Consider the following 57671-nt stretch of genomic DNA (forward strand, 5'->3'; position numbering starts at 1 on the left):
AAGTCCTTTAGGGCAAAATCAAAATAGACAATGGCAAAGGCTGCTAAAAGGGAAATAACAATTTTACCCACCGAAATACCTAATGCCATAATGGTGGAGTTCTTAACCATTATGGCCGCATTGGCTCCCAGATTTTTAGCCCCTTCAAAGAAGGCACGGCCATAGTTTACGCCAAACTGATCTCCTGGCAGTATGGACATGGGGGCATCCAGAATGTCCGCGAGCCGCTGAGTAGAGCCCACAAAGACGACCCAAATGGGAAAGACAATAATAAAAAGGGCAAGCAGCAAAACGACATGGGGAAAGGCTCGCCTGAACAGGGATTTTTCTACCATGGCTGTCTCCTAATATTCCACTTTCCGTTCCACAAAGCGGAACTGGAGGGCGCTGAGTACAATGACGATCAGCATCAAGATTACCGATTGGGCTGCGGAACTTCCAAGATCGAGATTAATCACCCCATCCTTGTAGACCTTATAGACAAGAATATTAGTTGCCTGGTTGGGCCCACCGGAGGTTACCTGGTGTATAATGGGGAAGGTTTCGAAAAAGGCGTACACCAGGTTCATAACAAGCAAGTAGAAGGTAGTAGGCGAAAGCAGGGGAAACACTACCCGCCAGAAACGGGTAAAGGGACCGCCGCCGTCAATAGCAGCTGCTTCTATCAGCGACACTGGTACATTCTGCAGTCCCGCTAAAAAAAAGACAAAATTATAAGAAATCTGTTTCCAGCTGGACGCGAGGGTAACTATAAAGAGCGCTTGACCGCTTTTAACTAAATAATTCCAGTCTATACCAATTTTTTTTAATTGATAGGAAATGATACCCACCGTTGGGTTAAACAAAAACATCCACAATACCCCGGCTACGAGAGTAGAAACTGCATAGGGCCAGACCAGCATGGTGGTATAAAAGGTTTTTCCTGCTATATGTTTATTTGCCTGGACTGCCAAAAAAAGAGAGATGGTAAGGGCAGAAAAGGCTACCATGATTGCAAATTTAAAAGACAAAATAAGTGAATCGATATACTGAGGGTTTTGTAATAGTTTGATGTAATTTTCCAGTCCCACAAAAATGAGGGAAATTCCAAAGGCATCCTGTATAAAAAGAGACTGGTACAGGGCCATAAAGGCGGGCCAAAAGAAAAAGATTGCCACGATTATCATTTGGGGAAGCACAAGTACATAGGGCAAGGTCTTATTGTGAAAGGCATACTGTTTCGTCATGGGATGCATCCTTTAACGCACAAAGGCTACCCGCATGATGCAGGCAGCCTTTATGTCAATTGTTGAACATGTTGCTATTTGTTGATCCGTTCAAATTCTCTGAGTTTTTCGTTCCCCAGTTTAACCATCATGTCTAGCCCGTCCTTTACGGATATTTTGCCGTCCAGAATGGCTTCCCATTGTTCATCCTCTATGGTACGAATCTGGGGCATAAAACCGAAACGGAGTCCCATGGTATTCTGAGTGGGGGCCTTGTTCAAAAGTTGTTTAATTGCCACTTCTGGGCCAGGATTCTCGTTGTAGTAGCCCTGTTTTTTTGTCAGTTCATAGGCAGCGGTCGTAATAGGCAAATAACCTGTCTGCTGGTGCCAGAATGCCTGGGTTTCGGGCTTGGACAGGAAGCTAAAGAATTTTGCCACCGCTTTGTAAACTTTTTGGTCCTTCTGTGTCATAACCCAGAGACTTGCGCCACCAATGATGGAGTTTTGGGGAGCTCCCTTAACATCGGGATAATAGGGCAGCATAGCTACACCAAAGTCAAATTTGCAGGTTGCCTTCATCGATCCATAGCCACCGATGGACTCAAAGTGGAGCGGCACCGTGCCGGAAGTAAAGAGTGCGTTTGCCTTGTTTTCCCGGCCGCCATATTTGAATACCCCTTCTTTGGCCATTTGATACAGGTTTTCAAAATGTTTTACTTGCAAGGGGCCATTAAACACAAGCTGGGTGTCCAGACCATCGAATCCGTTGGATTTAGTTCCAAACGGTACATTGTGCCAGGCTGAAAAGTTTTCAAGCTGAATCCAGGATATCCAGTTGGTAGTAAAGCCTGCTTCATATCCTGCAGCCTTAAGTTTTTTAGCCACTTCGAAAAACTCAGGCCATGTCTTTGGCGGTTTTTCAGGGTCCAGGCCTGCTTTGCGGAAGGCATCTTTGTTGTAGTACATGACTGCGGTGGAAGAGTTAAAGGGCATGGAAAGCATTTCACCCTTGGATGTTGAATAATAGCTTGTGATGGTAGGAATGTATGCTTTAGGATCAAAGGGTTCCTTCTGTTCAGCCATGAGCTGGTATACCGGTTTGATGGCTCCTTTTGCGCTCATCATAGTTGCTGTTCCAACTTCATATACCTGTAGTATGGCAGGCGGAGTCCCTGAACGGAAGGCAGCAATGCCAGCATTCATTGTATCCGCATAGCTGCCCTTATACACGGGATTCACCACATACTCACTTTGGCTTTTATTGAACATGTCGCAGACCTGGGCGGTAATTTCGCCGTTTTTTCCGCCCATGGCATGCCAGAACTCGATCGTGGTCTGGGCAAAGATTGTGCTTGCCAGACCTGCTAGGATTGTGAAAAGGTACACCTTTTTCATACACCACTCCTTTTTTGTGTAACGAATCTTTCTCAGAGCTATCGCTATGGATAAAGCTCTTTCGGGTTACAGCAAAATATAGCTTACGCCCGAACCGAAAAATAGGCAAGAATATTTGATTTTTTCTTGTAAACCTATGGTTAGACCTATGGTGGCGTTTCTTTGTAAAGAAATAGTTAGGAGACTATAAGTGTGGTGTTAAATAACCTAGAAGTATGTTAATTACCGGATAAGGCGGTTTTAATTCGATCGGGCATATCGGTAATGATGCCGGTGACGCCCCAGGATACAAGATCCCGGGCCAGTTGAGGCTCATTAACGGTCCACGCCTGGGTAAGCCGGCCGTGATTCCGTTCTGTGGCGACCAGTTCCGGATTTACCATAGAATAGCGGGGGTGCCAGGCTTCGTGTCCAGATTTTCCCGCGATATCAGGAAGATACTGGTTTATTAAGGTTGTGGTGTAAGAAGGACTTGCCTCTTCCACAAGAAAACCTACAGGGATAGAGGGTTTGATTGCCTTAAATCGTTTGAGGGTCGGTGGGTTAAACGATGACACAATAACATTCCGGGCCATGTCATAGCGGTCGATACAGGCTGCCACCAGGGCCTCAATGCCGTTGTCGTCAGCGGCATCGCCGCTGGCAGCATCGCCGCTAGCGAAACCGCCGCTGGCGAAACCGCCGCTGGCGGTACAATAGGGGGCCTTGATTTCCACATTAACGATAAAGTCCGCCGGAGCCCTGTCTTTAACCAGAGAAAACACTTCTTCCAGGGTTGGGATCATAATAAATGGATAGTGGGGAATATGGCCCTGGAGGGGCTCTGCCATGGGCGAGAACCGAGCGGCCGCATTCAGTTCCCTCAGTTCAGCAAAAAGCAGGTCCCGTACCGCTCCGGTCCCATCGGTGGTGCCGTCTACGGTAAAATCATGAATGATGACCAGTTCCCGATCCGCAGAAAGCTGAACATCGAGTTCTATACCGTCAGCGCCTTGTTGTATAGCAAGCTCAAAGGCCGGAATAGTATTCATCGGTGCATAGGCCCTGCTGCCTCGGTGCCCGTAAACAATAGTTCTTCCTTCCTGAAAGGCCTGTAAGACGTAGTTAGTGCGCTTATCCATCATCATTCTCCTAAATATTCCTGGATCAGCTGCAATTTAAGATCCCGTAGTTGTTCAGAAATTGAAACTTTATAAATATGGGGATTAAGAATCCGCTTGTAGCTGCCGTCAAAGCGGTCTAGGCTTAAGCGCACCCGCTGCTGGATGGATTTTAATGTCGGGTGGTCCTGAATAAGTTCACCGCCCTTCATACGAGGTTTGAGCAGGGGCTCTATATTGCCCTGGGGGGTGTAATGAAAGTGCCGATAGTCCGCCGCAGGGTGCCAGAATGCATATTCGACCCCCTTTCTTATAGCGTCTTCGGGGGCATCACTTTTATCTGCCAGTTTTTGATCCAGGGTCATCACATCCGCCTCGGCCATGCCCTCCGTACTGTAGAGGCGCCAAACCTGTTTTGCTCCCGGATTAGTTGTCTTTTCAGGATTATCGGAGAATTTAATGGTAGGCTGGAGGTTCCCGTCCGCTACCTGCCGGGCTGCAAGTTTATAAACCCCGGTAAAGGCCGCTTCAGTGCCGCCGGTTACCATATTGGTACCCACCCCCCAGCTATCGATGGGGGCTTTGGCTGCCGTTAAGGTCTGGATAATGGATTCATCCAGATCATTTGATACCGCGATGGTCGCATTTTTTAAGCCCGCCGCATCCAGGGCCTTGCGGACTTCTACCGAAAGATAATGAATATCTCCCGAATCAAGTCGTACCCCGAATTTTTTGCCCTGGGCGGCGAGTTTTTTCCCGACCTTAATGGCATTTTTAATACCACTGTCCAGGGTATCATAAGTATCGATTAAAAAAACTGTTCTATCTGGGTAGGTTTCCGCATAGGCTTCAAAGGCCGCTTCTTCCGATGGAAAGGACATAATCCACGAGTGGGCCATGGTTCCCATAACGGGGATCCCATAGGTTTTTCCCGCGAGAACGTTTGATGTTCCGCTGGCCCCTCCAATAAAAGCTGCCCGAGATGCGGACATGGCGCCGTCAGGGCCCTGAGCCCGGCGGAGGCCAAACTCCATGATGGTGCCTTTCCAGGAAGCCAGGTACACCCGAGCTGTTTTAGTCGCGATAAGGCTCTGGAAATTGATAGTGTTAAGCAGCATCCCTTCTATTATTTGAGCTTCTATGAGGTTTGCATCGATGCGGATGAGGGGCTCCTGGGGAAAAACAACAGTTCCTTCGTCCATGGCCCAGACATCTCCGGTAAACCGGAAGGTCTTAAGATATGCAAGAAAGTCCTTGTCAAAATAGGAGAGGCTCGCCAGGTACTCCAGATCTTCCGAAGAAAAACGAAAATGAGCGAGCTTGTCGAGAAACGTCTCGAGTCCTGCGAAGACCGAAAAGCCACCATTAAAGGGCTGGCGGCGGAAAAACATATCAAAGACTGCCCGATGGTTCATGCCCCGTTTCCAGTAGCCCTGGGCCATGGTAAGTTCGTAAAAATCGGTGAAGAGTGCCGATTGGGGGCAAAAGCTCGCTTCTTGCATGTATTCTACTCCTTATTGCTGGTTTTTAGATAATCTCGGCTGAGTCGATAAAAGAGACGCCTGCGGTTTCTAACTCTACCAGGGCTTTTTGCAAAGAGCCTGCAGGATAGTCTACTCCCCGCACCGCATCTGACACAATCATGACCTCAAAGCCGAGTCGCCGGGCATCCAGCGCGCTGTATTTAACACAGTAGTCGGTTGCAAGTCCTGTTACGACAATTTTGGAGACCCCAAGTCCTTTGAGATAAAATTCGAGACCCGTGGGAGTACAACGGTCGTTTTCGAAGAAAGCTGAATATGAATCCAGATAGGGCCTAAAACCTTTTCGGACTATGAGCCGTATGGGATTAAGGTTCAATTCGGGATGAAAATCCGCACCCTTGGTTCCCTGAACGCAATGATCCGGCCAAATTCCCTGTTCCTCTCCGGGCGCCGCATGGGTAGAAGAAAAAGAACAGTGGTTTCGTGGGTGCCAATCCTGGGTTGCTATGACAGGTACTCCTTGCTTTTCACAAAGAGCCGATAACATATTTATAGGACCGAGTATTTCATTTGCACCAGCAACCGCCAAAGCCCCCGGTTCAGAAATGCTTCCGTCTTTGTTGTGATAGGGCGGACAAAAATCGTTCTGAACATCGATGATGAGCAGGGCTGTATCACTAGAAAGCAAGGCCATAGGGATCCTCCATGTGGTCCTATGGTATCCTAAGAGGGGCGGTCCTACAAGAGTTTTAGATACTTTCGAGCTCTTCTATGTCATCTTGTTGAGATGCTTCATCATCCTGTTTAAACTCCGCAAAATCCAAGGGAATAGTATTTTGATCATTCATGATGAAACTGCGGAATAGGGAAGCCGGCAGGGGTTTGCTGATAAAATACCCTTGAATGGCATCGCAGCCCCGTCGTTTCAGGGCATCCAGCTGTTCCTGGGTTTCTACCCCTTCGGCTATAGAAACCAATCCAAAGGAACGGGCCATGGAAACGACTGCAAGGGCTACTGATCCATTCTGCAGATCCCGAGCGGGGGCTGGCTCTTTTAGTTTTAGTTCCCCTATCATATCGGAACGCAAATGGTCCACAAAGGATTTATCGATTTTAAGGCTATCTATAGGCAGGCTGTCTATATAACGCAGAGAAGAATAACCGGTTCCAAAATCATCTACCGCAAAGCAGATTCCCAATTTTTTTAATTCATCCATTATAGAAGCTACCCTCTGGGCATCCCTCATAAAAAGGGACTCGGTCACTTCCAGCTTGAGGAGCCGCGGAGACAGGCCGCTTTCTTTAAGTGCTTCTTCGGTCTGCTTAATGATATGCCCCCGCTCAAATTGCCGCTGAGATACATTCACCGAAACCTGTATTGGTTTCCCCGATAGTTCCCATTCTTTTGCGTCCTTGCAAGCTTGTTTCAGAGCCCATCCGCCCATGGGTATAATGAGCCCTGTTTCTTCGGCTACCTCTATAAATTGGCCCGGTGGAATAATCGATTCATCCGGATTTTTGATTCTGATCAGCGCTTCCGCCCCAATGATGCCCTTGGGTTTTCCTGCCTCGGCGCTTCCGGAGGATACCAATGGCTGGTAGCATAATATAAAGCGGTTTTCATCCATAGCTTTTCGTATAGATGCTTCCACTTCGATCCGGTGTCTGCTTGAGAGTCCAGCGGCTCCAGAAGCAAAGCGATATTGGCCCCGGCCCTGCTCCTTGGCGTCGTACATGGCCGCATCGGCGTTTTTTACCAGTTCCTGTATAGTGGCCCCGTCATAGGGATAGAGGGCAATGCCAACACTGCAGCCGATATAGATTTCCCGTTCATGTATGAAGAAGGGTTCTCGGAGAGCTTCGATGACTTTTTTTGCCACCATGCCTGCATCGGCGCTGCGGTGGATATCTTCTAAAATAATGGTAAATTCATCTCCTCCCAGCCGGCACACTGTGTCGCATTCACGAACCTGGGCTTTTATGCGATGGGCCGCAAGGATGAGCAGTTCATCCCCAACCTGATGGCCGTACCCATCATTCACATCTTTAAAATGGTCCAAATCCATATACAGGAGGGCAAAACGGTTCTTATCCCGCTGGGTTCGGCTTAACACCTGGTCTAAGCGGTCCATAAAAAGGGCTCGGTTGGGAAGCCCGGTGAGGGAATCATAAAAGGCAAGATTGTTCAGTTTTTCCTGGGTTTGTTTAAGCTGGGCAATATCAATATAAAAGGCAACATATTTGTATGGTTTTTCTTCGATATTTTTCAGGGTGTCGATACTGAGCCAATATGGCATGAGGGATCCGTCTTTTTTTCGGTTCCAAATTTCACCCTCCCAATGACCGGTATCTATTAATGTATCCCAAAGATCCTTGTAAAATGATTGTGAGTGCATTCCAGATTTAAAAATACTTGTTTTTTGCCCTAAAATTTCTTCTTTAGAAAAACCGCACATCTCTGCAATAGCTGGATTTATCTCCTGGATGATGCCTGAGAGATCGGTAATAAGTATGCCTTCCCCCGTGTTTTCAATAATTTTTTTGTAGGTCATCAGCGTTTCATTGGTCATCCGCAGGGCTTCGGTCCGCTCGGTTACCTGCTGTTCAAGTATGGCAGCTGAATTGGTCTCATATGCGAGTAATTGTCGGGCGGACCTGACATTGAGCAGCAGTATGGTGCTTATTACCCCTGCCAATAAGAATAAGACTGCTACCGAGCGGAAACCATTCCAAAACAGGTCCCGGGGTACGCGGACCGAAAGTTCTATCATTGTGTTTTCGAGTAACCCCGGCATGTGGGAGGTAACATCGATTTCAGATACCTTAAAGCTCATCTGGGGCTGCAGATCTGAAGATGTATGGGAAGTTTCTGCTGATTGAGCTATGTTAATCTGTACATCCGTACCTGAGAGCTGGCTCAAGGTTTGCTTTAATCGTTCATCAATATATTTACCAAAGATAAGAAAACCTTGGGGTGGACCGGATAAATCGCTGCGCAGTATTTTCTGGATTGCCACTAAAAAGGGTTTTTCCGATAGGATGAGGCCCCCATGACAATCCTGCTGCAAAGATGGCGGAATTGTTTTTAGGAGTTCTGCTGTGTTTGCTTCTGCGGCTGAAAAAGAAAAATAAAGCTGTCCTTCGATTGTATAGAGGGCTACGAATGCAAAGCCAAGATTTTCTAATGATTCCTCGGTAAAATTAACCTCAGGGTAATCGGGATTTTTCCCCTGCATGTAAAGCCAGGTGTCGTCCCAGCGGCTGTAATCCGCAGTAACCGCTGTCACCTGATCGATCTGATAATGTAATAGTGTCTGGACCTGTTCCTGGGCCTGCAGCGCCATGCTTTGTTCTTGCCGGAGAAATTGGTAAGTGCTGAAGATGGCAAATCCTAAAAGCAAGAGGCACACCAGCATGGAACTGAGGATTAATGTCCTGGTTGCATGCTGAGGTGTCCAGAGCTTTACTTTATTCATACAAACAAATATAGGCTAGCTTTCTCCGGAAATCAAAATTTTGGAACCCTGGTTTGATTTTATGACCTCAATTTTGCTGGGAATTCTGTTTTTCATCTCCGCCACATGGGAAATGAGGCCCACCATGCGGTGATCCCGGATTTCATCCAGAATGGTTAAGGCCCGATCCAGGCTGACCTCGTCCAGGCTGCCAAAACCTTCGTCGATAAAGATGGCATCGAGCCGTACTGCCCCGGAGCGGGCTTGGATAGAATCGGCCAGTCCCAGGGCGAGGCTTATGGAAGCCATGAAGCTTTCGCCCCCCGAGAGTGTCGCGCAGGGGCGGGTCTTGCCGGTGAAGGAGTCAAAGACCGCGAGGTCAAGGCCGCCCAGGGCTCGGTTATTTTCGTTTTCGGGGTTCAGAAGTATGGAATACCTTCCTTCACTCATCCGTTCGAGCCGCCTGTTTGCATAGGAGGTTACTTCCTGGAGATAAAGGCTGAGGAGCCAGGAATCGAAGGGCCACTTTTTGGGGTTCGAGCCGGCTAGGTCCTCTGACAGGGCTTTATAGCGGGAATGGGTTTCATTGAGGCGATTATACTGATCCAAAGCAGCTGTATATCGTTCCTGATCCTGAATAAGGCTCTGGAGTTTTACCTGCAGGGCTTGCTGTGTTTCCGCCAATTGTTCATGGGCCTCTTCTGTATCATGAAGGGCTTGCTCAAGGGCCTCTACGGTGGCTTCTCTCTGGTTTCCAGGGCCCTCTATGTGGAGTCCCGCCAGGGCACGCCGGGCTTCTTCTTCCTGGTGTATAAGCCGGTCCATGTTTTCTTTCCAAGCTTGAACCCGGGAACTGTATGTCCCTTCTGCTTCTGGGCTTAATATGGCGGCCTTTAGTGCCTCCGTGTCGGTAAACCCGAGTTCCTCTGCCATGGCTGTGAGGGCCTGTTTAAGCTTTGCTTCTTCTTCTTTAAAATCCTGCCAGCGCTTTTCCAGGCTTTCCCTGTGCTGCAGTGCCTGGGCTTTCTCTATGCCGAGCTGCTGCTTCTTTTTTTCATACTCCGCTATCTGGGCCTCCATGGTTTCTAGATGCTGCTGCAGGCGGTTCAGGGCAAGGGCGATGGTTTCTGTTTTCCATATATCAAAATAGAGTTGGAGCCTTCCTTTTATTTCATCAATTTGATGAGATAAATCGGCTAGCTGCTGCCTGCCGCTTTCCAATTGGGCCTGTGCACGGGCAGCCAGACCCTGCTTTTCCTGCAGATTTCGGGCAACCTGGGTAAGATTAAGGGTTTCCTTTCGTAACTGCTGGAGGTTTTTATTGATAATTTCTGCCGCTGTCGAGTTATTCCGGATGTCGAGCTGGACTTCCGATACTTCTGGTAAGCCCCGTGCGTTGTTAAGACAGGTAATCTCGAAGGGGAGCCCAGAATGGGGGGAAAGGAGAGCGAGCAGGCTGGTGCGGATTTCATGGTACTTCTCTTCTATCTCTTCCAGTTCCCGAATAAGCCTATTTAATGTAAGCTCCTGGTTTCGTATTTCGGTCCGCAGCTCGGCCATGCGTTTTTCCAAATCTTTTTGTTCTATTTTGAGGGCCGATATTTTTTCTTCCGTACCAAAACGAGTGGGGGGCGCGAGGGCAGGGGCCGGATGATGAAGCGAGCCGCAAACGGGGCAGGGGTCCCCTTGTTTGAGGGTTGCGGCGAGCCGGGCAGCAAGGTTTGCCTCTTCCTGTTCCTTGTATTGTTTTTCCAAGTTAGCCAGTTCTTCACTAAGTATGGGGAGCCGCTTCTCGATTGTGTCGAGTTCCATTCTGTGCTGGGCTAAACCTTCTTCTGCGGTGCGCTGCTCTGTGCGTTTTTGGCTGTCCTGTTGGGCATATTGAAGGAGGTTGCGGAGGTGAGCCATGAGGGCAACGCTCATCTCCTTTTGATCCTGAAGTGTCGTTTCAACTTGGGCGGCCCCTTCGCTTTTTATAAGCAATTCCTGTAAATTTTCTATGTCGGCCCGGAGTCCTGGAAGGCTTTCTTCTGCTTCATGGATCGCAGTTAAGAGTTCTTCTCGGCGCGTTTCGAGCTGCCTGAGCCGCTGTTCCTCCTCCACAGCCTGGGAAAGGGCTCCCTTCTGCTCCCTGAGGGCAGTGCATTCACGATTTAGGTTTTCAATGCTGCTTTTTTGGTTTTCTATTTCGTCATATTGATGAATTGCCATGGCAGTCCGCTGCTCGGCCTGTTCCCGTTCCGCTTGCAGGTTTTTGATTCTGTTTTCCAGCTCCCTTTCCTGATAAAGCTTTTCCTGGGCTGGTTTTGCCTGTTGGTTCATGGCCAGTGCCTGACTTAAGGCTTCTATTTCCTGCTGCTGTTCGGTAAGTGTACGCTGCTCTTCATCGATGGCGGCAAGCCGCTGTACCAGTTCCTGCCGCTGGCGGGCTCGGCTCAGGGCTTCGCTTAAGGTTTTTATGTGGTCTAAGGTTTGCCTGTCCTTTTCGGCAATTTGTTCCAATTCGGCCCTGATGCGATTTTGCTCTGCCTGGTTTTCCTGTTCATTGTACCGCTGAGAAGCTTCCTGTAGGGCCAAATTGGCTGTCTTTAACATACCCTCGGCTTCTTTCTTTTTTTCCGCCGCAAGCTCTCTAATGGCTACTGCTTCTTCCACGGGAAAGAGTTTCCGCAGCACATCCCGGCGAGCCTGGGAATTTTGTTGTAAGAACTGGGCGAACTCTCCCTGGGGAAGAAGTATTATCTTTGCAAATTCGTCGGCCGAGAGGCCTAAAAGCCGGGCGATTTTTTCATCCGCCTCGCTTTTTCTGCTCGATAGGCTCTGCCGTTCGCCCCCACTGGCGAGCCGGTAGAGTACCGCCGCTTCTTCTTCCACGGTGGTTCCGGTTCCCCGTTTCTTGGGTCGTTCCAATTTGGGACTTCGCTGTACAACATAGGACTCATTACCGAGAGAAAATTCAAGCTCTACCCAACAGTCTTCATCGAGACCTGCAAAATCGGAACGGATTTTTGTTTCCAGGTTTTTCCTGCTCCCCGGGAGTTTACCATAGAGGGCAAAACAGAGGGCGTCAAAGATGGTGGTTTTGCCCGAACCGGTTTTTCCGGAAATAAGAAAAATGTCGTCCAGCCTGGTAAAATCTATTTCGGTGCGGCCCGTAAAAGGACCGATGTTGTACATGATGAGCTTACGGGGTCTCATGGGATTGCTGCTCCTTTAAGAGGGTTGCAAAAAGGTCCAGTTTCTCCTGGTCTACCATTCCGTACAGGGTTTCTTCGAATGATATAAAGTCATCCAAGGTGCCCCGGCGGCGCCCCGTTTCTCCTGAGGCTGTATCGGGCAGCATGCCCTGCAGGGCAGACCGTTCAGCTACCAGGGCTTGGAATGCTCTGTCCTGTTTTACCGAGAGTACCAATGGATATCGTTGCTCCAAAAGCCGCTGGGCATTTTCTACCAGGTGCTCGTCGGTGAGCTCAATTTCGAGGTATGAATGAACAAGTGAGTCAGCCTGTGTCTCCTTCTCTTCTGTCTGAAAGTTCCCTGACATAAGGTCCGCAAATGAGGCCTTGATCCGCCGTACCGGGTGAAGCGGCTTAAGCGGAATGGCCCGTACTGTTGCTGGTTGGTCTGATTCGCGGTCCGGGATCTCCACCTCAAGGCAAACCTTTTCCTGGCCAGCCTCACCAAAGCTGTAGGCCAGGGGGCTTCCGGCATACCAGGCGTTCGGCCCCGCCTGTTGGCAGCGATGCAGATGCCCCAGGGCGACGTAGGAAAACCCAGAGAAAAGCTGGACATCAACCTGTTCGGCAGTGCCGACGAAAATCCGCTCCGATTCGCTTTCTCGTCCTCCCTGGGTAAAGAGGTGGGCGACAAGCACCGACTGGTGTATACTCTGCATTGCAAGTTCTTTTCGCCGTTCTTCGAGCCGCCGTCCTGCCTCGGCTGCAAGGTTTTGCTGGGTTCGCAGACCCTGCGGTGCTGTACCGGATTCTTGGTTGTCTGAGTTTGGGGATTCTTTGGGGGAATAAAGCGAACCGGGGTACAGGAAGGGAAGGAGAAACACCGCACAGCGTTCTTTCCCGTCTGTCACAATGACTGGCTCAAAAGAAAGATTTGGGTCCGAGACTATGTGTATGTTCATGGACCTAAACAGTTCATGGCCAAAGGCAAGCCGTTCAGGTGAATCATGGTTTCCCGCAATCATGCAGATGGCTGTATCGGGAAAGCGGCTATGGAGGGTATTCAGGAAGTCTCCCAAGAGACTTACCGCCTCAGCGGATGGTATGGACCGGTCGTAAATATCCCCGGCTAAGAGGATTGCCGAATACCGGTCCCGGGATAGTATATCCACAAGTTGATTGAGCAGATATTTCTGGTCTTCAATAAGGGATTGTTCATGAAACAGGCGTCCCAGATGCAGATCCGCAAGATGGAGAAACTTCATAATGCTCAATCTACGGGGCTTACCTGTATCGGTCAATACCCGCTTATGTTATAATAGTTCCATGACAGAAACTAATCAGGACCCCCTGCTCACTGAACTCGTTTATTTTTCCATAAAGGATGTAGGGCGGGCTATTGATATGAAAATCCTGGAAAGCCCCGCCCTGTATGCCCGGTTTTCGGGGAAAAAGCTGGGAAGTCTGCTGCCCTTGCGCAAAGATACCCCCACATCACTTTCGCTTCCCCAGCCGGTGTGGTTTGCCTTTGAAGAAGTTGAAGCCGAGGGGCTCGGAACGGTATTCCCCTCCGCAAAGGTGTACAATGACGGGGCGGTGACCATTTTGCTCAGAGGTACCGGTCGTTTTACTCTGGATGCGCTGGGTCCACTATCCCGTTCCTCATTAATCAGAAGTCAGGGTTACACATACAGTTTTGCAGAGTATGCGGACCGGCTTTTCGGACGTCTCTTGGATGCCATTGGGGATGCCATTGTAGACGGTATAGAACGTTCGAACATTCAGCAGGAGCATTATCTGGCATATTGTTTCCTGGAATATCCTGAACTTCCGCCCCTCTTTGTCCAGCAGAACAGAGCACGCCTTGCCTCGCTCCTTATCGGTGAATATGACGCTGATTCGCTTCATGAGTCCCAGATTCAGGCATCGTTGGCCCGGCCTTTTTCGTATAGGCCCGATGATTTAGCTATTTTTGATATGGACCACTGTGTTATTTTTGACAGCCACCGGGACTACGAAGATATTCTTCTTATTATTGAGCATGCAAATTACCGGCTCCTTGAACTTCGCGCCTTGGATCGGCTTTTAGACCAAAGACTCGACGAGGCAGAACGGGATTTAACGGTTTATGGTATTCAGAAAAACAAGAAGGGCAAGGGGCGCATAAAACTGCGGGGCAAAGCTCCCCAGAAAAAATTTGCCCGTATCCAGGCATTGCGCTTCGAAGCTCTCTTTATACTCGAAAACCTTGAAAATTCATCCAAAATAATTGGGGACTATTTTCTGGGTCAGATTTATTCCCGGCTCTGCGAAATATTCAATACCGATGGCTGGAGCAGATCCGTTGAGCGACGCCTGGATGTGCTTTCTTCAGTCTATGAAATGGTAAAAACCGATTCGGCAGAGCGGCGTACCCTTGTACTGGAAATTGTCTTTATTGTAGTATGTATTGTCCTGCCACTTATACAAATCTGGCAGGCCCTTATGTTAAAATAATTAATAGAGGTTTACTACGTCGATTTCTGCAACACATTCTGGGTGGAAGCGGACTCTCTATTCGGTCTGGATAGGTGAAGTCCTTGCCATAGCCGGCTTTGGTACTTCTACTCCCATTATTCCCTTTTTTCTCGGCGATTTAGGAATTACCGATCCCCAGGCGGTAAAGCTGTATACCGGGCTTCTGCAGACCCTGCCTGCCATCAGCATGATGATAATGGCTCCGATATGGGGGAGCCTGGCGGACCAATTTGGCCGGAAGCCCATGCTCCTGCGGGCCATGTTCGGCGGTGCGGTCATCCTTTGTTTGCAGGGCTTTGTCAGTGATCCCTGGCAGTTGCTTTTGCTCCGTACTATTCAAGGTATGCTGACCGGTACGGTCGGTGCTGCAACGGTTTTAGTTGCTTCGGTTTCTCCCGAAGAAGAGCGGGGCTACGCGCTGGGACTGCTCCAAATGTCTATTTTTTTGGGAAATTCCTTAGGGCCCCTGCTCGGCGGTTATATCTCTGATTTTTACGGCCACCGAATCAATTTTTTTGCTACCGCAATTTTGCTTCTCCTTGGCGGTTTTATTGTGAGCATCTTTGCTACCGATGATTTTAGTCCGCCGGCCCAGCGAAAGTCCTTTGTAAAAAGCCTGGTCCCCGACTTTTCGCCCCTGCGCGGAACGGAGCGCAAGGCCCTGTGGACCCTCCTTGCCATTGTGGCCGCAGACCAGGTTGCAGGCAGCATCACCTCTCCCTTTCTGCCCCTCTTTATAAAAACCATTTCTACCGCTTCCGCTCGGATAGCATCCGATACAGGACTTGTTATAGCCGCTGCTGCAATTAGTTCTTCCGTCGCAGCGGTGCTTATTGGTAAAATCAGTTACCGTCTAGGCTACCGGCGAACCTTAGTATTTTGCATGGGTGGGGCTGCCCTTTTTACGTTGCCCCAGGCTTTTGTTAGCTCTGTAACCCAGCTGCTTGTTTTAAGGGTGATGAGCAGTTTCTTTATTGGCGGCAATATGCCTTCGGTGAATGCCCTCATCGCGGTTAAAACCCCTCGGGAGAAACAGGGGAGCATGTACGGTCTCCGCAGTTCCGTTGCCTCCGCCGGTGGTGCAATAGGACCGGCTATAGGTTCGGCCCTTGCAATAGGCTTCGGTTATGGGGCGGTTTTTATTGCTACCGGTACGGTTCTGGCTATCGCAGGCATTGCAGTGCCCCTTTTTGTGTCAATGAGAGAAAAGCGGGAAAAAGTAAATGCCGAGTCGGTTTAGCGCTCCATGCCTTATTTGCCTTATTTACACAAATTTATTATAACTTTTGAGCATAAGAAAACTTTCGGAGCTAACAACCCCTTCTACACCGGAAAGTTCTTCGGTAAGGAATCGGACAAGGCCCCGGTTTGAGTCTACTAGGACCTCAGCAATAAGATCATAACGCCCTGAGGCGATAGAAACGGACAGTACGTTCGGAAGCCGGGACACCTCTTCCGCCTTGGTCTCCAGGAGGCGCGACTCGGCGACCCTCATGGCTACCAGGGCAAGCTGCTTGTTATCCAGCACTTCCGGGTTTATAAGGGCCCGTATCTGCATGACCCCTGCTTCCCGGAGCCGTTTTATCCGGCTTCGGATAGTCCCCTCGGATAAACCGAGGGCGCGGGCTATGGTGTTGTTGTTCTCATAGCCCTCTTTAAGAATATTGATGATATTCCAGTCGGTTGTGTCCAATTCCATGGTTTTTGGAGCTTACAACAGCTTGTCCGCATCCGTCCAGGGGAGATTAAAAGCAGCGGCCACTTCTTTACAGGTAAGCTGGCCCTGATAGGTATTAAGCCCCCGGCGGATCGCCGGGTTGTCCCGGCAGGCTGCTTCCGCGCCCTTTTCAGCGATTTCAAGGCCAAAGGGTAATGTGGTGCTGGTCAGCGCTAAGGTACTTGTTAGAGCAACTGCGCCGGGCATATTGGCCACACAGTAATGAACGATGCCATCTACTTCGTAGACCGGGTTATCATGGGTGGTGGGCCTTGTGGTCTCCACACAGCCTCCCTGATCTACCGCTACGTCCACGATGACCGAGCGTTTTTTCATCAACCCTAAGTGTTCTCGTCGGATCAGCTTTGGAGCCCGGGCTCCCGGTATGAGCACCGCGCCGATAACGAGGTCGCTTTCAGCCACCACTTTTCGGATGTTTGCATCGGTGGAATAGAGGGTAGATACTGCGCCGTGAAATATATCATCCAGATAGGCTAAGCGGCTGGAACGGACATCCAGGAGTGTCACCTCCGCTCCCATACCAAGTGCGATTTTAGCTGCGTTGGTGCCAACTACGCCGCCGCCCAGGATAGCCACTTTTCCCCGCTGCACTCCGGGGACTCCGCCGAGGAGAATTCCCCGGCCGCCGAAGGGCCGCTCCAGATATTTTGCCCCCTCCTGCACGCTGAGGCGGCCCGCAATCTCGCTCATAGGAGCAAGACAGGGAAGGCTTCCGTCATCGAGCCTGATTGTTTCGTAGGCAATACCGGTCACCTTGTTTTTTAAGAGGGCCTTTGTTTGTTCTTCGTCAGCCGCCAGGTGCAGGTAGGTAAAGAGAATTTGACCTTCTCGCAGCAGGGGATACTCTGAGGCTTGGGGTTCTTTTACCTTTACAATCATCTGGCAGGAACTGTAAATATCTTCTGCCTTTGCAACAAGGGTTGCTCCCACTGCTTTGTATTCGCTGTCTTCGAAACCGGCTCCTTCGCCCGCACCGTTCTGGATATATACCTGATGCCCCCGCTGAACATAGGCTGCCACGCAGGACGGAGTCAGTCCCACGCGGTATTCATGTTTCTTGATTTCCTTTACACAGCCGATTTTCATTCCCTGTTCCTCCCGATATTGAGCCTTACAGGGATATTATATACTAAAATCGTAAAAAAACAATAAAAAATTACGAATAACGTAAATTTTAGAACTTTACAAATATATACAAGGAACTCACGATGATGGACATAAACATGAATATGGCTCCAATCTTAGTAAAGTCCCAAAAACTGATGGGGTAGCCGCTCTTTGCTGAAAGCCCTGCGGACACCACGTTCGCAGAGGCGCCAATCAAGGTTCCGTTTCCGCCAAGACAGGCTCCCAATGACAGGGCCCACCAGAGGGGCTTAATGGCCTCAGCCCCTAGTTGGTTCCCCATGTCCTTAATAAGGGGGATCATGGTGGCTACGAAGGGTATATTGTCCACAACTGCCGAAACGATTGAAGAAACCCAAAGAATTACATATTGGGTCAATTTTAGATTTCCCTTAGTAACTTCCAAGAGCCAGCTCGAAACCATGGACATGATTCCAACTTCTACCAAGGCACCGACAACAATGAATAGTCCGAAGAAGAAGAAAATAGTGGTCCATTCTACCTCTGCAAAAATGTGCTCCAGTTCTTTTGCTCCAGATAGGATGATGAGCAATACGGCTCCTGTAAGTGCAATGGTGGATGGTTCAAAATTAAGTACCCCATGTAAAAGAAACGCAAGAATAACTAAGCCAAGGACAACCATCGATTTAACAAGCAATACCGGATCTTCAATTGCCTTGGATTCATCAAAGTTCATGACCCGGGCTTTGCGTTCGTTGGTTACCTGGAGCTGCTTTTTAAACATCAGTATAACCATAAGGGAACTTATCACGAGGATGATAAGAATGACCGGAGAAAGGGTCACGATAAAATCGACAAAGCTTAAGTTGGCGGCGCTTCCTATCATGATGTTAGGCGGATCTCCGATGAGGGTCGCCGTTCCGCCGATATTTGATGCGATGGCTAGGGTAATAACAAAGGGAACGGGACTGATGCCAAGCTCGACGGCGATCAATATGGTAATTGGAATAATAATGAGGACCGTGGTAACATTGTCTAGAAAGGCCGATACAACTGCGGTAATGAGAGAGAGAGCAACGAGGATAACGATCGGTTCGCCCCGAGACAGTTTTGCGATTTTAATGGCGATGTATTGGAAAATACCGGTCCTTTTGGTAATGCTCATAATAATCATCATACCAATGAGCAGGAATATGACATTCCAGTCCACATGGGCATATGCAGATTCCTGATCAAGAACCCCCATGAGCACCATCACAAGACCTCCCAAGAGGGCTGCTGCAGCTTTATTTATAATTTCTGTACTAATAGCCCAATAAACAGCCACGAATACCACTAAAGAAAGAATCATATGTATATTCACCATCATCATTAACTCCACTAAGCCCGTAACACCTTGCTTAAAAGATCCATGGCGGAAACTACACCTACCAGTTTTCCATTGTCGCAGATAGCATAGTGCCGCTTTTTATTTCTGCTCATTTCAAAGGCTACTTCTATAACTGATGTATTTGGTTTTAGAGCTGCCGGGTTTTTGTTCATTATGCTTTCTACGGTAATTTTGTCTTCTTTAAGCAAGAGTTCTGTCATGGGTTCCAGTTCGGAAAGGAATTTTAAACTCCCAATTCTGAAGGCATAGTCGGGAATACCCGCTTTAATGAGGTCGATGACACCGATTTCGCCGACAAGTTTACCTGAATCGTCCAGAATAGGAACGTAACGGAGATGTTTTGTATACATCAGGTCTGTTAGTTCCTTTAAGGTCGCGCTTTTTTTAAGTGAAACAACTTCGGTGGTCATAATATCCGCTACGGTTAAATCCTTTTTTACCAGATAGCCAGCCTGCTCAAAGACTTCCACAAATTGATGGGGCATTTCGGCTGCCAAAAGTTTTTTCATAATTTCTTCGGATTTTGATGATTCGGCAATCTTTGCGAGGGCATTCAAGTAAATGGTCGATGCGGTCTGGGAAATAATAAACAGATAGATGATTTTTACTTCTATTTCTCTGTCTTGATGGGTTACTAAAATTGGTTTTTTAGGAATCACCGAAGCGATAAGAAAATCGTTAAAAAGGGGGACTCTGGCATGGGGTATTGCGACACCGCTGGGCAATACGGTTCCTCCCAGAGCTTCCCGTTCTTGTACAAGCTTTAGAACGTTGTCATAGTTTAACGCATCATGCTTGTAATTTTTTACTACTACCTGCAAAGCCTGTTTTATCGCCTCTTCTACACTGGATACATCCGCTTTAAGTAAAACAAGCTTTGGATCCATAAAATTAGATAGCTTCATAGCTGCTCCTTTGGTACCTTTGCGATATATTCTAGAAATTATCGCAAATGGTGCCATACTATTCGATTCTTTTCATTTTATCGAATTATATTGATACCTTTCAAGTTTGCGAGAGTGGATTTTAATTTCATTTGAACCTATACTTAATCTAATAGACTTCCTAGAAGCCTAAATATTTTTGGAAAGGAGTCGCATTATGAAAAAAGGTTTTGTTTTGGTTCTGGCGCTTCTTATGCTTGCTATGGGAGGCAATCTCTGGGCAGAACCGCCCAAGGCTCCAGAACCCCTCATGGCACCGGGAGATTTAGCCCTGTCTGTCGGTATCGGATATGGCTTTTTTTGGGGAGCTATAGATGTCTCTGGCGGGGTTGAGTTTATACTTGGGAAATTCGTCATTGCTGACTTTTTGCCCCTGACCTATGGGGCCGCAGTTAAGGCTTCCTATTATTCATGGAATAACAGCATATATTCAGATTGGACTGATACTTATCTTGGTGGAGGCGCCTTTGCTACCTTGCACCTGGGACTTAAAGACTTTGACTGGCCCAGCGGTTTCTCCGCATTGGATAATATGGATACCTATATCGGGCTTGGTGCAGGCTTTTTTAGCTACACCTGGGGGTATAGCGGATCCCGCACTTCAGAATTCAGAATTGGGCTCAGGACCACCGGCGGGGCAAGTTACTTCTTTACCCCCAACTTTGCGCTCAATGTTGAATACGGCTATTACGGATACTATAATACCGGTCTAATCGGGATACTGTTCAAGCTATAACAACCCGCACCCTGGAACCTGCCCAAGGGCAGGTTCCGCTATCATATTTATTTTTCGTCATATAATCTTTACCAAGCGAGTCTTGAATTTTTTGTAAGTCTCCAGTATGTTTGATTTATGAATATATGAACAATCGTTCATATAAACGGTGTTGTGTGGAGTTTATATGACTAACCTTAAAGAAACTGTGGTGTGCGCCTGTACGGAGGTGCATCCGGAAGCGGTGGAAGAGGCCCGGAGAGAAGAACTGCCGGTTCCCCAGCTATTGGCCATGTCTGAACTGTTTAAAATTCTCGGTGATCCTACACGGCTTAGAATAGTCAATGCCCTCGCTCATGAACGGGAGCTCTGTGTGTGCGATCTCTCCCGCGCCCTCGATATGACCCAGTCGGCCATAAGCCATCAGCTTTCGCTGTTAAGACGTGCCCGGCTCGTCCGGTTCCGCAAGGATGGCAAGGTTGTCTATTACAGCCTTGACGATGACCATGTGGAAGGTCTTCTTGCCATAGCCGCGGGCCACGTTTCCGAACAGGGGATGGTACAAGCATGAAAGATGCCTGCTGTTCATCCGGCGCTTGTTCTGTAGATATATCAAAAGTTCAAGCGGTTACGTTCCGCTTATCCCAGGAACAAAGAAAAGAATTGGTGTTGCTCATCGCTGCTTTTGTCCTTGGCCTCTCAGGCATAGTATTGTGGGAGTTTTCTCCCCATCTTTCTGCCCAGTCTGCCAGCGGCACCGCTCCGCTCTTTTCGGTAGTCGCCATTATAAGCCTAGCGGCTGCATATATACTTGCAGGCTATGAGGTTCTGCGCGGCGCAGCGCGGAATATCATACAATTAAAGCCCTTTGATGAGCTCTTTTTAATGTCCCTCGCCTCCCTGGGAGCCTTTGCAATCGGCGCTATGGAAGAGGCTGTGGGAGTTATGGTCCTTTATCGTGCGGGTGAGTTTTTACAGGATGTGGCGGTTACCAAGAGCAGGCAGTCTATTAAAGCGCTGCTCAGCCTAAAAGCAGAAACCGCCCGGGTTTTGAGAAACGGTCAATGGGAACAAATAGAAAGCGCTTCGGTACAAATAGGAGAACTTGTGCAGATTCGTCCCGGCGAACGGGTGCCTGTGGATGGAGAAGTTATAGAGGGCACAGGATCACTCGATACGGCATCCATGACCGGTGAGAGCCTTCCCCGGCCAGCCCAGGCTGGAACGGAGGTACTCTCGGGTTTTATTGTCATGGACGGAGTCCTCGTAATTCGCACCCTCAGGCTTGCAAAGGATTCAGCGGCCAGCCGCATCATTTGGCTTGTAGAGGAAGCAACGAAAAATAAAGCAAAGCCTGAGCAGTTTATTCACCGCTTTGCCCTCTGGTACACGCCGGCGGTAGTTTTTCTTGCTTTGGCGGTGGCGCTTGTACCGCCCCTCCTTGTTCCGGGGCAGCGTTTCTCCCTATGGATTTACCGGGCCCTTACCATGCTGGTCATTTCCTGTCCCTGTGCCTTTGTGCTCAGTATTCCATTAAGCTATTTCGCAGGTCTCGGCGGCGCTGCCCGGAAGGGAATCCTCGTGAAAGGGGCGGCTGTATTGGATACGCTCGCCAAGGCGCGTTCGGTGGTCTTTGATAAAACCGGCACCCTCACGGATGCGGCATTTACGGTAAAACATATCCAGCCCGCCGATGGATTTACCGCCGAAGAGCTTCTTTCCCATGCGGTCCTTGCCGGTTCAGCATCGAACCACCCGCTTTCGGTAGCAGTCCAACGGTTTTATGCTTCTCAATACGGAAAGGCTTATCAATCTGTACAGCCTGATGAGTCTTCCAGTTTTACCGAAATTCCCGGCCATGGTTCGGTTGCCACTGTGCAGGGCCGTGAGATTATTGCAGGGAACGACCGTCTTTTACATCTTAAAAAGATTCCTCACCGGTGCGAAGATATGGAAGAGTCGGTTATCCATGTGGCGGTAGCGGGGACCTATGCGGGAAAAATCATGCTCGGCGATAGGGTTAAAGCGGGTGCACAGGAAGCCCTTCGGGATCTCAAAAAACTGGGAGTACAAGATATTGCGGTTCTTACCGGCGATAATGAGGGGCCCGCCATGAGGACTGCCCGCGAACTGGGCGGTATTCCGGTTCATCATGGGCTGCTTCCGCAGGATAAGCTTGCAAAAGTGGAGTCCATGCTCCAAGATATCAATGGCCGAGGAAGCCTTGTTTATGTAGGGGACGGCATTAACGATGCGCCGGTCCTTGCCCGGTCAGATGCGGGAATTGCCATGGGCGGAATCGGCACCGATGCGGCTATAGAAAACGCCGATGTGGTTTTAATGACCGATGAGGTAAGGCGCATACCCCAGCTCATCATTCACGCAAAAAAAACACAGAGGATTGTTACGCAAAACATTGTGTTTGCCCTTGGCTTTAAGATGACCTTTCTTGCCCTGGGTGCCCTGGGCTTTGCAAGCATGTGGGAAGCGGTCATTGCAGATGTGGGTGTAGCATTGCTTGCGGTAGTGAATGCGAGCCGGGCCCTGCGGTAATTTAACGCTGAAGCGACAGGGGAAGTTCGAGGCCCGCCGATTCAAGCAGCAGCCGGTCCTTAAGGATCTGCTGTGCTGTTCCCCTGGCTGCAAGGGTCCCCTGATGGAGCAGGATGACTTCATCGCAGAGTTCCAGTGCCAGATCTAAGTCGTGGGTCGCAATCAGTTTTGTATGGGGAAGACTCCTGAGCAGGTTGATGGTATTTCTTCTTGATCGTGGATCGAGGGCGTTTGTTGGCTCATCTAGTAAAAGGATTTCTGCATCGGTGGCGAGAATGGTGGCCAAGGACACTAAGCGCTTTTCGCCCCCCGAAAGACGGTAGGGGGGCCTCTCTGCAAGATGGAGACAGCCGGTTTTTTCCATGGCCTCTGTTGCCCGTGTTTCGATCTCCTGCTCAGAATAGTGAAGGTTCCGGGGTCCAAATTCCACATCCTGCCGGACCGTAGCCATAAACAGCTGGTCCTCTGGATTCTGGAACGCAAGGCCAATTTTTCTTTGTATCTGGCGGACCGTTCCTCGATTCAGCGGAATTTCATCAATATGGATGCTTCCCTGACTGGCTTCTAAAATACCTGCAATGAGCCAGAGCAGGGTAGTTTTGCCGCTGCCGTTTGCCCCTGCCAAAGCAACCGTCGTTCCGGCCTGTATAGAAAAGGACAAATTGGAAAGCACTTGCCAACCATCGGGATAGGTGTGGCTTAGTTTATCTACAACGATGCGTGGTTTATCCATGTAGTGCCTTGAAACCAGTTATGAACATATCGCCTAACAGGACAGAGATTGGAAAGATTCGGAACATAACAAAGCTGCTTATACAGATGAGAATAAATGCAATATCCTTAAAGGATATCCTGGGCACCTGCCCAAAGGGCTGTGCCGGATCGTATCCTCGTAACTTCATGGCCTGTTCAATACGCAGCCCCTGTTCATAGGTCCGTATCAAGATGCTTGCAGGAACGGTCCCCCACTCCTGCAGCCGGAGCTTTGGGTTCCCGCCGCTTCGTATTTCATAGGCCCGCATCGCCCGGTATATATCTTCCAGTAAGAGCATAATGTAGCGGTATACCATGGTAAAAAGCAAATAAAAAAGAGGGGGGATCCCCAGGCTTTTCATTGCTTTTTGCAGTCCGCCGATGCCTAAAATACTGATAAGCAAGAAATTAGCCAGTATGGTTAAAAATGCTTTTACAAGAAGAGAGATGAAAATAATCCAGCCCCAGCTGAAGGAAAGGGAGCCAACCTTAAAAAAAACGGGATCTGTAAAAGGCTGCAGTATTCCAATCATGATAATGAGGGGCATGACTTTCACTGTTGCTGTAATAAGAGGTTTGAGGGGGATGCGGGCAAACCGGGCCAGCAGTACGGGAAAGATGCAATAGGGTATCAATACACTTACAGCCGTGTATGGATACGAAGAAATGGCAATGATGAATCCAACAATGGTAACCAGCAGTGCTGCCGGATGAAGCCGGTGTACACTGCTGGAGAGGGATGCAAATTCCTCGAAGCCTCTGAATCGTTGTTCTTCTTTTGTATAGATTACCACTTTGCTTTCTGTACAGGCTCAGGTTTGTTTTTGGGTTTTAAGGCAAACCCGATGATGAAAACGAGCAGAAAGGTAAAAAACGCTCCTGCGATTCCTGAAACACTGGTCCCCGCGTCAGCTTTAGGCCATGTTTCTGGTGCTTCGCCTGCAGTCCCGAAGGAATAATCGGGCAGTATGGCGGTCTTTTTTTGGAGATCCGAAAAAAGACCATGTACATTGCTTGCACTCTCTATATCAACCGAACCGGAGACTTTTTCAATTGACCATTCAAGGCCGTCTGGTTGAGTAGAGGCAAACCATGAGAGGATGCCGCCGGTAAAAAGTGCAGCAACAATAAAAACCGCCCCAAGTTTTTCTATAGCTGGCGCTGTTCTACTCTGAGTGCGAGAATGAGACAGAATCTGGGGGGCTGTTTTTTCTACAGAGGAAATGATAGCGGCGGTAATGAAGCCTTCTACAAGGCCGATAGCCAAATGGATTGGCTGCATCAGCATGACAAAGGTAAAGAAAGGAAGTTCTGTTTTGTTGGAGAAGAGTGTTTCCAGAACCACCGAGAAGGCCCCCAATTGCAGACCTATAACACTGGCAAGTACTATTGAGCCCTTGCTGAAGATATATCTCTTGTCTACTTTTTTACTGAGTTGACAAAAGAGCGGATAGGCTACAAAACAGGTGCAAAAAGCAAGGTTAAAAACATTGCATCCGTAGCTTAATAGCCCACCGTCGGCAAAAAAAAGCGCTTGAATGAACAATATGGCAGCCATGGTTAAAAAGGCGAGGTGGGGACCAAGGAGAATGGATAAAAGCAGTCCCCCTCCAATATGTCCACTCGAACCGGTGCCTGGGATGGAAAAATTAATCATCTGGGCTGCAAAAACAAAGGCTCCCAGAATACCCGCCAGGGCAATATGGTCTTGTTCTTCCTTTTCCCGGGCCTTTTTTACCGAATAGGCCCCGACAGCCAGCGTCGCTGTCCACATTACTGCACCGACCTGCGGGGATATCAGGGCATCCGCCATGTGCATAGAAAAACTCCTTAAGCTCCTGCCCTTTTACAGGGCCACAATCTCTTTAATAAGAAAATCCCGGCCGGGAATTGTCTCAATCTCCAGTTCCGTATCCTGCAGTGTGGTTCCATCTACCGCTGCAGGATAACATACACGGAGGTATTGCGGAACGACCGGAGATTCCTCCCCCACTTGAAGCACCAGGGTTTTAATCTGATTCACCCCCTGTTCCTTGGCAAAGGTTTCTACGGTCTCCACAATATGCATCATGATGCCTAGTTCGTGCACTGTTTTTCTCCAGACTTCTCTTTTTTGCCGAACAGGGCGCCAAGATTGGTGAGTACCGTCTTACCCGCAATTTTTACCTTGCGTTTGAGGATATATTTGATGACCGTCGGCTTAATTTTTTCATAGGGAAGCTGTTCTGCGTCATAGCGCCGCACCAGTTTTATTGCCTCAAACTTGCAGCGGGTCACGCACTGGCCGCAGCCGAGACACATGAATTCATCGATAACTGTTGCTCCGCAGCTCAGACAGCGTTCGGTTTCTTTCTTCACCTGTTCCTCGGTCAGTACACCCCGAATGTCATGGAACGAGAGTTTTTCTTCCTCCTTCGCATGAACGATAGGCCGCTGCCGCGGGATGGCATCGTAGCCTTCCAGGTTCAGGTTTTCTTTATCAATAGGTTTGTAATCCCGTTTAAGTCTTCCCAGTACAAGGCTCTGTCCCTTATGAACAAAGCGGTGCAGAGAGATAGCCCCTTCCTTGCCTAATGCAATAGCATCGATTGCGAACTTCGGACCGGTTACAACATCGCCGCCGGCAAAGACATCCGGTTCGCTGGTCTGGAAGGTTGTCGGATTCACCTTAACGGTTTTATTTGGATTAAGTTCAATGCTGGTTCCTTCCAGAACCTTGCCCCAGTCAATCGCCTGTCCTACCGAAAGCAGGACCCGGTCAGCTTCCACCGTAATGGTAGTGTTTTCATCAAAAGCGGGATTGAATCGTCCGCTTTCATCAAAAACACGGACGCACTTTTTAAATTCCACACCGGCAACCTTGCCGTCTTTAACGATGATCCGTTTGGGGCCCCAGGAATTTTCGATACGAATGTCTTCTTCCAGCGCTTCATCGATCTCTTCAGGAAGGGCTGGCATTTCAGGCCTCGATTCGAGACAATACATACTTACCTGCTGTCCGCCAGAGCGGATTGCGGTACGGGCCACGTCTATGGCCACATTTCCGCCGCCGATTACGATGACCTTGCCCTGAATGTCCGGTTTCTGACCCAGGTTGACCATACGAAGGAAGTCAACACCGGTAAATACGCCCTGGGCGTCTTCGCCCTCAAGTCCGAGTTTCCGTCCTGCCTGAGCGCCGATTGCGAGGTAAAATCCTTCGTATCCCTGCTTGCGCAATTCAGGTATAGTTACATCTTTGCCAACTTCTATTCCAGTTTTAAATTCCACACCAAGCTCTCTCAGGATATCGATCTCCGCATCGATAACATCCTTTTCCAGCCGGTACGCAGGAATACCAAAGGTGAGCATACCACCCAGTTTTTGTTCCTTTTCAAAGACCGTGACGCGGTAGCCATCCAGGGCCAGGAAATAGGCACAGGAAAGTCCTGCAGGACCTGCGCCAATAACGGCAATTTTATTGCCATAGTTGTGCTGTTTTTTGGGAATATAGCGGGTATCCCCATGCAGATCCTTTTCGGCGATGAACTTTTTAATTTCATCTACCGCAACCGGATTGTCCAAGTCTCCCCGGGTACACTGGGATTCGCACTTGCGGGGGCAGATACGGCCGCAGACTGCAGGGAAGGGATTTTCCTTTTTGATGAGCTCCAGCGCTTCCCGATAACGGCCCTGGGAAGCTAGTTTGATATATCCCTGAACGGCAATGTGGGCAGGACAGCCCGCTTTACAGGGACTGGAACCCGTGTCTTCTACCACCTTTTTATTGATCCGGTAGTCCGGGTTCCAATGTTCCGGTCCCCATTCGGTATCGTAGGGCAGGACTCGGTTCACCTTTTTGCGTTCCGCTTCGGTGGTGCAGATTTTCTGGCCCAGCTTTGCCGCATTGCTGGGGCAGTTTTCCACGCATTCGCCGCAGGCTACGCATTTATCCGGATCTACCTGGGCAACAAAGTTAGACCTGACCATGTCGGGGTTCCGGTACATATTGGCAATACGGTTGGAAAAACAGCCGCAGCCGCAGCAGTTGCAGATTGCATGGGTATGACCGGGGCCGTCCAGGTTGGGAATACTGTGCATAAGGCCGTTTTCTTCCGCCCGGTGCATAATTTCCAGGGCTTCTTCTTTACTGATTTGCCGGGCCCTTCCGGTACGGATATAGTATTCGGCCGCATGGTTTAACTGGATGCACATATCCTCCTTGAGGTGTCCGCAGCCTTCACCCATAACTTCACGGGAGGTTCGGCAGGAGCAGTCTGAAACAGAGATAAGCTGTGCATCCTGGATGTATTTTTCTACTTCTTCAAAGGAGGCATGACGGGTTTCGCCATCAATCGCCTTTTGTATGGGAATAACCCGCATGGGGCCTGCTCCGACGGGGAAATTGCCCGCCGCAAGGGGGCCCTTTCGTTTTCCGTAGGCATCAAAGGCCCGGGCTACCTCTGGATGTTTACGAACATTCTCTTTGTTGTTCACGATCATTTCCATATGGCCAGGAACCCACACTTCGTGCCAGAACTGGTCTACGCCATCGATCTTGTTGACAATAGTAACCCCTGCATAGGCCAGATCCCAGAGGAGCTTGGTGGTTTCTTCCACCGATTTGCCGCAGCGGGCGGCAATCTGTTCAGCGGTCTGGGGTTTCCGAAATTCGACCTGCAATGCTACCAGAGCCATTTCATCGGTAACGATGGGATCCAATATCTGGTATTCTGGATATTCCGGTTTAATTTCGTCCTTGGCTCCCCGTTTTGTTTTACTGATTTTGTTTGCTAAATCGAGGATGAGTTCCCGTGCCATATTATTCCCCTTTTGTTGTGGTATGTATTGTTTTCCAAGCATGGATTTCGTTAGTAAGCCAGGTTACCCAGGACTCCACACCTTCGCCGGTTTTTGCTGAAATCGGAAAAATCTGAGCCTTTGGATTTAATTCTGTAATATGTTTTCTGAAACGCTCAAGGTTAAAATCGAAGAGCGGGAGTGCATCAATCTTGTTGATGAGAATAGCATCGACCCGTTGAAACATAACAGGATATTTAAGCGGCTTATCATCTCCTTCGGGGACACTTAAAATCATGACATTCAGGGCCGCGCCGGTGTCATATTCGGCGGTGCAGATAAGATTTCCCACATTTTCGAGGAAGACTATATCGAGATCTTCTGTGGCAAGGTTCTCCAAGCCTTGCCGGGTCATTTCAGCATCGAGGTGGCACATGCCCCCGGTATGGAGCTGAATCACCTTGACACCGCTTGTGGCAATAGTGGAAGCATCCACATCTGAATCTATATCCGCTTCCATAACTCCTATGCGGAACCTGTCTTTCAGGGCCCCAATGGTTTTCATGAGGGTTGTTGTTTTACCCGAACCGGGGGAAGACATGAGGTTGAGCAGAAAAACTCCCCGTTGTTCCAGGTCGGCGCGGAGCTTTTGAGCCCGCTCGTCGTTGCCGCTAAAAACGGTCTTTTTGATTTCCAAAACTCTGTAGGTGTTCATGGGTAATCTCGCTATTGGACTGATGATATACCAGTTTATAAAATAAGTCAATAAAAAATTATACAATAATATAAATGTAAATATATTATTGATTTGCTATGCGTTATATGATATGTTATAATCTGGTATCTGGTATAACCAGTGTCAGAGCAATGGTGCGTGTAATTATAGCACCAGATGAGCAGTCTGTTGATATGGTCTGCTCAAGGTCAAAAGGCGGAGGTTGATGTTACATGGAATTACCAAAACTGCAGGCCCCGAGCCTGAAAGAACTTTTTATCAAAGAAATGGAAGCTCAAATTCTTTCCGGTAAACTGCCCATTGGATCAAAACTTCCTTCCGAGCGGGAAATCGCCGAAGCCATGGGGGTGAGCCGGGCGGTGGTAAACGGGGGCCTTATGGAAATGGCCCGTAAAGGGTTTCTTGAAATTAAGCCCCGGTCCGGCGCCTATGTGGCAGATTACCGACGAAGGGGAACCAGCGAGACCCTCCTGGCGATTATGAACTATAACGGCGGCATGCTGGGACGGGAAGAGATAAAGTCCATACTGGAGCTGCGCCTCGTGCTGGAGACCCTGGCGCTGGAACTTGCTATTCCGCGGATGACCGATGCGGACCTTGCGGTCATAAAGGGTCATCTTGATAAGCTCGAATCCGCATCGGACCCGCAAACCGCCGCAGAGGCTGCTTTTTGTTTTCATTACGAACTTGGCATGATGTCGGGAAACAGCCTATTACCCCTCATTTTTTATTCTTTTAAAGCCCCGGTTACCATGCTCTGGAAACGGTATATCCAGCTTCATGGCAAGGAAAAGCTCTTCGAAAACAACCGGGCCCTCTATGAGCAGATTGCGGCACGGAATGTACACGAAGCGGTTCGCCTTTTCCGGGAATCCATTCATCAAACCATATCCGGCGGAGTCTCGATTTATTATGAGTAGGATGAATAAACGAATAGTTTGTGATAGACTGGACTAAACCGGTTTATATCCGGTGCCATTTTGCTTAACGGGTTGTTGCTATGGACAGAGCTGTACAACAACCTCTATGAGGAGTCCAGATTGATGAAGCGTTTCCGTTCTGCGCTGCCAGCCTTTGCCTTTTTTTGTGCTGTCCTGTTTACTGCCGCAGGTTTTGTGTCCTGCAGCCCGGATCAGACAAGTCTTACCTATCCCTGGGATGCGGATCCCGCGATCGGGTTTTCCGAAATTCCTGCATCTACAACAACTGATCCCTATTTTGGCGCCCTGCGGACTGTAGCCCCTGATGGGTCAAACAGTCTTAATACTAATAATACCGAATGGTACAAGGATGCCATTTTTTATCATCTTTGGGTCCCTGCTTTTGCCGATTCAAACGGAGATGGCATTGGTGACCTCCAGGGGATTATTGACCATTTAGATTATCTACAAAACGATCTTGGTGTTACGGCCATTTGGCTTTCCCCCATTTTTGAGTCTGCTAGTACACCGCCTAACCTGCACGGCTATGATGCCACTAACCTTTACCGGGTGGATCCCCGGCTGGGAAGCAACTACCGGCTCCAGCAGCTCATACGGGCCGTTCATAGTCGTGGTATGCGGATTATCTTTGACTATGTTCCTAACCATGTTTCGAACCAGCACCCCTGGTTTACCAAGTCCTCAAGTGGTACCGGAAGCCTATACCGGGACTGGTTTGTCTGGAAACCAAGCCGACCCGCTGGTTGGACTGGCTGGGATAGCTTAAGTGACTTCCATGGCCCGGTCAACGGTTATTACTATTACGGCCTCTTTTGGGATGGCATGCCGGACCTCAATTACGAAACGCAGGCGGTTCGGAAGGCCATGGCTAACATACTTCTGGGCTGGCTTAACTTTGGTTTTGATGGGATTCGGGTTGATGCGGTAAAGTACCTCTATGAAGACTGGTCCACAACTGGTTCGGGCTATGTGGACCAAGCAAAAACCATTGAACACTGGCAGAAGGTACGGGATCTGATGGACCAATACACCGGTGCAGGTACCGCAAAATTCATGGTGGCAGAAAACTGGACTGACAACCAGGCCAATCTGCTTGAATATATGACGAAAGACGGAAAGGCCGGCTTTAATATGACCTTGGACTTCCCCTTTGCCTATGCCGCCGCAGCGTTAAATACCGCTGACCTCAACAATCACTGGCAGTGGGTACAATCATCGGTGGTGCCCGCAGGAGGCTGGATGGGAACCTTTACCTCGAACCACGATAACGTGGTAAGCCGGCCTATCACCAACTTTAGCGGTGATGCGGGCAAGGTTCGGCTCCAGGCTGCCCTCCAGTTAACAGGTCTCGGGACGCCCTTCATCTACTACGGGAACGAGATTGGCATGACCGGTGCGGTGGGTAACGATATAAATCTCCGCCAGCCCTTATCTTGGAATGCGGTAAGGACCCAGAAAACAGACCCGGCGAGCCTCCTATCCTGGCACCGGGCCCTTATCGCCCTGCGCTCGGCTCGCTCGAGTCTCAGACAGGGCTCATACTTGCTTGTTGCTAATTCTGGCGGGGTCTTTGCCTATGAGCGCACCCTTGGCAGCGAGCGCACCCTGGTTGTGATGAATACCACCGCGGAGGCCGGCGATCTAACCGTAAACCTCACTAGCACTCCTAGCGCAGTGCATACCCTCTTTGGGAGCGACAATGTTTCTTGGACGAGCGGAAGCAGCGTCATAACCCTTAATAATGTGGCGGGTTTTGGGGTGCGGGTCCTGGCTCTGGAAGCAGGCGTTACAGGAGCAACCCTTATAAATGATATTCCCTATCAGACTCCACCAGTACCGTCATTTTACCTTATGGGAACCCTATCCGATTGGTCTAGCGGCGCTGCCATGGCCCCTGTGTCTGGTGTCAGCGGCCTTCTTTCGGTAAGCCGGCCGCTCAATGCCAATATAGCTTACCTTTTCAAGTTCAAATCAGGCGGAGCTTGGTATGGCTGGAACGAACTGGGCAGTAATTATGATACAAGCCTTGCTGCTTCGGTAAGCGGTACCGCTGTGAACGCAAGCCTATTCCAAGACGACGGCTCGGCAAACCACAACATTCAGTTTACCCCGGAAAGCGGAGGAGCCTATCGCTTCCTTTACCGTTACACAGATCAAAGGTGGTGTGTGGTGCAACCGTAACCTGTTTAGGATGCTTCGCAGAGGTACCATGCGGCCTGCTTTCCAACCCGGATCTGGCGGACCGAGGAGAACACGCTTTGCATATCCTCTAGACCGGTCTTAATAAACCCAAAGTAGTCGCCCCCTTCGAGGTATTCGATGATGCTGATCAACAAGTGCCGGTCCGGCGTATAGTCGTGGAACAAAACGAGACCACGGCTTAAACGCCGGGCTTCCCGAAAGAGGGCGAGCCGGTCATCCCGCCTGAGGCCATGGGCTACATAGGCGGCGCTGACCAGGTCAAAGGAATGATCTTCGTAGGGAAGCCCGTGCAATACATCGGCTACCGAACAATGAACACCCCGCTGCCGGGCCTGGTTAACCATACCCTGGGCTGCATCGATACCAGTTACCGACCAGCCCTCCTTTTTTAGCGCCGCTGTAAAGGCTCCTGTCCCGCAGCCTAAATCCAGGGCGGTTTTACCCCGAGGGTCCGGCAGGGCAGAACGGCCAATATCAAAAACTGCTTCATAGGAGCGGGTCTGGTCGATGAAAAACCATCCGTAAGGTATAGCAATACGTTCAAACAATCGAGTATGCCGTTCGCTGTGGCTCAGTTTCATGGACACCTCGCTGATATAAACCAGTTATTACAAGCATCCCAGGAGCTGATTTATGCATCAGCCCCTTTCTCCTTTTTCGGTTCCGGCAGTTGGGGGACCTGCGGCTTAGCACTATCAAGACCTTCGACTTTGAAAAAGGATACTGAATCGAGCAGTACCTGGGCCTGGCCTGAAAGTTCTTCTGCCATGGAAGCCAATTCTTCGCTGGATGAAGCGTTCTCCTGGATCACCTGGTCTAGCTGTAGCAGGGCCTGATTTACCTGTTCTACCCCAGTCGTTTGTTCCTGGCTGGCTGCGGATATTTCCTGCACAAGATCAGCGGTTTTTTGAATATCCGGAACGATTGTATTGATAAGAACCCCTGCCTTTTCAGCTCCCGCAGCTGTCGTTTGGGAAAGGGCGGTAATCTCCTGCGCTGCTTTTTGTGAACGTTCTGCAAGTTTTCGCACTTCGCTTGCCACGACGGCAAAACCCTTGCCCGATTCGCCCGCTCGAGCAGCTTCTATAGCCGCATTCAGGGCTAGTAGATTAGTTTGCCGGGCTATTTCTTCAATAATGTTAACCTTCTCCGCAATCTGCTTCATAGCAAGAACACTTTCGGTAACCGCCCGGCCTCCTTCCTCGGCGGATTTTGCGGACTGACGGGCTATTTTTTCTGTTGCCTGGGCGTTTTCTGCGTTTTGTTTTACCGAAGAGCTCATCTCTTCCATAGACGCCGAAACCTCTTCTCCGCTGGCTGCCTGCTCTGAGGCCCCGGAAGAAAGGGTTTGAGCCGAAGCAGATGCCTGGTTGGCTCCGTCGGAAACTTCCCGCGCGGCAATTTGAATTTCCAGTACCCGCTCTCCGACCGCTTCGGCCAGATCTTGCATTGCCTGTACCATTTCGCCTATTTCGTCTTTCCTTTTGCTTAAGACTTCCAGTTTTTTGCCTTCCTGAGTATTGCGGCGGAAATCTCCTTGGGCAAAACGAACGGCTGCGTTTCTAACCTCCAGGATTGGTCTTGAAAGGGAGAGGGATACGAATGCCAACATCGGAATACCCGCTGCAGCTACTGCGATACCAAGGAAGATAAGCAGCCAGAGTAAATTCTGTAAAGGCTTAAGCAGCACACTTACCGGCAGCACGATGGCGAGGCTCCAGGGCGTCTGATCTTGGCCCACTTGTATAGGTGCGTAAGATAAGTAAGAAATGGCTCCGGTTGCAAGTGCTTTTTTGGTAAGCGTAAAGGGCTTCCCCTGGGCTATGGCGGTGCGGAGCGCATCTTTTAATTCCGGTGTATCGTCTCCGACTGGCTGTCCTAGCAGTTCTTTTTTAGGATGATAAATGCGTTTTGCGCTGTTGTCGACTAAAATGCAATAAGTTCCATCCTTTCGAGCATAACCTGCTGCAATTTTCTGGATTTTATCAAGGGCCAGATCGATGCCTGCTACGCCAAGAATGCGGTTTCCCGCCTTGATGGGCACCGCTAAACTTGTCATAAGGATTTCATCTTCCTTCTTACCGGTATATGAAAAAGAGTAGGGAGCCACCATCACCTCGTTACCTTCGGAGACAGGCCTTGCATAAAAAGCCCCTTCTACATCCGAATCATTTACCTGGGGCCGATAGAGGCTTCCATCTTTATTTCGTGCCCATGAAGCGGCAAAACGTCCCGATGCCGTTTTTAGCAATGATTCAGCTTTTGCAGGATCATCGCCAAATACATTCGGTTCCCAGATGGTCCATACTGAGGTAAAATCTGCGTTTTTTTCCAGGACAGACTTTAACACTTCGGCGTATGTACGGCGGTCTTTAAGATTAGATGCCCACAGGCCTTCGAACGTATGAGCCAAAGTCCGCGCCGTATCTATAGCCACTTCGAGCTGTGCATCAAGTTCACTGGCGTATTGTTTAGCTAATGCGTCTCCTTCCTGGTAAATCTGTTTTGTGACAATTGCGCCTGCTGAATTATATGCTACCGCGATAACTATAGTCAGGGCTGTTACATAAATGGCGACAGCGGGTATGAGAATCTTTGCCATAACACCAAACCGAATTTTCATGGGGACCTCCTCTGACAGGTAAACGAAACGCCCTTGATAATATGTCTGTTATAAATGATAGAACCTCCATGGAGTAAATGCAAAAAATGCGGTTTGTGTTCCTCACCCCTTGACCCGATAAAAATTACTCGATAAAATAAAGACGACTGAGAGGGAGGATTGTCCCGACCTCAAGGTGTACTTCAGGTGTCCAGTTCGGATCCAAAGGAGTTTCCAATGGAGAAGAGAATCGGCATTGTAGCCATCCTTATTCAAGGCCGCGAATCGGTCGGCCAGGTTAATCAAATCCTCTCATCCCACAACCACATTATCCAGGGCCGTCTTGGTATGCCTTTCCGGGACAAGGGCGTACAGGTCATTTCCCTGGTCGTCGAAGGATCGACAGACCAAATCGGGGCTTTAACAGGTCCCCTGGGGCGCCTTAAGGGCGTTCAGGTCAAGTCGGTTCTGACGGGATACCGGGAGGATTCCAATGAAAACACAGACCCATCTTGATGAACCCGCGGTGGCGGCGGCACAAAGCCCCGGGGCTTTGGCACAGCGCGCCGGATATCCATCAACCTTTTTGGACTATCAAAAGCTTTCTGACCTTTCCCGCTGTCCGGCTCCTTCCGCAAGCCGGGTTGGTGAAATCCTGGAAAAGGCGCGGACCTTGCAGGGCCTTACGGCAGAGGAAGCGGCGGAGCTCGCAGCGATAGGTGACCCTGAACAGATGCGGCAGCTGTTGGCGACCGCAGGCTGGGTAAAGGAACAGATTTACGGCAAGCGGATGGTCCTCTTTGCGCCCCTGTACACGGGAAATTACTGTGTTAACAACTGTGTGTACTGCGGTTTCCGTGTAGATAACCGGGACATGAGGCGGGTTGTCCTTTCTATGGATGAAATTGCCCGGCAGACGGAGATACTCCTTTCCCAGGGCCATAAGCGCATTCTTATTATTTCAGGAGAGTCGCCGAAACAGTCTTTGGACTATACCCTTAAGGCTATCGAAACCTGCTATGCGGTGCGGGTCGGCACTGCCCGGGTGCGGCGTATCAATGTGGAGCTTGCACCCCTCGATGTGGAGGGTTTCCGGGCTCTGAAAAAGGCTGGCATCGGCACCTATGTTTGTTTTCAGGAAACCTATGACCCGGATCTGTACCGCAGGGCCCATCCGTCGGGCCCCAAAGCGGATTATCTCTACAGGCTTTCTGTAATGGACCGGGCCATGGAAGGGGGGTGCGACGATATTGGACTCGGGGCCCTCTTTGGCCTCGGATCCTGGCGTTATGAACTGGTAGCCCTGCTGGAGCATGCCCGCCACCTGGAAGAAACATTCGGTTGGGGGCCCCACACGGTAAGCGTGCCCCGGATCGAATACGCCCCCGGGGCGCCCTGGGCGGAGGTGGTGCCCAATCCGGTCTCGGACGACGACTTTCGCAAAATTGTGGCTATTCTCCGCATCGCCCGGCCCTCGGTGGGGATTATTCTTTCTACCCGGGAGCGGACCGAATTCCGCAAGGAACTCCTCGCCTACGGGGTAAGCCAAATTTCCGCCGGTTCCCGTACTGATCCGGGGGGCTACGAAGCAGACGGGCCGCAGGATAAGTCTGAGGCCGCTCCCGCTGCCAGCGCGACAACTCTGGCCGCTGCAGCAGCCCTGGGATGCCCAGCGTCTAAGCCCGGTGCGGCCCAGCATCCTGCTCAGTTTGCCATCGGCGATCACCGGGGGCTCGAAGAAACCATATCGGATCTCATAGATGACGGGTATGTCCCCAGCTTTTGTACCGGCTGCTACCGCAGGGGCCGGACCGGCGCGGACTTTATGGATCTGGCCAAGCCGGGGCTAATCAAGGAATTCTGTCTTCCTAATGGACTTGTTTCTTTTGCGGAGTATCTCTATGACTATGCATCCCCTGCAACTCGGGAAAAGGGTCTTGCCTTGATCCGCCGTATGCAGGCAGAGGCTACACCAAAGGGCAGGGTATATTTGGAGAAAGCCCTCGCTGAAACCGAGGCCGGAGCACGGGATCTGTATTTATGAACAATCCGTTTAACACTGCGCCGTCTATCTCCGCGCCTGCCGATTTAACACTTGTCGGTTCTGCGCCAGGGCGGCTTCCTGTTCAAGGAGCCAGCGAAGCGGAAATCCGGGACTTAGCTACACTCCCCTTGGATGAACTCAAAGCTCTGGCCCGCAAAACCGCCGATGCGGTCCATGGTAACAAGGTGCTGCTCAGAGGGCTTATTGAAGTAACTAACCACTGTGCCATGAACTGCCTCTATTGCGGAATCAGGCGAAGCAACGGTAGCACGGTCCGGTATCGGCTGAGCCATGAGGAACTCGCTGAGACGATACGGGCGGGGCGGCGGGCCGGGTTTATGACCTTTGTGCTCCAGGGCGGGGAGGACCCAGCCCTTACAGGGGAGGGGCTCCTGCGGCTTACCGAGACAGCCCGGGCCGCCGCCGGGCCGGAGGCCGCCATCACCTTGAGTTTCGGCATCAGAAGCCGCAGGGAATACCAGGAACTAAAGGTGGCGGGGGCTGACCGCTACCTGATGCGCTTCGAGACCGCCGACGCGGATCTGCACCGGTACCTCCGGGCCGGTATCAGCTTGGAGCGGCGGCTCCGGGCCCTGGAGGATCTGCGGGCCGCGGGGCTGCAGCTTGGCTCGGGCTTTATGACGGGCCTTCCCGGCGAAACGGAGGAGACCCTTATCCAGAATATCCTCCTAGCCGCAAGCCTCGGGATGGAAATGGGCGGGGTTGGGCCCTTTATTCCCCATCCGGCAACCCCCCTTGCGGCTTCCCCGGGAGGAGACCTTGAACGGGCAGTTCGGGCCACGGCCCTCCTCAGGCTTGCCCTGCCGGCCTGCCATATTCCGGCCACCACTGCCGCGGGTTCTATCCATCCCGAGGGCCGGGAACAGATGCTCGAAGCGGGGGCCAATGTCCTTATGCCGAACATAACGCCGGTTTTGCAGAAAAAACATTACCTCCTGTATCCGGGTAAAATTTGTATTGATGAATCGGGCTTCCACTGTGTGGGTTGTCTTTCGGTTCGGGTGATGAGCCGGGGGCTCAGCTTAAGCTGGGACCGGGGAGACTCGCTGGGCTTTTATGAAAGGGTGCAACCATGAGGAGTCGAATATGAGCATGAAACAGACCCAGGCGGCGGTCCGCAATTTCGGTCAGGGCCAGACCCCGCCAGAGTTTATTCAGGCCCTGGCGGAAGTAAAAGAAGCGGCTCTGCGGGCCCTGCAAGAAACTGAACAACCCTGGCCGGATAGGGTTTTTGAGGTAGTACTTCAGGTGCTGCAGGAGATTTGCTCTGGTGCTTTGGACAGTCGGTTCCCCCTGGACTTAGCCCAGGGAGGGGCGGGGACAAGCCTCCATATGAATATCTGTGAAGTCCTGGCCGACGAAGTAGAAGGGCAGCTCGGGCAGTCCGGTTTGTTTCATCCTTTAGACGACGGCGCCCGCTCCCAGTCTACTAACGATGTGGTCAGCACCGCCGCAGTTATAGTGGTTCTGCGTCGCCTTTTGCGCCTTGAAAAGGCAGTCATCGCCCTGCAGGAGGCATTGGTTGAACGGGAACAGGCTTGGCGGGGGATTCCAGTAATGGGCCGCACCGAGTGGCAGGACGCCCTCCCCATGGATCTTTCCCAGGTAGCCTCCGCCTGGGCAGGATCGGCTGAACGGGACCGGTGGCGCCTCGGAAAACTAAAAGAGCGCTGCAGAACCATTCCCCTGGGCGGCACCGCCACTGGTACGGGCACAGGGGCATCGGCAGCCTACCTGTTTGCGGCGGAACAGCAGCTCCGCAGGCTCACCGGTCTCCCGCTGCAGCGGAGCCAGAACCTGACCGATGCGGTGACCCAGCGGGATGACTTTGCCGAGGTGGCTAACGGGTTTGCGCTGATTGGGGCCAATATGGTAAAGCTGTGCCGGGATCTCATGTTTTATACATCAACAGTGGTTGGGGAACTGGAACATCCCGCATTGCAATGGGGCTCCACCGCCATGCCGGTAAAGACTAATCCGGTGCTTTTAGAGTTTGCCATGGGCCTCAGTATCAGGGCCCAGCACCGGGCCGCGTCCATAGTTCACTATGCCCAGGAGGGTTTTCTCCAGCTTAATGCCTTTACCCCCTTTATGGTAGACGCCTTTATCGATGCCGCTTCCGATCTGGAACGGGCCCTCATCACCCTGTCCCGGGACCTGCTTCCGGCCCTCCAAGTCAGGCCTGACCGCTGTGTCCGTAACATACTGCGATCCCGGGCCCTGCTTAACCTCTTTCGCAGCGATCTCCCCTACGAGGAGCTTAAGGAGCTTGTCGATTCGTGGGAGGCTGAGGGTAGCGACTTAGACGCGGGTGTTTCAGGCATGCTTGGGCGGTTTGTGGGCGAATTATCCCGCCGCACGGGGCTAGAAATTGGCCTTATACAGCAGCGGTGCGCTCCCCTGTTTTGGTGTGTAAACAGACATGGTACCCCCCTGTTTAGCTCAGCGGACTTACATACTTTTAGCCTGGCTATTGCTAAAGCTCAGTGCCCAGGGGAGACCGACTCCCAGAAGGAGCAGTGAACATGATGATGACAGAAAAGATGCAGGAGGCAATGCCGGTCCTGCAGAGTCCCCTCTCAGAGTCTGCGGCTATTGTGGTGACCGGGCTTAGAAATGCGGGAAAGTCCAGTTTGATAAACACCCTTTTTGAGCGGGATGTTTCCATTGTGTCCCCAGTTCCGGGAACCACCACTGACCCGGTGAGCCGTAAAATGGAGCTTCCCGGCTGGGGCCCTGTCGCCTTTGTGGATACCGCCGGTATCGATGATGAAGGTGAACTGGGCGAGAAGCGGCGGGAAAAGACCGAGGCGCGCCTAGCTTCTGCTGCAGCGTATATTTTCGTAACCCCGGGCCACCGGGGCGTAGCTGGGGAAGAAAAAAAGCTTCTTGAGCGGCTCATTGCAAGCGGGAAGCCCCTGGTCATAGCCGTAACCCACGGAGACCAGCCGAACCATGGGGAAAAACAGCAATGGCTCGACGGGCTTGTTGCAGGGGGCTGCAAAATGGTTCGGGTGGATAACACTTCCCGCTCTGGCGGGTCGGAACTTCGCCGGCTTCTTTCTGCCCTGGCGGATCGGGCTGAGTTCGAAAGCGGCCCCTTGGACGGGCTTGTCCGCGAAGGAGACCATCTTTTGCTTGTGGTTCCCATCGACCTGGCGGCTCCCCGGGGGAGACTCATACAACCCCAGGTGGAAACCATCCGGGACGCCCTGGACCGGGACTGCCGGGTAACGGTGGTAAAGGAACGGGAACTCTACGAGGCCTACCGGAGTTTTCGCGAACCGCCCCGGCTTGTCATTACTGACAGTCAGGTCTTTTCCAAGGCGGCCGCCGACATCGACCCAGACCAGGCCCTGACGAGTTTCTCCATCCTGTTTGCCCGGAAAAAGGGAGAGCTTGCTTCTTTGGTGCGGGGGCTCCGGGCCCTGGAGCGTTTTAAGCGCGGCGGCCGCGTCTTTGTGATGGAAGCCTGTTCCCACCACCGGGGAGCCGATGATATTGCATCGGTAAAAATCCCCCGTCTCTTTGCCCGCCTGGTTACTCCCGATGCCCGGTTCCAGACGGTCCGCCAGCTTCCAGAGGATCTGAGTCCTGAGGACCTGGTGATTCATTGCGCGGGCTGCATGATGACCGGCAACGCAATGAGACACCGTTTGCAAACCATTGAGGCTCGGGGCGTCCCGGTAACCAATTATGGCCTCTTCCTTGCCTGGGCGAACGGGCTTTTGCCCCGGGCTATCAATATGCTTCCCGAATTTCCAATTCTCTATCCCGCTGGCGGATTGCCCGGTATTGGGAGTGGTAAAATTTTACCGCGTTGATGCCGGATCGGATGCCTTCGTCGACAAATACGGCTAAAAGGAGCGCCATAAGCCTCATTTCAGTGGTAACCAAAAGGATCCAGCAGGTGGCTACTATGAGTATGGTGCCGCCTATTTGGGTGTAGAGCATCCAGACCGTATTGCCTGTGCCTCGTATAGAATTGCCGGCAATAATGTTGAGTGCCTTGGTGAACATAGTGGTGCCGAAGAATACAAGGTATGGTGCGAGATGCACGGCGGTTGCCTGGCTGTGCCCAAAGAGCATGATAATCTGGCGGGGAAAAAGGGCGATTAACACCATGGTCAATGCGCTCGCCGCTTGGGAAAAGGCAATTGAATAATTAGCCGCAAGCAGAGCCTCCCGCGGATTTTTAGCCCCCGTGGCTTGGCCGACCAAAACCATACCAGCCACACCGATGCCGTTATAGAGGCTCATGGAAAGCATGATAAGGGTGTTAAACATACCGAAGAGTCCGCTCGATTCCTGGTCGTAGCTGTTAATCATACCGATCATAAGGACCTGGCCGATGGTCCAAAGTATATATTCCAATCCAACGGGAATGCCGAGCTTGAGTACCTTGCCAAAGAGGGCCGGAACCGGCCTTAGTACGGCCCTGCGGCGGATCGCAAGCACCTTGAACCGGAAAAGAAGGATAAAGAGAGCGAGATCTCCCAGAATAGCTGAAAGAGCTGTTGCCAGGGCCGCTCCGGCGATCCCGAGTTCCGGGAAACCGAGCTTTCCGAATATCATTACCCAGTCAAGGAAAATATTGATGATACACTTGGAGATAGCCACCACCATGATCGGCCGGGTGTTCCCGACTCCCTGGAACACCGCATTAGCGGTCATTCCAAAACCGGTGGTTAAAAATTGCAGGGAAAGGTTTGTAACATAAGCTGTTCCTAGAGCAAGGACTACGCCTTTGGCTCCAACCAACGAAAGCACCAGAGCTCCAGAGCTGCGCCAGAAGAGCAGGTAGATCAGGGATATGACCACATTAAAAAAGAGCGCGGTCTCTACAAAGCGCCGGGTTGTAAGGTGCCGTTTTGCGCCGATGCTTTGGGATACGATAATGGTGACACCCTGGGTTATGGCCATAAAAAAGGAAAAGAGCACAAAAAAGGGCTGGAGTACATTATTGACCGCAGAAAGGCCCCCTGAGGGATCGTACTGGCCGATAAAAGCCATGTCGGTGAGAATAAAGACATACTCTACCAGGGATTGCAGCGTAATTGGCAGGGCAATCGCAAAAATTGTTTTAGAGTAGGACGCTAATTTTTTCAACATTGTTTGTGTATTCCTTGGTTTCTAAAAGGGCCCGAAACGGATAGCAACCGCAAGCGCGAGGAAGGCTGATGTAATTGCCAGTATCATGAGCTGGAGTTTCCAGGTCCAGGCTATCCATTTAGGGTAGCTCACCACAGTAAAGGAGAGGGCTATCAGGAGCAGCGCATTGGTGGGAAACAGCATATTGGAAAAACCGTCTCCAAAATCAAAAGCGAGTACCGCTGTCTGCCGTGTAATACCAACAAGGTCTGCCAGGGGGCTTAAGAGGGGCATCATAAGAAATGCCTTTGCACTGGCAGAACCGATAAAGAAGTTCATTATCAGCGTCGTGGCATAGACAAGGAAGGCCGCTGCCAGGGGTTTTGAACCCTGAATAAGATTCGCGGCACCATAAAGAATCGTGTCCATAATTTTGCCGCTCACGATAATGTGCTTAACACTGTAGGCCATCAATATAAGCAGTATCCCCGGTGCCAGGTTTGCCGCTCCCTGGAGAAAGCTGCGGATAATATCCTTGCCTATCATTTTGGCAATGAAACCGCCGCCGATGCCGCCAATAAGGAAGAGGAGAGCCATAACAGGAAATGCCAGGTCCGAGAGGCCCGGTGAGCGGGCGGTGGCAAAGACTATCGCCATGGCGATGCCTACACAGAGGCCAAACCATGCGAGGGCTTTCTGTTTTGCCGAACTCCCGGCTGCTTCCGATTCGGAACCAGCTAAGCCCTGGGACGTAAGGCGCTGCCGTATCATTTCATCATCCTTATAGGACAGGGACCGTTCGGGATGCTTTTCTACCTTTTTTGCATGGTAAATGACAAACGCGGTAACCAAAGCGTAAACGGTAAAAAAGAAGATGATACGGAGCCAGGACCCAGAAAAGAGGGGCAGGTCTGCGATGCGCTGGGCTACCGCGATGGTAAAAGGGTTGGTTACGGCGCTGGCAAAGCCAAAGGCCAGGGGGAGGAGGCTGATACCGAGCCCGGTAAGGGAGTCCCAGCCAAGGGATATGGCTAAGGGAACGAGGAATATAATCATGGGGACCAGGCCTTCGTACACTCCAATAAAGCTCGAAACGGTCATAAAAAAGAGGATGAGCAGGGCAATAAGGAGGTATTTTCGGCGGGAGAAGCGGCGGACTAAAAGCTGGATTAGTTCTTCCATAACGCCGGCTCCTTCGAGGATTGCGATGGAGCCACCGACAGAGATAATGAAGATAATTATAGTAATCAGTGCCAGGTTTCCCGGTGCAAAAAGGACTTCCACGGGAGCGGTAAGCCATCTCCAGAGGGGATACTCCGGTTTATCTATTACCTGATAGGTACCGGGTACTACCAGGGTTTTGCCCTTATCGGTAATCCGTTGGAACTCTCCCGAGGGCAGTACCATGGTGAGGATTCCTGAAAAAATCATCAGAAGCAGTATGATAAAGGCTGAGAGTAAAAAAGCTTTGAGACCAATTTTTACCGCGCTCGATTTTGTGTTTGTGTCTGCCATACTTTTTCTTCCTTTAGCTAATTTCAAAATTTTCTCAATCTTAAAGGGTGCTTTTTTATAACCCTTCTATGAGCCGCTGATAAAAAGCTATACCTCGCTGTAGGTTTTCAAGGGAGATCCGCTCGTCATGACCGTGAATACGGTCCACCTCCGCCGGCGGGAGTTCCAGGGGCCCGAAGCGGTACACTGCCCTGCAGAGATCCGCATAATGGCGGGAATCGGTGGTGGCGGTTACTAAAAACGGAATGGGTTTAGCCTGGGGAAAGGTTACCGAGAGGGCCTCGACCAGTGCCTGCCATCCCGGGCCATGGTAGAGGCCGGCTGGACTTCCTTTGTCCGCCAGCACCGGATTGTTGGCACTTCGGTAGGGGCTGGGCCGGACTATCACCTCATCCATCCCGATTGCGCGCCGTACATAGTCGAGGGCAGATTCTATGGTATCCCCCGGCAGGAGTCTTAAGTTCAAAATGGCCCGGGCCTCTGCGGGGAGTATATTGTCGGCCTTGGCCCCAAAAAGCTGGGTCATGGCAAGGGTGGTTCTGAGGAGTGCCCTCGTAGCGGGACTCGTACCGGCAAGGGGATAAAAGAGGGGGCCTAACCTGCGAGAATTGCGTAATACCAGCGATTGGAGAACTCCTTTAGGAGTGCTTGTATCGACCAAGGGGGCGAGGCTTGTAAAAAAACTTTCCACCGAAGGAATGAGCTTATAGGGAAAGGGCCTTTTTGAAAGCCGAACCAGAGCCTCCGCCAGCACAGCCACGGCCTGCCGCTCTGGTGGCCGGGATGCATGGCCTGGAGCCTGCCGGACTAGGAGCTCAATATCGAGGAATCCCTTTTCTTCCACCCCAATGAGGGCTAGGGGAACCTGAACGCCGGGAATCTGGTTCAAGGCGACGATGCTCCCTTCATCGAGGAGCCAGGAAAAGGCCATATTCCGTTCCCGGAACCAGGAAGCGGCATTCTGTGCGCCGTGCGCACCGGACCGCTCTTCATCACCCCCGAAGGCGAACCAGATGTCCCTTTGGGGTACAAAGCCTCGTTCAGCCAGGGCTTCCGCAGCTTCCATGGCACAGATGAGGGTGTTCTTTGTATCTAAAGTTCCCCGGCCGTAAATATAGCCCTCTTTGATTTCCGCTCCAAAGGGATCGACAGTCCAGAGTTCCCGATCTACAGGAACGACGTCATAATGAGCAAGAAAAAGAACCGGGAGACTTTCATCTGCTGCATTTTGTATACCCGGCCACCGGTACAAAACACAAAAGGGATTTAAAACTATCCGTTCAGCGACCCTGTTGAATGCAGGATAGGCTTCCTGCAGAAAATTTTGAAATTGTTTCAGGGCCGAAAGGGCCTTCTGTTCTGCTGGGCTTAGGCTTGCATCCGTGCGCGACTCCTCGTGGGTCTCCGTAAGATTTTCGCTTGAGGGCCAAGATGTATCTATCTGAATGGCATTGCGGAATCGTTCAATCGATCGTTCTGTATTCATGGGAGCAGTATAGCATAATTTAGTGACAAGATAAGAAGACTATAAAATAAAAAATATAGTAAAGTACCGTTTCCCTTGAATTCACCTATCTCTTTGTTGTATATTATAGTAGACGTAGGTTCATATGCAGGGCATCAAAAGTTGTTACGTTGCGCCGTTACCGGTTCCTCCTTACGGTAACGGCGTTTTTTTTGTATAAAAATGTATTGATATGAAAGTTTATGCAGTGGTATTGCATAAACTTGCAAAATAATGTATAAGTCTGGTGATTTTATGTTGCAAGGAGCCACAATGGGCGATCACCAGCAAACAAATACGGGCTTATACAGCCGGTCTTACGAACATGATGCGTGTGGTATCGGTTTTGTAGCCGATATTAAAGGACGGCCATCCCATGATATTCTCCAGCGGGGTTTGGAAGTCCTGGAACGGATGGAACACCGGGGGGCCGAAAGTGCCGACAATAAAACCGGTGACGGTGCAGGGGTTCTCCTGCAGATTCCCCATGGCTTTTACAAATCGCTGGTACCCAATCTTCCCGAAAGGGGAATGTATGGTACTGGTTTGGCTTTTTTCCCTGGCCCCCTCCATGATAAAAAGGCAGAGAAACTCCGTGCAGCAATTACGGATGAATTGGAAAATCTGGCAGCAAAGTCAGGCCTTACCATTCTTGCCTGGCGTGATGTTCCTACCAATCCTGAAGTAATCGGAACTATTGCAAAAAAAGCTGAACCGGTTATCAAACAGATCTTTATGGTCCCTGCTTCGGGTAAAAGTCCTGAAGATCTGGAGCTGCGTCTGTATCTCTTTAGAAAAAGACTCGAAAAAACCCTCCGTGAAAAACCTGAATTCGTAGCGGCAAAGGATTTCCATTTCCCATCTCTTTCTTCCAGAACCATTGTGTACAAGGGCATGCTGATGTCCAGCCAGCTCAGGTCATACTTTACTGAGCTGTCTAACCCTGCCATGACCACTGCGGTTGCCATGGTACACTCCCGGTTCAGTACCAATACCTTCCCGGCCTGGCCCCTTGCTCAGCCATTCCGCATTTTGGCACATAACGGAGAAATCAATACCGTAAAAGGAAACCGTTTCTGGATGGCGGCCCGGGAAGCTCTGCTTCAGCATCCTGTTCTTGGAGATGATCTCAAGGAAATACTGCCGGTGATAGAACCGGATAAAAGCGATTCCGCTAGTTTAGACAATGTACTGGAACTTCTTGTTGTTGCAGGTCGGAGCCTGCCCCATGCGCTCATGATGCTCATCCCCGAGTCCTGGAATGACAAAAACCCCATTCCCCAGGAACTTAAGGCATTTTATGAATACCATTCTTGTATGATGGAGCCTTGGGATGGTCCTGCTTCGGTGGTATTCTGTGACGGGCGCTATGTTGGGGGAACCCTGGATCGGAACGGCTTGCGGCCTTCTCGCTATACGATTACCAAGGACGGCCTTATCGTTATGGCCAGCGAAACCGGTGTACAGGATTTTAGACCCGAAGACATAGCTCAAAAGGGCCGCTTAAAGCCCGGTAAGCTGCTCCTTGTGGATCTGGAAGAGGGACGCATTATCCCCGATGAAGAGGTCAAAGGCCAAATCGCAAGTCGCAAACCCTATGCCGAATGGGTACGCAAACAGGTGGTCACCCTGGAAAAGCTCCCCGAAATTGCCTTGGGTAAAACGGTTATTCAGCCCTCTGAAGAGAGCACAGTACTCTTTATGGAGCGCTCCTTTGGATATACCCGGGAAGATCGGGATAACCTGCTCCTCCCTATGGCAGAAAGCGGCCAGGAGCCGACCAGCTCTATGGGTACCGATACGCCTATCGCAGTGTTCTCTGAAAAACCCCAGCGGCCCTATGCATACTTTAAACAGGTATTTGCCCAGGTGACGAATCCTCCCATCGACTCGATCCGGGAAGAACTCGTTATGACCTTGACCAGTTTTGTGGGGCCCCAGCGCAATCTCCTTGAGGAAACTGAGCAGCATTGCCACCGGCTCAAAATCCTAAATCCTGTGATGACCCTGGCCGACTTTGAGCGGATCAAGGCGTGGCACGATCCGGAATTTAAGTACAAGACCCTGGATGCCACATTCTATGTGCCAAGCATTGGTGCTGCACAGACCGCAGGAGAGAAGAGCCACCTGGAAAGCGCCTTAGACCGGATTGTGGATGAAGCGGTCAAGGCTGTACAGGCAGGATATTCCCTTATCATCCTTTCTGACCGTGCAGCCTTAGCTGCAGAGGCGAGCCGTTGTGCTATTCCTGCTCTCCTTGCTACTGGGGCGGTCCACCATGGCCTTATTCAGGCTGGGCTGCGCATGAAAGCTTCCATTATTGTGGATTCTGCTGATCCAAGAGAGGTTATGCATTTTGCCCTGCTCTTTGGCTATGGGGCAGACCTCATTGTTCCCTACGGAGCCCTGGCTTCCATTGCTGCCATTTGCCGCTCTACTGATGCAGAACGGGCAGGGGACTATGAACACGCGGAGAAGAATTACCTAAAGGGTATCCAAAAGGCCATTCTTAAAATAATGAGTAAAATGGGTACCAGTACCCTGAGGTCTTATCGGGGAGCCCAGATATTCGAGGCGATTGGTCTCGGTCCAGAGGTAATCGAAAAATGTTTCCGGGGCACCACGAGCCGAATCGGCGGCGTTGGATTCTCGGAACTCGAAGCTGAAGCGGTTGCCCGTTATCGTGAGGCCCGTTCCGCCTATGAAAACCAGCAGGGGGCTACCCCCACGGTATTCGAAAGTCTTTTGGATGGAGATGGCCAGTACCGGTGGCGGAAGTTCGGCGAAAAGCATGCCTGGAATCCGGAAACCATATATCTTCTCCAGTGGGCGACTCGATCGGGGGACTATAAAAAGTTTAAAGAGTTTACATCCAAGGTTGATGAACTGAATCGCAGTCCCCATGTGCTTCGGGGGCTCATGGACTTCGCCGAACCCGGTACCGTTAAAGGGGCTCCCACAGGGCCGGTGCCGCTGGAAGAAGTGGAAAGCGTCGAATCTATCATGAGGCGCTTTACCACCGGAGCCATGTCCTTTGGTTCTATTTCCAAGGAAGCCCACGAAACAATAGCCATCGCCATGAACTCGATCCATGGCAGGTCCAACAGCGGCGAAGGCGGAGAGGATCCTGAGCGCTTTAAGGTTCGCCCCGACGGCACATGGGCCCGGAGTGCTATTAAGCAGGTTGCTTCCGCCCGTTTTGGGGTTACCAGTGAGTATCTGGCTAACGCAGAAGAAATCCAGATTAAGATCGCCCAGGGAGCCAAGCCCGGCGAGGGCGGCCAGCTGCCGGGCCACAAGGTTGATGCGATTATCGCCAAGACCAGGCACTCTACTCCGGGTGTAACCCTGATAAGCCCGCCGCCTCACCACGATATCTATTCAATCGAAGATCTGGCGGAATTGATTTTTGACCTTAAAAACGCAAATCCCACAGCCCGGATCAGCGTAAAGCTCGTATCCGAAAGCGGTGTTGGAACTATTGCGGCGGGCGTTGCCAAGGCCCATGCGGACAATATTCTTATTTCCGGTTACGACGGCGGTACCGGCGCAAGCCCCCAAAGCTCAATCCGCCATGCGGGGCTTCCTTGGGAGCTTGGGCTTTCCGAAACTCACCAGACCCTGGTTCTGAATGGACTGCGGGGCCGGGTCAAGCTGATGACCGACGGACAGCTGAAAAGCGGCCGGGACATCGTGATTGCGGGACTCCTCGGCGCTGAAGAATTCGGTTTTGGAACCGCAACTCTCATTGTTATGGGTTGTGTCATGATGCGCAAATGCCATGAAAATACCTGCCCCATGGGAGTGGCAACCCAGGATCCAGAACTACGCAAGAAATTTAACGGCAAGAGCGAATATCTCATCAATTTCTTCCGTTTCCTAGCTATGGAGACTCGAGAAGTCATGGCTTCCTTGGGTTTCAGAACCTTTGATGAACTGGTTGGTCGCACCGATCTCTTGGTTCAGCGGAAGGTGGACAAGTTTAAAGTAAATACGGTCAACCTTAAAGATCTTTTAACTAAGGTTGAGGGGCCTAAAGATATCGAAGGCGGAGAAGCGACCCACTGTATTCAGCATCAAATTCACAAAATTGATGACGTGCTGGATAAAAAACTCATCGATCGTTGTTTCGCCGCTCTGGATAAGAAGGTGCCTACGGCACTGGAATTCCCCATTCACAACACGGACCGGGCTGTGGGTGCCATGCTTTCATATGAGGTCTCCAAGCGTTTTGGTTCCCAGGGGCTTCCTGAAAACTTCGTAACCGTTGACTTTGCTGGTTCCGCAGGCCAGAGCTTTGGGGCATTCTTGGCTCCGGGTATTACCTTTAGGCTTGCAGGAGATGCAAACGACTATCTGGGCAAGGGCCTTTCAGGCGGCCGTATCGTTGTGACTCCTCCGGCAGGATCCACCTTTAAGACCAACGAGAACATTATTGTTGGAAACACGGTCCTTTATGGTGCTACTTCAGGTGAGCTCTATGTGGCAGGTGTTGCGGGTGAACGATTCTGCGTCCGTAACTCCGGTGCACTGGCAGTGGTAGAAGGTACCGGCGACCATGGGGCTGAATATATGACCGGCGGCCGCTTAGTAGTTCTCGGCCGGGTTGGCCGAAACTTTGCAGCTGGTATGTCCGGTGGTATTGCCTATGTGCTGGACCGGGACGGAGATTTTGAGTATTTCCTTAACAAGGGGATGGTAGAGCTTTCCCGGCTCGATAACGAAGAGGACGAAAACTTTGTCAAAGACATGATTCGCAAACATGTGTACTGGACCGGCAGCGAATATGGCAGGAGCATCCTTGATGCATGGCAGGAATATAAAACCTACTTTATTAAGGTACTGCCACTGGAATACAAGCGGGCGCTCCAGCAGATGAAACTGGCGGAACTGGATCGGAGACTCTACGAAGTCCGGGAACAAGAAGATATTACGGTGAGGGCATAACATGGGTGATCCAAAGGGATTTCTTAAGATACAACGTAAAGTTGCCGGCTACAGGCCGGTAGAAGAGCGAATAAACGACTACAGCGAAGTGGAACTCCAGCTGCCCGATGAAGAACGGCGGCTCCAGGCTTCTCGCTGTATGGATTGCGGTGTGCCCTTTTGTCATTGGGCGTGTCCGGTTTCAAATGTCATGCCTGAATGGCAGGATCGACTGTATCGGGGTGATTGGGCAGGAGCATGGGCAATACTGGAAAATACCAACCCCTTCCCGGAATTTACCGGCCGGGTTTGTCCTGCTCCCTGCGAAGCATCCTGTGTACTCGGTGCAAATGACGAACCGGTTACGATCAGGCAAAATGAACTTGCGGTTATCGAAAAGGCTTATGAACTGGGTCTGGTGGTTCCTCGGCCGCCAAAGAAACGAAATGGCAAAAAGGTTGCTATTGTTGGTGGCGGGCCTGCAGGACTTTCAGCCGCCTATTACCTGAATAGGGCTGGCTTTTCCGTTACGGTCTACGAAGCTGATAGAACCTTAGGTGGATATCTCCGTTACGGTATTCCCGACTTTAAGCTGAACAAGGGTTTTATCGACCGGCGCATCGCTATTATGGAAGCCGAGGGCATAGTCTTTAAAACTAACCATCGGGTTGGTTCTGCCCGGTATAGTTTCGGAACTGCCGGTACCGATGCGGTACTCGTGAATGCAAAGGATTTAGAGCGGGACTTTGATTTAGTGCTTCTGACAATTGGGGCTCGTGATCCCCGAGACCTTACCGCGCCAGGGCGGGAACTCAAGGGAATAGTCCAGGCTTTGGATTATCTAGCTCTGCAAAACCGCTCCTGCGCCCAAGAAGCCTGCGAAGATGGCATTGAGCCGATTACTGCCTTTGGAAAGCGGGTGGTTGTTATTGGAGGCGGTGATACCGGGGCTGACTGTGTTGGTACTGCGAACAGGCAAGGGGCTATCCGGGTGACTCAGATTGAAGTACTCCCCAAACCGCCGGAGCATAGGCCTGCCAATGAACCCTGGCCGCTCTGGCCCAAGGTGCTTAAAACATCCAGTTCCCACCTGGAAGGTTGTGAACGGCTCTGGTCAGTCAATACGAAGGCCTTTATTGGCCGAAATGGACAGGTCGAGGCTATTCAGGCTTGCCGGGTTGAATGGACCGAAAATAACGGCCGCTGGACTATGGCTGAGGTTCCGGGTTCCGATTTTGAAATCGGTGCAGACCTGGTATTGCTTGCCATGGGCTTTACCCATGTGGTGCAGGATGGAATCGTAAAGGATCTGGGTCTTGAATTGGATGAGCGGGGTAATATCCGGACCCGGGGGACCTTCCATACCTCCAATCCAAAGGTGTGGGCTGCAGGAGACTCCCGTAATGGTGCGAGCCTAGTTGTCCGTGCTATTGCTGACGGTCGTGCCGCTGCCGAAGCTATGATAAAAAACCTGGGTTAATGAGGTTCTTAAAAACTCAGAGAGTTTTGAAATAGGCTCAGGTCGCTAAAAAAGGGGTTTCAGGCTTGATCCTGAAACCCCTTTATTTTTTCGCATAATTTTAGAATGAAAGTTTTCCGCCGATAGTGAGCGCCAGGGTTGCAAGGTAATTGGCTGTATCCTTCTCGGTCGACTGGGTCCAGAATTCGCTTGGATACTGGGACACCCCTGCGGCAGATCCACCGATAAATCTAAGGTTTACAAAGCTTTCAAGTTCTGGGCGAAGCTGTACACCGGCCCGCACCGACGCGTCCAGCAGGGAGCCTTCAAAATTAAAATCGGCTCCGTTAATAAATGCGCTGGAAGCGTAAATACCGGTCATGTCAAAGCCTGCATAAAGCCAATCGGTGATAGGAAATTTACCGCTAAGAGCGAGGGCTGGCACGAGTCCCAGATTCTGCGATACCGCCCGCTTAGATCCATCAACAGAGGTAAACCTGATTGATGCGTTGCGGAACTGAAGCGCACCACCTAAGGATAGCTCTGCAGATCCGGGCAGGAGGTCATACAGATAGGTGAAGCGGTAGAAAGGGAAACTGTAGGTTATGTTGACCACATCGTTTGGATCGAAGGTAACCGTATCGATAGTAAAGGCACTCCTGGCGGTTATTTCAGTAGCCAGTTCAAGACTTTGATACAGGAAACGGACCTGATGCCGGTCATACAATGAGAGCGAAGCCGTAATCCGTTCAAAGGGGAAGAGAATTTCCTGCCCCCCTTGGTTCACAAAATTAAAGTTAGTTCCGTTCGTACCAACCCGATAAGTATGATAAACCACCTTGAGGGCTCCCGATTCGGCTTCAAAGGTAACCTTGAGGGGCTTTTCTTGGGCAAAACTGAACACAGACAGGACTAAAAAGAAAAGCGATAAACTAAAACGTTTCATAGATCCTCCATGGGTTTAATATACTCATAAAGGATCAAAAATGCGAATAGTTATGACTTTTCAAGTCTCGGTTTTATCAGGGGCCGGGTTTTGTTGTTTTTCCAAGGCTGCAGCCGCTTCGTCCCGGGCAAGCTTTCGGTTATAGAGCAGAATTCCCAGAGCGCCAATGACGATAAAATCAAAGAAGGTTTTTTCCAATGCTGGGTCAACAGTGAATCCAATAAATTGCTTCGCTACTGCGTAAAGGATCATGGCGACCCCGATGCTAGCGATAATCCATAATAATGAGGTACGATTCAATTTCATAGTCATAGGATAGCAGAATACATCTTTTTCGGTAAGCCTTTCCATCATTGACCGGTATGGGGTATACCGGGTAAAAGAGAGTATGGATTATACATCAGACATACGGGCAGTCGCCATTGATTTGGACGGAACAACCTTGTGTTCCGACGGAACCATGGGTGAGTTTACCCAGAATACTCTTAAACTGTGCCGCGATAAGGGGATACAGGTTATACTTTGCACCGGACGCAGCCCCGCTGCGGCGGAGCCTTTTCGGTACCTGCTTAATATTACGGGCCCCATGGTTTATTATAACGGAGCGGCGGTTATCGATATGCCCAATGGCACGCTACGGGCGGGAAGTCTTGTACCCCCGGATATCATTCAGGGCTGTGTGGATATAGCTTTACAGCGTGATATTCATTTTCATTCCTTTTTACCCGGCGATTGGCTTGTATATCAAAAGGAACGGGCAGAAACTGCGTTGTATGAGAGCCGGACCGGATTAAGGGGCCGTGTGGTCGATATGAAGGCCCTCTTTGGTTACGGGGATGGCAAGCAGACAGGTGCAATTAAGGGCATGTTTATTGCTGATCCGGCTATTTTGGACGAGGTAGAAAAGGAACTGGACAATCGGTTCGATGGCCGCATTTATAGAGCTCGAAGCCATAACAATTATTTAGAAGTGATGGCCGCTGGGGTTTCCAAAGGGCAGGGCCTTTCGGTAGCCCTGCAATTACGGGGAATACCCTCTGAAGCGGCAATAGCCTTTGGGGATGCGGAAAACGATCTTCCCATGGCGGAGGTGGTATCTCATTTTTATGCCCCCGCTAACGCGATTGAACCGGTGCGGATGCGGTCTTATGCGGTAGTAGAATCGAACGACGATGAAGGACCAGCCCGCTTTCTCTGGAAATTGCTGCAGGAATAGCTTAATATTTAAAAACAAGGGTTAAACATGACTGGCTGGCTCATTGCAGTAATCTATGTTATCCGTGTTTCATTGGGGATTCTGTTTCAGATTGGTCCCTTTTGGTTAAGCATTGCGGCGGGGATACTCGCCGGATCTCAATCATTGGTCACGGTAGTGTTATCACGGGGGGCTGCGAAAGCGAGGATTACAAAGGGGATGCAAAACCTGATTGACCTTGCATCCTGGGTACTGCTCTCAGCTTTTTTTGGGTTTGATGCCTTTTTTAGCAATTCTTCATTATTTTCACCTTGGGCCCTCCTCATTGTTGCACCCATTGTGTTGAACCCCTGCGAAGCCGGCTCTTTTTCGCTTTTTGCTGCCGTTCTTCCTTCTGCTTTGGGAATCGCTGATGCTGCAGGAGCCTTTTCCGGCGGCAGTCCCCGCTATGGAGTCATTATTTCAGTCTTAGCTGGTTTTGCCCTTGGTTCTGTTGCACGGACGAAGGGGCTCAAGCGGAAGGCCGAACTCGACCTTGCTTTGGCAAATCAACAGGATCGGGAACGAAAAATATTGCAGCTTAAAGATGCAGAGGTAGAGATTGCTGCCCGGATCCAACGGACTCTTTTAGTAGACCAGACTGAAGAAGGCCCCAAGGATGTGGTCCTGGATGCTATCACGGTGGCCTCCAATGCGGTGGACGGCGATTTTTATGGTCTAATCCCCTACAGTGCAAGCGAAATTGATGTGCTGGTCGGTGATGTGATGGGAAAAGGTGTTCCCGCAGCTCTGGTTGGCGCAGCCCTTAAAGGGGCCTTTCTGCGTCAGGCCTTACGGCTTATCGTTGAACATCAAGGGCGTCTTCCTACTCCGGGAGAGCTTGTTACCGCTGTGCATGGATCTATAGTAGACCAACTCATGGACCTGGACCGGTTTGCAACCCTGCAGTATATTCGCTTTAATACTAAAAAACTCACTATGACCTATGTGGATTGCGGACATACCCCCTTTATTCACTATGATGCAAGTCTTGGGGTCTGTTGGGTGCTTAAGGGTACCAACCTTCCGATTGGTTTTACCGATGAACAGGTGTACCATTCCTATGAAATACCCCTTTCGCCGGCGGACCGTCTGCTTTTTTATTCCGACGGAATTAGCGAGGCAAGCAATGAAAAGAAAGAGCTTTTCGGTGAATGGCGGCTTGCGGACATTTTGCGGCAGAACGCCTACTTAGAACCACGGGAACTCCTACGACGCATATTGAATACGGCTATGTTTTTTGCCTCCGCCGAAGGATTTAGGGATGATGTCACCTGTATTGCGGTAGCAATGGATCCCAAAGCTCGGTCAGAAATTAAAAAATCACGGGAATTTTCCTGCGAGATGCAGAGCCTCGCTGGGGTCAGTTCATTCATCGATCTGGTACTTCCTGAGAATCTTGAAACTGCCAGAAAGACCGCAATTACTGAATCGGTACTGGAAGCGACGGAGCGGGTGTTGCAGCACCTCAAAGCGATCCAAACTGATAAACCCAAGCCTGTCATGGTTGAGTGGGAAGAAGCAGGAGAACTATGCGCTGGCGCAGTGTACGAGAAGGGCGCACAAGAAACTACCGATAAGCTCCCCGCTGAGGCCGATGAACTGGAAGAACTGCCGGGAAATGATTCCCTGCCCACACTTATGGCTTATCGATTGGAATACCGCAGTACCGACTCATGGATCAGCATCCGTATCCTGTATCATGGAGCGGCCTTACCCCAACAGCGAGGAAAAGCATTAGATATCTGCAAAGCACATAAACCCGATTCAGTCTATGTAGCCCAAGGGCAGGATAACCTGGCTATGGTAGGTTTGGTGTTCTATATGTAGGTTTGACAAAAACCACAAAATATGCCATGGTTCCGTATGCAAGCCCGCAGTATTTTTCAGAATATATCCCCTATAGATCATCGATATTCTCTTTCGGAAAAAAATCTTTTTGACGCCCTTGTTCCCTGGATTTCGGAGGAAGCGGCGGTTTCTTCCTGTGTCAAGGCGGAGATTGCCCTGGTTAAGGCCCACCTGACCCTTCGAGGACAGGATACCCAGGAAATGTTAACAGCTTTGAAAAAGGCTGAAGCCTCCATTGACCCAGAAATAGTATATGCAGAGGAAGAAAAGACCCGCCATAACATTCGAGCCTTGGTGAACGTGCTCAAAAAAGCGGTTCCCGAAGCGGTGGCCCCTTTGGTACACCTGGGAGCCACCAGTGTGGACATCCTGGATACAGCCCTGGCCTACCGGATGAAAGGGGTGACGCGCTCTGTGGTGCTGCCTCTTCTTAAAAAACTGGAGCTTGCCCTCTGTGATTTGGTAGAACGGGAGGCTGAAACTCCCCAGGTTGGCCGGACCCATGGTCAGCATGCGGTTCCCATAACTGTAGGTTTTGCCCTTTCTGAATACGTTTCCCGTCTCGGAAAGTCAATTTTAGAAATTGATGAAAGATCCAAACAACTCAAAGGAAAGTTAGCCGGTGCGGTAGGCGCTTATAACGCCACGAGCGTCCTCGTTAAGGACCCTGAAGCTCTTGAACGGCTTTATCTTTCAGAGCTGGGCCTTGAGCCCTCAGAGCATTCTACCCAGCTCGTAGAACCCGAATACCTCTTGAGGCTCCTTTTAGAATTTAATGTGGCCTTCGGTATTATTGCAAACCTGGCGGACGACCTGCGGAATTTGCAGCGAACTGAAATCGGAGAACTGCGGGAAAACTTTGGTGCTGATCAGGTGGGTTCATCTACTATGCCCCAGAAACGAAACCCCTGGAATTCGGAACATGTGAAAAGCCTCTGGAAGGCCTTTAGCCCCCGGGTTATGACCTTCTTTATGGACCAAATCAGCGAACATCAGCGGGATCTTACCAATTCGGCAAGCCAGCGTTTTGTGGCCGACTATGTGGCTGGCTTCTGCCAGGCCATAGAGCGGATGACTTCCGTAGTTCAGGGCCTTGGTGTGGACCGGGATCGGCTCATGTACAACCTGCGAGGCGGCCCCGGCAGCGAAGCCGGAAAACCCGGCCAAGCAGGGCAAGCGATCCGGGCCGGCCAAGGTTCCGGTATTGTTGGCGGCGTCCTTGCAGAACCGGCTTATATACTCCTCGCAGAAACCGGCGTTTCCGATGCCCATGAAGTTATCCGCCGAATTACCCTTAAAGCCGAACAGCAGGCTCTTACTTTTGCTGAAGCTCTGGAACAGGAGCCAGAGATTCTTGCCCGCATCGGAGGCAAGATGGCCGAACTCGGCCTTGTGCCGTCTGCCGCAGATGCCCTGTCCTTTTTCCGCCAGCCCGAGCGGTACTGCGGCCTGGCAGTTAAAAAAGCCCGGACGCTTGCGGCCAAATACCGCCGGCTCATGTCCGAATAACTATGGAATTATGGCGCCCCTGTGGGCGCCTTTTTTGTATACCGGGCCCTGAGGGGCTCCGTACCTGTGTTTACCGAAAGGAGAATGAAACCATGTTTAGGGAAGCCTATTCCTACGATGATGTGTTGTTGGTCCCCGCATATTCGGAGGTCCTGCCGAAAGAATGCGATGTCAGGACCACACTCTGCGCTGATATCAAATTGAATGTCCCGATTATTTCCGCTGCCATGGACACGGTCACCGAAGAGCGTCTTGCCATCGCCATTGCACTGGAAGGAGGGGCCGGGGTAATTCACCGGAACCTTAAACCTGAAGTGCAAGCTCAGCAGGTGGCCAATGTAAAGCGGTATCTCAACTGGGTTATCGATGCGCCGGTGACCGTTACCTCCGATGCCACCATCCGGGACGTTAAGGCTCTGATGGATAAATACCGTGTTTCGGGTATGCCGGTTCTCGATGCAGACCAGCGTCTTGTGGGTATTATCACCGGACGGGATTTGCGGTTCTGCCGGGATGATTCTCTCTCTGTTAAGGATGTAATGACCAAGGAACCTGTGGTGGAACAGGGGGACCCATCCCCCGCCAGCGCCCGGGAAAAATTCGACAGGCACCGGATCGAAAAACTCCCCGTGGTAGACGCCCAGGGGCGTCTTACAGGTCTTATCACCGTAAAGGATATGGAAAAACATGAACGCTTTCCCCGGGCAGCCCTGGACAAGTCGGGACGGCTCATCGTCGGTGCTGCCGTGTCCCCCCAGGACTATGATATCCGCTGTCCCCTCTTAAAACAGTCACGGG

44 protein-coding genes (1 of these 44 running past the window's edge) are annotated in these 57671 nt (G+C 50.8%); 18 read left to right on the plus strand and 26 right to left on the minus strand.

The window, feature by feature from the left end:
- The 9 genes from Q7P68_RS04275 to Q7P68_RS04315 form a co-directional block, all read right to left on the minus strand.
- A partial coding sequence (locus Q7P68_RS04275; RefSeq protein ID WP_486187664.1) for an ABC transporter permease occupies nt 1-335 on the minus strand: 335 nt, incomplete at its 3' end.
- 9 nt (nt 336-344) lie between these two features.
- The gene (ugpA, locus tag Q7P68_RS04280; RefSeq protein ID WP_304223244.1) at nt 345-1226 is read right to left on the minus strand and encodes a sn-glycerol-3-phosphate ABC transporter permease UgpA; all 882 of its coding nucleotides are present in this window, start codon (nt 1224-1226) and stop codon (nt 345-347) included.
- Between the two features lie 74 nt (nt 1227-1300).
- Nucleotides 1301-2602, minus strand: coding sequence for a sn-glycerol-3-phosphate ABC transporter substrate-binding protein UgpB (gene ugpB, locus Q7P68_RS04285; protein WP_304223245.1), 1302 nt, complete (start codon nt 2600-2602; stop codon nt 1301-1303).
- 218 nt (nt 2603-2820) lie between these two features.
- On the minus strand, nt 2821-3723 hold the full coding sequence (locus tag Q7P68_RS04290; protein ID WP_304223246.1) for a glycerophosphodiester phosphodiesterase: 903 nt from the start codon (nt 3721-3723) through the stop codon (nt 2821-2823).
- Nucleotides 3724-3725: 2 nt separating this feature from the next.
- The gene (locus tag Q7P68_RS04295) at nt 3726-5204 is read right to left on the minus strand and encodes a nicotinate phosphoribosyltransferase (RefSeq protein ID WP_304223248.1); all 1479 of its coding nucleotides are present in this window, start codon (nt 5202-5204) and stop codon (nt 3726-3728) included.
- A 25-nt stretch (nt 5205-5229) separates the two neighbouring features.
- Entirely contained in the window at nt 5230-5880 is a 651-nt protein-coding gene (gene pncA / locus Q7P68_RS04300; protein ID WP_304223250.1) for a bifunctional nicotinamidase/pyrazinamidase, read from the minus strand.
- 55 nt (nt 5881-5935) lie between these two features.
- Nucleotides 5936-8662 (minus strand): bifunctional diguanylate cyclase/phosphodiesterase, encoded by a 2727-nt coding sequence (locus tag Q7P68_RS04305; RefSeq protein ID WP_304223251.1) that lies wholly within the window; start codon nt 8660-8662, stop codon nt 5936-5938.
- Nucleotides 8663-8677: 15 nt separating this feature from the next.
- Nucleotides 8678-11839 (minus strand): AAA family ATPase, encoded by a 3162-nt coding sequence (locus Q7P68_RS04310; RefSeq protein ID WP_304223252.1) that lies wholly within the window; start codon nt 11837-11839, stop codon nt 8678-8680.
- Nucleotides 11826-13082: an exonuclease SbcCD subunit D gene (locus tag Q7P68_RS04315; RefSeq protein ID WP_304223253.1), complete on the minus strand. Its 1257-nt coding sequence runs from the start codon at nt 13080-13082 to the stop codon at nt 11826-11828. Before Q7P68_RS04315 ends, Q7P68_RS04310 begins: the two co-directional genes overlap by 14 nt.
- A 61-nt stretch (nt 13083-13143) precedes the next feature.
- Here Q7P68_RS04315 and Q7P68_RS04320 point away from each other — a divergent pair, with 61 nt between their 5' ends.
- Both Q7P68_RS04320 and Q7P68_RS04325 read left to right on the plus strand, forming a co-directional pair.
- On the plus strand, nt 13144-14313 hold the full coding sequence (locus Q7P68_RS04320) for a hypothetical protein (RefSeq protein ID WP_304223254.1): 1170 nt from the start codon (nt 13144-13146) through the stop codon (nt 14311-14313).
- 70 nt (nt 14314-14383) lie between these two features.
- Nucleotides 14384-15574: an MFS transporter gene (locus Q7P68_RS04325; protein ID WP_304223374.1), complete on the plus strand. Its 1191-nt coding sequence runs from the start codon at nt 14384-14386 to the stop codon at nt 15572-15574.
- 24 nt (nt 15575-15598) lie between these two features.
- On the opposite strand, the gene Q7P68_RS04330 is transcribed toward Q7P68_RS04325, so the two are convergent.
- The 4 genes from Q7P68_RS04330 to Q7P68_RS04345 all read right to left on the minus strand — a co-directional run bounded on the left by Q7P68_RS04330 (nt 15599) and on the right by Q7P68_RS04345 (nt 19453).
- Entirely contained in the window at nt 15599-16033 is a 435-nt protein-coding gene (locus Q7P68_RS04330; RefSeq protein WP_304223256.1) for an Lrp/AsnC family transcriptional regulator, read from the minus strand.
- A 12-nt stretch (nt 16034-16045) separates the two neighbouring features.
- On the minus strand, nt 16046-17158 hold the full coding sequence (ald, locus tag Q7P68_RS04335) for an alanine dehydrogenase (protein ID WP_304223258.1): 1113 nt from the start codon (nt 17156-17158) through the stop codon (nt 16046-16048).
- Nucleotides 17159-17246: 88 nt separating this feature from the next.
- Nucleotides 17247-18527 (minus strand): ArsB/NhaD family transporter, encoded by a 1281-nt coding sequence (locus Q7P68_RS04340; protein ID WP_304223262.1) that lies wholly within the window; start codon nt 18525-18527, stop codon nt 17247-17249.
- Nucleotides 18528-18538: 11 nt separating this feature from the next.
- Nucleotides 18539-19453 carry a CBS domain-containing protein gene (locus tag Q7P68_RS04345; RefSeq protein WP_304223264.1) on the minus strand — a complete coding sequence of 305 codons (915 nt, stop codon included), beginning with the start codon at nt 19451-19453 and terminating at the stop codon, nt 18539-18541.
- Nucleotides 19454-19649: 196 nt separating this feature from the next.
- Here Q7P68_RS04345 and Q7P68_RS04350 point away from each other — a divergent pair, with 196 nt between their 5' ends.
- From Q7P68_RS04350 to Q7P68_RS04360, 3 genes are all read left to right on the plus strand, one after another.
- Nucleotides 19650-20228 (plus strand): hypothetical protein, encoded by a 579-nt coding sequence (locus Q7P68_RS04350; protein WP_304223268.1) that lies wholly within the window; start codon nt 19650-19652, stop codon nt 20226-20228.
- Nucleotides 20229-20394: 166 nt separating this feature from the next.
- The gene (locus Q7P68_RS04355; protein WP_304223271.1) at nt 20395-20778 is read left to right on the plus strand and encodes an ArsR/SmtB family transcription factor; all 384 of its coding nucleotides are present in this window, start codon (nt 20395-20397) and stop codon (nt 20776-20778) included.
- Nucleotides 20775-22760: a heavy metal translocating P-type ATPase gene (locus Q7P68_RS04360; RefSeq protein WP_304223272.1), complete on the plus strand. Its 1986-nt coding sequence runs from the start codon at nt 20775-20777 to the stop codon at nt 22758-22760. The genes Q7P68_RS04355 and Q7P68_RS04360 overlap by 4 nt, the downstream gene beginning before the upstream one ends.
- Before the next feature lies 1 nt (nt 22761).
- On the opposite strand, the gene Q7P68_RS04365 is transcribed toward Q7P68_RS04360, so the two are convergent.
- The 6 genes from Q7P68_RS04365 to hypB are packed head-to-tail and all read right to left on the minus strand — an operon-like array spanning nt 22762 to nt 29007.
- Nucleotides 22762-23493 carry an energy-coupling factor ABC transporter ATP-binding protein gene (locus Q7P68_RS04365; protein ID WP_304223275.1) on the minus strand — a complete coding sequence of 244 codons (732 nt, stop codon included), beginning with the start codon at nt 23491-23493 and terminating at the stop codon, nt 22762-22764.
- Entirely contained in the window at nt 23486-24307 is an 822-nt protein-coding gene (locus Q7P68_RS04370) for an energy-coupling factor transporter transmembrane component T family protein (RefSeq protein ID WP_304223278.1), read from the minus strand. The genes Q7P68_RS04365 and Q7P68_RS04370 overlap by 8 nt, the downstream gene beginning before the upstream one ends.
- Nucleotides 24301-25332: an energy-coupling factor ABC transporter permease gene (locus tag Q7P68_RS04375; RefSeq protein ID WP_304223281.1), complete on the minus strand. Its 1032-nt coding sequence runs from the start codon at nt 25330-25332 to the stop codon at nt 24301-24303. Before Q7P68_RS04375 ends, Q7P68_RS04370 begins: the two co-directional genes overlap by 7 nt.
- 27 nt (nt 25333-25359) lie before the next feature.
- Nucleotides 25360-25602 (minus strand): hydrogenase maturation nickel metallochaperone HypA/HybF, encoded by a 243-nt coding sequence (locus tag Q7P68_RS04380; protein WP_304223284.1) that lies wholly within the window; start codon nt 25600-25602, stop codon nt 25360-25362.
- The gene (locus Q7P68_RS04385; RefSeq protein ID WP_304223286.1) at nt 25590-28313 is read right to left on the minus strand and encodes an FAD-dependent oxidoreductase; all 2724 of its coding nucleotides are present in this window, start codon (nt 28311-28313) and stop codon (nt 25590-25592) included. Before Q7P68_RS04385 ends, Q7P68_RS04380 begins: the two co-directional genes overlap by 13 nt.
- Before the next feature lies 1 nt (nt 28314).
- Nucleotides 28315-29007 (minus strand): hydrogenase nickel incorporation protein HypB, encoded by a 693-nt coding sequence (hypB, locus tag Q7P68_RS04390; protein ID WP_304223288.1) that lies wholly within the window; start codon nt 29005-29007, stop codon nt 28315-28317.
- Nucleotides 29008-29240: 233 nt separating this feature from the next.
- Between hypB and Q7P68_RS04395 the strand changes: the two genes are divergently transcribed.
- Complete coding sequence (locus Q7P68_RS04395) at nt 29241-29948, plus strand: FadR/GntR family transcriptional regulator (protein WP_304223290.1); 708 nt, start codon at nt 29241-29243, stop codon at nt 29946-29948.
- A 123-nt stretch (nt 29949-30071) separates the two neighbouring features.
- Complete coding sequence (locus Q7P68_RS04400; RefSeq protein WP_304223292.1) at nt 30072-32150, plus strand: alpha-amylase family glycosyl hydrolase; 2079 nt, start codon at nt 30072-30074, stop codon at nt 32148-32150.
- A gap of 5 nt (nt 32151-32155) precedes the next feature.
- Here the strand turns inward: Q7P68_RS04400 and Q7P68_RS04405 are convergent, their stop codons facing one another.
- Both Q7P68_RS04405 and Q7P68_RS04410 read right to left on the minus strand, forming a co-directional pair.
- Nucleotides 32156-32752, minus strand: a complete 597-nt coding sequence (locus tag Q7P68_RS04405) for a class I SAM-dependent methyltransferase (protein ID WP_304223295.1) — start codon at nt 32750-32752, stop codon at nt 32156-32158.
- Nucleotides 32753-32802: 50 nt separating this feature from the next.
- On the minus strand, nt 32803-34794 hold the full coding sequence (locus Q7P68_RS04410; protein WP_304223298.1) for a methyl-accepting chemotaxis protein: 1992 nt from the start codon (nt 34792-34794) through the stop codon (nt 32803-32805).
- Nucleotides 34795-35010: 216 nt separating this feature from the next.
- On the opposite strand from Q7P68_RS04410, the gene Q7P68_RS04415 reads away from it, so the two are divergent.
- The 5 genes from Q7P68_RS04415 to hydF are packed head-to-tail and all read left to right on the plus strand — an operon-like array spanning nt 35011 to nt 40662.
- Complete coding sequence (locus Q7P68_RS04415; RefSeq protein WP_304223300.1) at nt 35011-35289, plus strand: TM1266 family iron-only hydrogenase system putative regulator; 279 nt, start codon at nt 35011-35013, stop codon at nt 35287-35289.
- Entirely contained in the window at nt 35267-36817 is a 1551-nt protein-coding gene (gene hydG / locus Q7P68_RS04420; protein ID WP_304223303.1) for a [FeFe] hydrogenase H-cluster radical SAM maturase HydG, read from the plus strand. Before Q7P68_RS04415 ends, hydG begins: the two co-directional genes overlap by 23 nt.
- Nucleotides 36814-37914, plus strand: a complete 1101-nt coding sequence (gene hydE / locus Q7P68_RS04425) for a [FeFe] hydrogenase H-cluster radical SAM maturase HydE (protein ID WP_304223306.1) — start codon at nt 36814-36816, stop codon at nt 37912-37914. Before hydG ends, hydE begins: the two co-directional genes overlap by 4 nt.
- Nucleotides 37915-37924: 10 nt before the next feature.
- The gene (locus Q7P68_RS04430; protein ID WP_304223308.1) at nt 37925-39361 is read left to right on the plus strand and encodes a lyase family protein; all 1437 of its coding nucleotides are present in this window, start codon (nt 37925-37927) and stop codon (nt 39359-39361) included.
- 2 nt (nt 39362-39363) lie between these two features.
- Complete coding sequence (gene hydF, locus Q7P68_RS04435; RefSeq protein ID WP_304223310.1) at nt 39364-40662, plus strand: [FeFe] hydrogenase H-cluster maturation GTPase HydF; 1299 nt, start codon at nt 39364-39366, stop codon at nt 40660-40662.
- Here the strand turns inward: hydF and Q7P68_RS04440 are convergent.
- The 3 genes from Q7P68_RS04440 to Q7P68_RS04450 are packed head-to-tail and all read right to left on the minus strand — an operon-like array spanning nt 40580 to nt 44930.
- Nucleotides 40580-41950: an MATE family efflux transporter gene (locus Q7P68_RS04440; protein WP_304223312.1), complete on the minus strand. Its 1371-nt coding sequence runs from the start codon at nt 41948-41950 to the stop codon at nt 40580-40582. The genes hydF and Q7P68_RS04440 overlap by 83 nt on opposite strands.
- Before the next feature lie 21 nt (nt 41951-41971).
- Nucleotides 41972-43444: a YfcC family protein gene (locus Q7P68_RS04445; RefSeq protein ID WP_304223315.1), complete on the minus strand. Its 1473-nt coding sequence runs from the start codon at nt 43442-43444 to the stop codon at nt 41972-41974.
- Between the two features lie 55 nt (nt 43445-43499).
- Nucleotides 43500-44930: a M20/M25/M40 family metallo-hydrolase gene (locus tag Q7P68_RS04450; RefSeq protein ID WP_304223318.1), complete on the minus strand. Its 1431-nt coding sequence runs from the start codon at nt 44928-44930 to the stop codon at nt 43500-43502.
- Between the two features lie 291 nt (nt 44931-45221).
- On the opposite strand from Q7P68_RS04450, the gene gltB reads away from it, so the two are divergent.
- The gene (gene gltB, locus Q7P68_RS04455) at nt 45222-49895 is read left to right on the plus strand and encodes a glutamate synthase large subunit (RefSeq protein WP_304223320.1); all 4674 of its coding nucleotides are present in this window, start codon (nt 45222-45224) and stop codon (nt 49893-49895) included.
- Between the two features lies 1 nt (nt 49896).
- Nucleotides 49897-51354, plus strand: a complete 1458-nt coding sequence (locus Q7P68_RS04460; RefSeq protein ID WP_304223322.1) for a glutamate synthase subunit beta — start codon at nt 49897-49899, stop codon at nt 51352-51354.
- 100 nt (nt 51355-51454) lie between these two features.
- Here Q7P68_RS04460 and Q7P68_RS04465 read toward each other — a convergent pair whose 3' ends face one another.
- Both Q7P68_RS04465 and Q7P68_RS04470 read right to left on the minus strand, forming a co-directional pair.
- Nucleotides 51455-52279 carry a hypothetical protein gene (locus Q7P68_RS04465; RefSeq protein WP_304223324.1) on the minus strand — a complete coding sequence of 275 codons (825 nt, stop codon included), beginning with the start codon at nt 52277-52279 and terminating at the stop codon, nt 51455-51457.
- Between the two features lie 60 nt (nt 52280-52339).
- The gene (locus tag Q7P68_RS04470) at nt 52340-52585 is read right to left on the minus strand and encodes a hypothetical protein (RefSeq protein ID WP_304223327.1); all 246 of its coding nucleotides are present in this window, start codon (nt 52583-52585) and stop codon (nt 52340-52342) included.
- Between the two features lie 82 nt (nt 52586-52667).
- Between Q7P68_RS04470 and Q7P68_RS04475 the strand changes: the two genes are divergently transcribed.
- The 4 genes from Q7P68_RS04475 to guaB form a co-directional block, all read left to right on the plus strand.
- On the plus strand, nt 52668-53495 hold the full coding sequence (locus Q7P68_RS04475; protein WP_304223329.1) for an HAD family hydrolase: 828 nt from the start codon (nt 52668-52670) through the stop codon (nt 53493-53495).
- 27 nt (nt 53496-53522) lie between these two features.
- Nucleotides 53523-55343 carry a PP2C family protein-serine/threonine phosphatase gene (locus Q7P68_RS04480; RefSeq protein WP_304223332.1) on the plus strand — a complete coding sequence of 607 codons (1821 nt, stop codon included), beginning with the start codon at nt 53523-53525 and terminating at the stop codon, nt 55341-55343.
- 36 nt (nt 55344-55379) lie between these two features.
- Nucleotides 55380-56873 carry a lyase family protein gene (locus tag Q7P68_RS04485; RefSeq protein WP_304223336.1) on the plus strand — a complete coding sequence of 498 codons (1494 nt, stop codon included), beginning with the start codon at nt 55380-55382 and terminating at the stop codon, nt 56871-56873.
- 92 nt (nt 56874-56965) lie between these two features.
- A protein-coding gene (guaB, locus tag Q7P68_RS04490) for an IMP dehydrogenase (protein ID WP_304223338.1) crosses the window boundary here: on the plus strand, nt 56966-57671 show its beginning. Its footprint extends 731 nt past the window's final position; 706 of the gene's 1437 nt are visible here — the first part of the coding sequence; the start codon lies at nt 56966-56968; the stop codon falls past the right edge of the window.

The organism is Gracilinema caldarium, assembly GCF_029265695.1.
Taxonomy (GTDB): domain Bacteria; phylum Spirochaetota; class Spirochaetia; order Treponematales; family Breznakiellaceae; genus Gracilinema; species Gracilinema caldarium_A.

Coding starts and splice junctions, on each gene's coding strand:
- ugpA (WP_304223244.1), bottom strand. CDS start 1,226: ATGACGAAACAGTATGCCTTTCACAATAAGACCTTGCCCTATGTACTT.
- ugpB (WP_304223245.1), bottom strand. CDS start 2,602: ATGAAAAAGGTGTACCTTTTCACAATCCTAGCAGGTCTGGCAAGCACA.
- Q7P68_RS04290 (WP_304223246.1), bottom strand. CDS start 3,723: ATGGATAAGCGCACTAACTACGTCTTACAGGCCTTTCAGGAAGGAAGA.
- Q7P68_RS04295 (WP_304223248.1), bottom strand. CDS start 5,204: ATGCAAGAAGCGAGCTTTTGCCCCCAATCGGCACTCTTCACCGATTTT.
- pncA (WP_304223250.1), bottom strand. CDS start 5,880: ATGGCCTTGCTTTCTAGTGATACAGCCCTGCTCATCATCGATGTTCAG.
- Q7P68_RS04305 (WP_304223251.1), bottom strand. CDS start 8,662: ATGAATAAAGTAAAGCTCTGGACACCTCAGCATGCAACCAGGACATTA.
- Q7P68_RS04310 (WP_304223252.1), bottom strand. CDS start 11,839: ATGAGACCCCGTAAGCTCATCATGTACAACATCGGTCCTTTTACGGGC.
- Q7P68_RS04315 (WP_304223253.1), bottom strand. CDS start 13,082: ATGAAGTTTCTCCATCTTGCGGATCTGCATCTGGGACGCCTGTTTCAT.
- Q7P68_RS04320 (WP_304223254.1), top strand. CDS start 13,144: ATGACAGAAACTAATCAGGACCCCCTGCTCACTGAACTCGTTTATTTT.
- Q7P68_RS04330 (WP_304223256.1), bottom strand. CDS start 16,033: ATGGAATTGGACACAACCGACTGGAATATCATCAATATTCTTAAAGAG.
- ald (WP_304223258.1), bottom strand. CDS start 17,158: ATGAAAATCGGCTGTGTAAAGGAAATCAAGAAACATGAATACCGCGTG.
- Q7P68_RS04340 (WP_304223262.1), bottom strand. CDS start 18,527: ATGATGGTGAATATACATATGATTCTTTCTTTAGTGGTATTCGTGGCT.
- Q7P68_RS04345 (WP_304223264.1), bottom strand. CDS start 19,453: ATGAAGCTATCTAATTTTATGGATCCAAAGCTTGTTTTACTTAAAGCG.
- Q7P68_RS04350 (WP_304223268.1), top strand. CDS start 19,650: ATGAAAAAAGGTTTTGTTTTGGTTCTGGCGCTTCTTATGCTTGCTATG.
- Q7P68_RS04355 (WP_304223271.1), top strand. CDS start 20,395: ATGACTAACCTTAAAGAAACTGTGGTGTGCGCCTGTACGGAGGTGCAT.
- Q7P68_RS04360 (WP_304223272.1), top strand. CDS start 20,775: ATGAAAGATGCCTGCTGTTCATCCGGCGCTTGTTCTGTAGATATATCA.
- Q7P68_RS04365 (WP_304223275.1), bottom strand. CDS start 23,493: ATGGATAAACCACGCATCGTTGTAGATAAACTAAGCCACACCTATCCC.
- Q7P68_RS04375 (WP_304223281.1), bottom strand. CDS start 25,332: ATGCACATGGCGGATGCCCTGATATCCCCGCAGGTCGGTGCAGTAATG.
- Q7P68_RS04385 (WP_304223286.1), bottom strand. CDS start 28,313: ATGGCACGGGAACTCATCCTCGATTTAGCAAACAAAATCAGTAAAACA.
- hypB (WP_304223288.1), bottom strand. CDS start 29,007: ATGAACACCTACAGAGTTTTGGAAATCAAAAAGACCGTTTTTAGCGGC.
- Q7P68_RS04395 (WP_304223290.1), top strand. CDS start 29,241: ATGGAATTACCAAAACTGCAGGCCCCGAGCCTGAAAGAACTTTTTATC.
- Q7P68_RS04400 (WP_304223292.1), top strand. CDS start 30,072: ATGAAGCGTTTCCGTTCTGCGCTGCCAGCCTTTGCCTTTTTTTGTGCT.
- Q7P68_RS04405 (WP_304223295.1), bottom strand. CDS start 32,752: ATGAAACTGAGCCACAGCGAACGGCATACTCGATTGTTTGAACGTATT.
- Q7P68_RS04410 (WP_304223298.1), bottom strand. CDS start 34,794: ATGAAAATTCGGTTTGGTGTTATGGCAAAGATTCTCATACCCGCTGTC.
- Q7P68_RS04415 (WP_304223300.1), top strand. CDS start 35,011: ATGGAGAAGAGAATCGGCATTGTAGCCATCCTTATTCAAGGCCGCGAA.
- hydG (WP_304223303.1), top strand. CDS start 35,267: ATGAAAACACAGACCCATCTTGATGAACCCGCGGTGGCGGCGGCACAA.
- hydE (WP_304223306.1), top strand. CDS start 36,814: ATGAACAATCCGTTTAACACTGCGCCGTCTATCTCCGCGCCTGCCGAT.
- Q7P68_RS04430 (WP_304223308.1), top strand. CDS start 37,925: ATGAGCATGAAACAGACCCAGGCGGCGGTCCGCAATTTCGGTCAGGGC.
- hydF (WP_304223310.1), top strand. CDS start 39,364: ATGATGATGACAGAAAAGATGCAGGAGGCAATGCCGGTCCTGCAGAGT.
- Q7P68_RS04440 (WP_304223312.1), bottom strand. CDS start 41,950: ATGTTGAAAAAATTAGCGTCCTACTCTAAAACAATTTTTGCGATTGCC.
- Q7P68_RS04445 (WP_304223315.1), bottom strand. CDS start 43,444: ATGGCAGACACAAACACAAAATCGAGCGCGGTAAAAATTGGTCTCAAA.
- Q7P68_RS04450 (WP_304223318.1), bottom strand. CDS start 44,930: ATGAATACAGAACGATCGATTGAACGATTCCGCAATGCCATTCAGATA.
- gltB (WP_304223320.1), top strand. CDS start 45,222: ATGGGCGATCACCAGCAAACAAATACGGGCTTATACAGCCGGTCTTAC.
- Q7P68_RS04460 (WP_304223322.1), top strand. CDS start 49,897: ATGGGTGATCCAAAGGGATTTCTTAAGATACAACGTAAAGTTGCCGGC.
- Q7P68_RS04465 (WP_304223324.1), bottom strand. CDS start 52,279: ATGAAACGTTTTAGTTTATCGCTTTTCTTTTTAGTCCTGTCTGTGTTC.
- Q7P68_RS04470 (WP_304223327.1), bottom strand. CDS start 52,585: ATGAAATTGAATCGTACCTCATTATTATGGATTATCGCTAGCATCGGG.
- Q7P68_RS04475 (WP_304223329.1), top strand. CDS start 52,668: ATGGATTATACATCAGACATACGGGCAGTCGCCATTGATTTGGACGGA.
- Q7P68_RS04480 (WP_304223332.1), top strand. CDS start 53,523: ATGACTGGCTGGCTCATTGCAGTAATCTATGTTATCCGTGTTTCATTG.
- Q7P68_RS04485 (WP_304223336.1), top strand. CDS start 55,380: ATGCAAGCCCGCAGTATTTTTCAGAATATATCCCCTATAGATCATCGA.